General features: G+C 42.6%; 50 protein-coding genes and 3 tRNA genes. All 53 read left to right on the top strand.

Translation table 11 applies throughout. From position 1 onward, the window contains the following. Position 1: 1 nt before the first annotated feature. A tRNA-Phe gene (locus SST111_RS10145) sits at positions 2-66 on the top strand. 31 nt (positions 67-97) lie between these two features. Then, a tRNA-Ile gene (locus SST111_RS10140) sits at positions 98-171 on the top strand. A 12-nt stretch (positions 172-183) separates the two neighbouring features. Next, positions 184-271: transfer RNA gene (locus SST111_RS10135), tRNA-Ser, on the top strand. 59 nt (positions 272-330) lie between these two features. Continuing rightward, positions 331-1,167, top strand: a complete 837-nt coding sequence (gene mreC, locus SST111_RS10130; RefSeq protein ID WP_099811148.1) for a rod shape-determining protein MreC — start codon at positions 331-333, stop codon at positions 1,165-1,167. Beyond that, entirely contained in the window at positions 1,157-1,672 is a 516-nt protein-coding gene (gene mreD, locus SST111_RS10125) for a rod shape-determining protein MreD (protein WP_099811146.1), read from the top strand. The genes mreC and mreD overlap by 11 nt, the downstream gene beginning before the upstream one ends. 84 nt (positions 1,673-1,756) lie before the next feature. Beyond that, entirely contained in the window at positions 1,757-2,998 is a 1,242-nt protein-coding gene (gene pcsB / locus SST111_RS10120; protein WP_099811144.1) for a peptidoglycan hydrolase PcsB, read from the top strand. 102 nt (positions 2,999-3,100) lie between these two features. After that, positions 3,101-4,069: a ribose-phosphate diphosphokinase gene (locus SST111_RS10115; RefSeq protein WP_024419579.1), complete on the top strand. Its 969-nt coding sequence runs from the start codon at positions 3,101-3,103 to the stop codon at positions 4,067-4,069. Positions 4,070-4,155: 86 nt separating this feature from the next. Continuing rightward, a complete protein-coding gene (locus SST111_RS10110; RefSeq protein ID WP_099811142.1) occupies positions 4,156-5,334 on the top strand; it encodes a pyridoxal phosphate-dependent aminotransferase in 1,179 nt (392 codons plus the stop codon). Continuing rightward, positions 5,321-6,103 (top strand): DNA repair protein RecO, encoded by a 783-nt coding sequence (recO, locus tag SST111_RS10105; protein WP_099811140.1) that lies wholly within the window; start codon positions 5,321-5,323, stop codon positions 6,101-6,103. Before SST111_RS10110 ends, recO begins: the two co-directional genes overlap by 14 nt. After that, a complete protein-coding gene (gene plsX, locus SST111_RS10100) occupies positions 6,100-7,107 on the top strand; it encodes a phosphate acyltransferase PlsX (protein WP_099811138.1) in 1,008 nt (335 codons plus the stop codon). Before recO ends, plsX begins: the two co-directional genes overlap by 4 nt. Beyond that, positions 7,100-7,348, top strand: coding sequence for a phosphopantetheine-binding protein (locus SST111_RS10095; RefSeq protein ID WP_044687935.1), 249 nt, complete (start codon positions 7,100-7,102; stop codon positions 7,346-7,348). Before plsX ends, SST111_RS10095 begins: the two co-directional genes overlap by 8 nt. Positions 7,349-7,465: 117 nt before the next feature. Next, a complete protein-coding gene (gene purC, locus SST111_RS10090) occupies positions 7,466-8,173 on the top strand; it encodes a phosphoribosylaminoimidazolesuccinocarboxamide synthase (protein WP_099811136.1) in 708 nt (235 codons plus the stop codon). A 12-nt stretch (positions 8,174-8,185) separates the two neighbouring features. Continuing rightward, complete coding sequence (locus SST111_RS10085) at positions 8,186-11,905, top strand: phosphoribosylformylglycinamidine synthase (RefSeq protein WP_099811134.1); 3,720 nt, start codon at positions 8,186-8,188, stop codon at positions 11,903-11,905. A gap of 2 nt (positions 11,906-11,907) precedes the next feature. Next, positions 11,908-13,362, top strand: a complete 1,455-nt coding sequence (purF, locus tag SST111_RS10080) for an amidophosphoribosyltransferase (protein WP_099811132.1) — start codon at positions 11,908-11,910, stop codon at positions 13,360-13,362. A 55-nt stretch (positions 13,363-13,417) separates the two neighbouring features. Then, positions 13,418-14,440 (top strand): phosphoribosylformylglycinamidine cyclo-ligase, encoded by a 1,023-nt coding sequence (purM, locus tag SST111_RS10075; protein ID WP_099811130.1) that lies wholly within the window; start codon positions 13,418-13,420, stop codon positions 14,438-14,440. Next, a complete protein-coding gene (purN, locus tag SST111_RS10070) occupies positions 14,437-14,994 on the top strand; it encodes a phosphoribosylglycinamide formyltransferase (RefSeq protein WP_099811128.1) in 558 nt (185 codons plus the stop codon). Before purM ends, purN begins: the two co-directional genes overlap by 4 nt. Beyond that, entirely contained in the window at positions 14,991-15,149 is a 159-nt protein-coding gene (locus SST111_RS12230; RefSeq protein WP_180274059.1) for a hypothetical protein, read from the top strand. The genes purN and SST111_RS12230 overlap by 4 nt, the downstream gene beginning before the upstream one ends. Positions 15,150-15,173: 24 nt before the next feature. Continuing rightward, positions 15,174-16,721 (top strand): bifunctional phosphoribosylaminoimidazolecarboxamide formyltransferase/IMP cyclohydrolase, encoded by a 1,548-nt coding sequence (gene purH / locus SST111_RS10065; protein WP_099811126.1) that lies wholly within the window; start codon positions 15,174-15,176, stop codon positions 16,719-16,721. 121 nt (positions 16,722-16,842) lie between these two features. Beyond that, positions 16,843-17,589, top strand: coding sequence for a hypothetical protein (locus SST111_RS10060; RefSeq protein WP_099811123.1), 747 nt, complete (start codon positions 16,843-16,845; stop codon positions 17,587-17,589). A gap of 114 nt (positions 17,590-17,703) precedes the next feature. Beyond that, complete coding sequence (purD, locus tag SST111_RS10055) at positions 17,704-18,966, top strand: phosphoribosylamine--glycine ligase (protein ID WP_099811121.1); 1,263 nt, start codon at positions 17,704-17,706, stop codon at positions 18,964-18,966. Positions 18,967-18,993: 27 nt separating this feature from the next. After that, positions 18,994-19,482, top strand: a complete 489-nt coding sequence (purE, locus tag SST111_RS10050) for a 5-(carboxyamino)imidazole ribonucleotide mutase (RefSeq protein WP_024378569.1) — start codon at positions 18,994-18,996, stop codon at positions 19,480-19,482. Then, positions 19,469-20,536: a 5-(carboxyamino)imidazole ribonucleotide synthase gene (purK, locus tag SST111_RS10045; protein ID WP_099811119.1), complete on the top strand. Its 1,068-nt coding sequence runs from the start codon at positions 19,469-19,471 to the stop codon at positions 20,534-20,536. The genes purE and purK overlap by 14 nt, the downstream gene beginning before the upstream one ends. A 9-nt stretch (positions 20,537-20,545) precedes the next feature. Beyond that, the gene (locus tag SST111_RS10040; RefSeq protein WP_099811117.1) at positions 20,546-21,283 is read left to right on the top strand and encodes a hypothetical protein; all 738 of its coding nucleotides are present in this window, start codon (positions 20,546-20,548) and stop codon (positions 21,281-21,283) included. Positions 21,284-21,309: 26 nt separating this feature from the next. Next, a complete protein-coding gene (gene purB / locus SST111_RS10035) occupies positions 21,310-22,602 on the top strand; it encodes an adenylosuccinate lyase (protein WP_099811115.1) in 1,293 nt (430 codons plus the stop codon). A 1,381-nt stretch (positions 22,603-23,983) separates the two neighbouring features. Next, positions 23,984-24,712, top strand: coding sequence for an amino acid transporter (locus tag SST111_RS10030; RefSeq protein WP_099811113.1), 729 nt, complete (start codon positions 23,984-23,986; stop codon positions 24,710-24,712). A 9-nt stretch (positions 24,713-24,721) separates the two neighbouring features. Next, the gene (locus tag SST111_RS10025; RefSeq protein ID WP_099811111.1) at positions 24,722-25,300 is read left to right on the top strand and encodes a CPBP family intramembrane glutamic endopeptidase; all 579 of its coding nucleotides are present in this window, start codon (positions 24,722-24,724) and stop codon (positions 25,298-25,300) included. A gap of 14 nt (positions 25,301-25,314) precedes the next feature. Next, positions 25,315-25,743, top strand: a complete 429-nt coding sequence (locus SST111_RS10020) for an Msa family membrane protein (protein WP_180274058.1) — start codon at positions 25,315-25,317, stop codon at positions 25,741-25,743. Further along, positions 25,736-26,608 (top strand): ABC transporter ATP-binding protein, encoded by an 873-nt coding sequence (locus tag SST111_RS10015; RefSeq protein WP_029177681.1) that lies wholly within the window; start codon positions 25,736-25,738, stop codon positions 26,606-26,608. The genes SST111_RS10020 and SST111_RS10015 overlap by 8 nt, the downstream gene beginning before the upstream one ends. 5 nt (positions 26,609-26,613) lie before the next feature. Next, on the top strand, positions 26,614-27,387 hold the full coding sequence (locus tag SST111_RS10010; RefSeq protein ID WP_024377049.1) for a membrane protein: 774 nt from the start codon (positions 26,614-26,616) through the stop codon (positions 27,385-27,387). 2 nt (positions 27,388-27,389) lie between these two features. After that, positions 27,390-29,102, top strand: a complete 1,713-nt coding sequence (locus SST111_RS10005; protein WP_099811106.1) for an ABC transporter ATP-binding protein — start codon at positions 27,390-27,392, stop codon at positions 29,100-29,102. Between the two features lie 94 nt (positions 29,103-29,196). Continuing rightward, a complete protein-coding gene (locus SST111_RS10000) occupies positions 29,197-29,403 on the top strand; it encodes a hypothetical protein (protein ID WP_257211887.1) in 207 nt (68 codons plus the stop codon). 30 nt (positions 29,404-29,433) lie between these two features. Then, on the top strand, positions 29,434-29,607 hold the full coding sequence (locus tag SST111_RS12225) for a hypothetical protein (RefSeq protein WP_180274057.1): 174 nt from the start codon (positions 29,434-29,436) through the stop codon (positions 29,605-29,607). 124 nt (positions 29,608-29,731) lie between these two features. Then, positions 29,732-31,000, top strand: coding sequence for a MerR family transcriptional regulator (locus tag SST111_RS09990; protein WP_099811102.1), 1,269 nt, complete (start codon positions 29,732-29,734; stop codon positions 30,998-31,000). A 192-nt stretch (positions 31,001-31,192) separates the two neighbouring features. Next, on the top strand, positions 31,193-32,194 hold the full coding sequence (gene ruvB / locus SST111_RS09985; RefSeq protein WP_024389674.1) for a Holliday junction branch migration DNA helicase RuvB: 1,002 nt from the start codon (positions 31,193-31,195) through the stop codon (positions 32,192-32,194). Beyond that, a complete protein-coding gene (locus tag SST111_RS09980) occupies positions 32,194-32,940 on the top strand; it encodes a GNAT family N-acetyltransferase (protein ID WP_099811099.1) in 747 nt (248 codons plus the stop codon). Before ruvB ends, SST111_RS09980 begins: the two co-directional genes overlap by 1 nt. A gap of 1 nt (position 32,941) precedes the next feature. Continuing rightward, on the top strand, positions 32,942-33,565 hold the full coding sequence (locus SST111_RS09975; RefSeq protein WP_099811097.1) for an HAD-IA family hydrolase: 624 nt from the start codon (positions 32,942-32,944) through the stop codon (positions 33,563-33,565). A 70-nt stretch (positions 33,566-33,635) separates the two neighbouring features. After that, on the top strand, positions 33,636-34,535 hold the full coding sequence (locus SST111_RS09970; protein WP_099811095.1) for a helix-turn-helix domain-containing protein: 900 nt from the start codon (positions 33,636-33,638) through the stop codon (positions 34,533-34,535). A 216-nt stretch (positions 34,536-34,751) separates the two neighbouring features. Continuing rightward, positions 34,752-35,972 carry a bifunctional folylpolyglutamate synthase/dihydrofolate synthase gene (locus SST111_RS09965; RefSeq protein ID WP_099811093.1) on the top strand — a complete coding sequence of 407 codons (1,221 nt, stop codon included), beginning with the start codon at positions 34,752-34,754 and terminating at the stop codon, positions 35,970-35,972. Between the two features lie 189 nt (positions 35,973-36,161). Further along, a complete protein-coding gene (locus SST111_RS09955) occupies positions 36,162-37,685 on the top strand; it encodes a quinol oxidase (protein ID WP_099811091.1) in 1,524 nt (507 codons plus the stop codon). Between the two features lie 117 nt (positions 37,686-37,802). Continuing rightward, positions 37,803-39,740 (top strand): DNA mismatch repair endonuclease MutL, encoded by a 1,938-nt coding sequence (gene mutL / locus SST111_RS09950; RefSeq protein ID WP_099811089.1) that lies wholly within the window; start codon positions 37,803-37,805, stop codon positions 39,738-39,740. Positions 39,741-39,813: 73 nt separating this feature from the next. Beyond that, a complete protein-coding gene (locus SST111_RS09945; RefSeq protein WP_099811087.1) occupies positions 39,814-40,179 on the top strand; it encodes a helix-turn-helix domain-containing protein in 366 nt (121 codons plus the stop codon). Between the two features lie 14 nt (positions 40,180-40,193). Further along, positions 40,194-40,841: a CPBP family intramembrane glutamic endopeptidase gene (locus SST111_RS09940; RefSeq protein WP_099811085.1), complete on the top strand. Its 648-nt coding sequence runs from the start codon at positions 40,194-40,196 to the stop codon at positions 40,839-40,841. 74 nt (positions 40,842-40,915) lie between these two features. Further along, a complete protein-coding gene (gene ruvA / locus SST111_RS09935; protein WP_099811083.1) occupies positions 40,916-41,506 on the top strand; it encodes a Holliday junction branch migration protein RuvA in 591 nt (196 codons plus the stop codon). An 8-nt stretch (positions 41,507-41,514) separates the two neighbouring features. Continuing rightward, positions 41,515-42,156: a hypothetical protein gene (locus tag SST111_RS09930; protein WP_099811081.1), complete on the top strand. Its 642-nt coding sequence runs from the start codon at positions 41,515-41,517 to the stop codon at positions 42,154-42,156. A 17-nt stretch (positions 42,157-42,173) separates the two neighbouring features. Then, complete coding sequence (locus tag SST111_RS09925) at positions 42,174-42,743, top strand: DNA-3-methyladenine glycosylase I (protein ID WP_099811078.1); 570 nt, start codon at positions 42,174-42,176, stop codon at positions 42,741-42,743. A gap of 36 nt (positions 42,744-42,779) precedes the next feature. Then, complete coding sequence (locus SST111_RS09920; protein ID WP_099811076.1) at positions 42,780-43,961, top strand: competence/damage-inducible protein A; 1,182 nt, start codon at positions 42,780-42,782, stop codon at positions 43,959-43,961. 51 nt (positions 43,962-44,012) lie between these two features. Further along, a complete protein-coding gene (gene recA, locus SST111_RS09915) occupies positions 44,013-45,164 on the top strand; it encodes a recombinase RecA (protein WP_099811074.1) in 1,152 nt (383 codons plus the stop codon). Positions 45,165-45,323: 159 nt separating this feature from the next. Continuing rightward, complete coding sequence (spx, locus tag SST111_RS09910; RefSeq protein ID WP_004195475.1) at positions 45,324-45,722, top strand: transcriptional regulator Spx; 399 nt, start codon at positions 45,324-45,326, stop codon at positions 45,720-45,722. Positions 45,723-45,828: 106 nt separating this feature from the next. Continuing rightward, positions 45,829-46,095: an IreB family regulatory phosphoprotein gene (locus SST111_RS09905; protein WP_004195477.1), complete on the top strand. Its 267-nt coding sequence runs from the start codon at positions 45,829-45,831 to the stop codon at positions 46,093-46,095. Continuing rightward, positions 46,095-46,514: a Holliday junction resolvase RuvX gene (gene ruvX, locus SST111_RS09900; RefSeq protein WP_002939356.1), complete on the top strand. Its 420-nt coding sequence runs from the start codon at positions 46,095-46,097 to the stop codon at positions 46,512-46,514. The genes SST111_RS09905 and ruvX overlap by 1 nt, the downstream gene beginning before the upstream one ends. An 11-nt stretch (positions 46,515-46,525) precedes the next feature. Further along, positions 46,526-46,843 (top strand): DUF1292 domain-containing protein, encoded by a 318-nt coding sequence (locus tag SST111_RS09895; protein WP_004195480.1) that lies wholly within the window; start codon positions 46,526-46,528, stop codon positions 46,841-46,843. 408 nt (positions 46,844-47,251) lie between these two features. Beyond that, positions 47,252-47,830, top strand: coding sequence for a nucleotidyltransferase family protein (locus tag SST111_RS09890; RefSeq protein ID WP_257211881.1), 579 nt, complete (start codon positions 47,252-47,254; stop codon positions 47,828-47,830). A gap of 100 nt (positions 47,831-47,930) precedes the next feature. Then, positions 47,931-48,401 (top strand): sigma-70 family RNA polymerase sigma factor, encoded by a 471-nt coding sequence (locus tag SST111_RS09885; RefSeq protein WP_099811071.1) that lies wholly within the window; start codon positions 47,931-47,933, stop codon positions 48,399-48,401. Positions 48,402-48,504: the final 103 nt, after the last annotated feature.

Raw genomic sequence — 48,504 nt, 5'->3', positions numbered from 1 at the left:
TAGCTCAGTTGGTAGAGCAATGGATTGAAGCTCCATGTGTCGGCGGTTCGATTCCGTCTCGCGCCATTAATTTAACTTTGTCCAAGTTTATTATCTTGGGCGCGTAGCTCAGATGGTTAGAGCGCACGCCTGATAAGCGTGAGGTCGGTGGTTCGATTCCACTCGTGCCCATATTATATTGATGGAGAATTACTCAAGAGGCTGAAGAGGACGGTTTGCTAAATCGTTAGGTCGGGTAACTGGCGCAAGGGTTCGAATCCCTTATTCTCCGTAGTGAACGAGATTATCGCTTGATATTCTCGTTTTATTGTATCTTGGTGAGGGTCTATTATGAATAAATTTTCAAAATTAGTAGTAGTTGTTTCTATCTTTTTATTACTGTCATTTTCTCTTTTGTTTGTAACTTTCTCTAAGGGGTTACAGGTACCTTATTTAAATAATATCGTTAGGGTTGTTGTAACGCCAATTCAATCGGTTATTTCAGTACCTACTAGATTTTTTTCTGAGCAGAAAGATGTCTTGACAGATTTGATGAACGCTTACGAGGAAAATAAACAATTAAAGGTAGCTATTATGAGCCTTGAAGGGATGGCTGCTGAAAATACTAGCTTGAAAGAAGAGAATGCATCACTTCGTAGCAGTTTAGGTGTGGTATCTGATTTTCCTGAAAAACAGCTTATTTCGGGATCAGTTTTGGTGAGGACTCCTTCATCGTGGTCGGAGCATATTTCAATTAATATTGGTGAGACTAGTGGTGTGACATCTAATGCACTTGTGGTTGCTAATGGTGGATTAGTTGGCATCGTGAGTTCATTGAGTTCAGATTCGGCGGTTGTTACCTTATTTACGAATTCGGATGAATTCACGAAGTTGCCTGTGAAAATTTCTGTTGATTCTAAAGAAATTTATGGTATTTTATCGGGCTATGATGCAGATACAAATAGTTTTATCATTAATCAGTTGAACTCAGCTGATGAAATTGCAGTGGGTAGCAATGTTGTAACGAGTGATTTGGCTGGTGCGACTCCGGCAAATGTCCAAATTGGTAAAGTTTTATCGGTTAAATCAAATAGTAACAGTTTAAATAGAGAAGTATATGTTGAGCCGACAGCTAGTTTTTCAAATATTTATTCGGTTTTAGTGGTAGGTCAAACAAATGCGCAATAAAATGATAGAAATATTCATGTTTCCCATCTTGTTCTTTATTTTATTACTTGATGGACAGATTTCAACGTTGGTAACAAATTGGTCGGTCGGATTATTTACTATTTCAAGTCATTTGGTATTTATGTTAGCTATTTTTTATGCTAACTATGTATCTCTTGGTTTTTCATTATTCATATTTACTTTGCTAGGTTTGGTATATGATATTAGTTATCTTAATTTGATTGGTATTGCTACTACAACTCTTCCTTTAGTTTTGTATTGCATCTATTTCTTCTTTCAAGGTGCTGTCAGCAAGCGAGGAATTAATATTTTGATTTTACTAGTAGCTATTTTTCAATTTGAATTTATTAGTTACTCATTTGCTCGCATTTTTCATATAACAAACTTGTCTGTGTTTATCTTTGTTTTTAATAAATTACTTCCAAGTCTACTATTCAATTTGGCCTTATTTTTCGTACTACAACCGTTATTTGAGCGTTTATTTGGAATAACAAACAAGACATAGAAATGTAATAATTGCGTAATATACTTACGCAATTTTTTTGATAAAATGAGAGAGTCAGAAAGTATAGAGGAGTTATGTTCGGATATGAAGAAAAAAATCTTGGCTACAATTATGTTAAGTACAGTCGTTCTATCTAATGCTAATTATGTAGCTGTGGTTAGTGCGAATGATGTAGATAGTCAGATTGCAGCAAAAAATCAACAGATTAATGAGTTGACAGCACAACAAGCTGAAGCTCAACAACAAGTTGATGCTATTCAAGGACAAGTTGATGCAATTGTTAGTGAACAGGCGAAATTAACAGAAGAAAATACTCGTTTGGAAGCAGAATCGCAGACATTGGCGGCAGATATTGAGCGTTTGTCAGCTGATATTGTGTCACGTGATGGTGCTTTAAAGGAGCAGGCGCGTAGTGCTCAAGTTGATGGCTCTGCTTCAAGTTATATTAATACAATTTTAGATTCAAAATCAATCGTTGATGCTGTTTCTCGTGTTAATGCAATGCGTGAGATTGTTTCAGCTAATAACCGTATGTTGGAACAACAAAAAGCTGATAAGGAAGCAATTGTTGAAAAACAAAAGGCAAACCAAGAGGCAATCACTACTTTGGCAGCTAATCGCCAAAAATTGGAAGATGACGCCCAAGTATTGCAAGTGCGTCAGGCTGAATTGGAAGCTGCTAAGTTAAATTTGGCTGTGCAGAAAGCTACTGCTGAAGATGAGAAAAATTCATTGTTGGCGCAAAAGGCAGCTGCAGAAGAAGCAGCTCGTCAAGCGGCAGCTCGTCAAGCGGAGTATCAAGCACAACAGGCAGCTCTAGCACAGCAACAAGTAGCCTCAGTATCAGCACCAGTCGTGTCAACGCCAGTAGAAACTACAGTGACTGAAACGGTTGCGACAGTATCACAATCTACACCAACGGTAAGCACACCTACAACGTCTATATCATCAGGTTCAGGTAGTTCAGCGGCAGCAAATAATGCGCGTTATGACGCTTCATCTTACCCAATTGGTGAGTGTACTTGGGGAGTTAAATCTCAACTTTCATGGGTTGGTCCTTACTGGGGAGATGCTAAACAGTGGTTAGCATCAGCACGTGCTGAAGGTTTTAGTACAGGTTCTACTCCACAAGTAGGTGCGATTGCTGTTTGGACAGGTGGTTATTATGGGCACGTAGCGGTTGTTACGGCTGTTCAATCTTCAACAAGTATCCAAGTTGTTGAATCAAACTACATGGGTCGTCGTTATATTGGTAACCACCGTGGTTGGTTTAATCCTACAACTACATCTGAAGGTGCAGTTTACTACATTTACCCTCCATATTAAGAAATTTTCAAATAGAGCGTGTGGATTTGCGCTCTATTTTTGTTTGAAAAATGAAGGAAAAAGGGTTAAAATAGTAAAGGTAGAAATATATAGGAGGCTGTCATGGCGTTTACTGACTTAAAATTGTTCGCTCTTTCGTCAAATCAGAAGTTAGCTGAACAGGTGTCGAAAAAAATAGGAATTCCTCTAGGAAAATCAAGTGTTCGTCAATTTTCAGATGGTGAGATTCAGGTAAATATTGAGGAATCCATTCGTGGAACTCACGTGTATATTCTTCAATCCACTAGCTCACCAGTTAATGATAATTTAATGGAGATTTTGATTATGGTCGATGCTCTTAAACGTGCATCCGCTGAATCAGTAAACGTTGTAATGCCTTACTATGGCTATGCACGTCAGGATCGTAAAGCTCGTGCTCGTGAGCCAATCACTTCAAAATTGGTGGCTAATATGTTGCAGATAGCGGGGGTCAATCGTTTGTTGACAATTGATTTGCATGCTGCGCAGATTCAGGGATTCTTCGATATTCCTGTTGATCATTTGATGGGTGCTCCATTGATTGCGGATTATTTTGAGCGTCGTGGTATGGTAGGTGATGGCTATGTTGTTGTATCACCTGACCATGGTGGTGTGACACGTGCCCGTAAGTTAGCACAGTTCTTGAAGACACCGATTGCTATTATTGATAAACGCCGTAGTGTTGATAAGATGAATACATCAGAAGTGATGAACATTATTGGCGATATTAAGGATAAAACTTGTATATTGATTGATGATATGATTGATACTGCGGGTACCATCTGTCATGCAGCGGATGCTTTGGCAGATGCAGGGGCAACAGCTGTTTATGCTTCATGTACGCACCCAGTATTGTCAGGGCCTGCTATGGATAACATTAGTAAGTCAGCAATTAAGAAATTGGTTGTTCTTGATACAATTGAAATTGCAGAAGATCGCTTAATCGATAAAATCGAACATATTTCAACGGCAGAATTATTAGCGGAAGCGATTATTCGTATTCATGAAAAACGTCCTTTGTCACCTTTGTTTGAGGCAAGTCGTGTTAAATAGGTATGAGAAGAGTCAAATGACTCTTCTTTTTTACATTTATTTTCAAAATGTATTATAATAGTTTTATATGTTTTTGAGGTGGCAGAATGGATTTATTAAATCGTTTTAATAAGAATTTGAATCGGATTGAGGTTTCGATGATTCGACAGTTTGATCAGTCTATTTCGGATGTTCCAGGGATTTTGAAACTGACCTTGGGAGAGCCTGATTTTACAACGCCTGATCATGTTAAAGAAGCGGCCAAGGCTGCTATCGATGCTAACCAGAGTTATTATACTGGTATGGCTGGTCTTTTGGAGTTGCGCCAAGCGGCAGCTGAGTTTGTGGCTGAAAAATATAATTTACACTACAATCCAGAAAATGAAATCCTCTCTACAATCGGTGCTACAGAGGCTTTGTCAGCCAGTTTGGTTGCTATTTTGGAAGCTGGTGACACGGTTCTTCTGCCTGCCCCTGCCTATCCTGGTTATGAACCGATTGTCAATATGGTGGGAGCAGACATTGTTGAAATCGATACGACGGCAAATGATTTTGTTTTGACACCTGAGATGTTGGAAGAGGCGATTATTGAGCAGGGGGATAAGCTAAAAGCTGTCATTCTCAACTATCCTGCCAATCCAACAGGTGTGACTTACTCTCGAGAACAAATTGAGGCTTTTGCGGATGTCTTGCGTAAGTATCCTGTCTTTGTCCTGTCGGATGAGGTCTATGCAGAGCTGACTTATACTGGTCAGCCTCATACTTCGATAGCAGAGTTTTTGCCAGAACAGACTATTTTGATTCAGGGATTGTCCAAGTCCCATGCCATGACAGGTTGGCGGATTGGCTTGATTATGAGTCAGGCTCCGATTATCGCTCAAATTATCAAGAGCCATCAGTATCTTGTGACAGCGGCGTCAACGGCTATGCAGTATGGTGCAGTTGAGGCCCTGAAAAATGGTAAGGATGATGCTCTTCCGATGCGAGCGGAGTATGTCAAGCGTAGGGATTACATCATCGAGAAGATGACGGACTTAGGCTTTAAGATTATCAAACCTGATGGTGCGTTTTACATCTTTGCAAAAATCCCTGCGGGTTACAATCAAGATTCTTTTAGCTTCTTGCAAGACTTTGCGAGAAAGAAAGCAGTGGCCTTTATTCCTGGTGCAGCCTTCGGTCAATATGGAGAGGGCTATGTGCGGATTTCCTATGCAGCAAGTATGGAGAAAATTCAAACAGCCATGGCTCGTTTGAAGGAATATCTGGAAGAAAATGGAACGAATTGAAACCAGGGGATTAGTCCTATATAATCGGAATTTTCGAGAAGATGATAAGCTGGTCAAGATTTTTACAGAGAAGGCTGGCAAGCGAATGTTTTTCGTGAAACATGCCTCTAAGTTCAGGCTGGTAGCTTCTATCCAGCCTTTGACCTATGCGGATTTTATCGTCAAAATCAATGATGATGGGCTGTCTTATATTGAGGATTTTCATCAAGTCCAGCCTTTTAAGGCGATCAATGCTGATATTTTCAAACTCAGCTATGCGACCTATATCTTGGCCTTGGCAGATGCGGCCTTGCAGGATAAGGTTTATGATCCAGCTCTCTTTGCTTTTTTGGTCAAGACCTTGGACTTGATGGAGTCAGGTTTGGACTACGAAGTTCTGACCAATATCTTTGAAATTCAGCTCTTGGGTCGATTTGGGATCAGTCTGAATTTTCACGAGTGTGCTTTTTGTCATCGGGTTGGTCTGCCTTTTGATTATTCTTACAAGTATAGCGGTGTCTTGTGTCCGCAACACTATCAACAAGATGAGCGACGGGCTTATCTGGATCCCAATGTTCCCTATCTACTTGATCAATTTCAAGCTATTTCCTTTGATGAGCTGGAAACTATTTCCATCAAGCCTGAGATGAAGCGAAAATTACGGTTTTTTATTGACCAGCTGTACGAGGAATATGTGGGGATTCACTTGAAATCCAAGAAATTTATAGATGATTTGTCTTCTTGGGGGCAGATTATGAAACCAAGAACAGAAAATGAGGAAACAGAATGAAACGTATTGCAGTAGATGCTATGGGTGGGGACCACGCCCCTCAGGCAGTGGTAGAAGGGGTTAATCAGGCCTTGGCTGCCTTTCCAGATATTGACATTCAACTTTATGGTGATGAGGCTAAAATCAAGCAGTATTTGACAGCGACAGAGCGTGTCAGCATCGTCCATACGACTGAGAAAATCAATTCAGATGATGAGCCTGTCAAGGCCATTCGTCGTAAGAAAGAATCATCTATGGTTCTAGCGACCAAGGCTGTTAAGGATGGTCAGGCAGATGCGGTCTTGTCAGCTGGAAATACAGGTGCTCTTTTGGCGGCAGGCGTCTTTGTCGTCGGTCGCATCAAGAACATCGACCGTCCTGGTCTTATGTCCACTCTTCCTACTATGGACGGCAAGGGATTTGACATGATGGACTTGGGAGCAAACGCTGAAAATACAGCTCATCACCTCTATCAGTATGGTATTCTTGGCTCATTTTACGCGGAGCACGTGCGTGGTGTCAAACAACCTCGTGTGGGACTTTTGAACAACGGTACGGAAGATACCAAGGGCACGCCAGTTCACCAAGAAGCCTATAAACTCTTGGCGGAAGACAAGTCCATCAACTTCATCGGTAATGTGGAGGCGCGTGAGTTGCTTAACAGCGTGGCAGATGTGGTCGTGACGGATGGTTTCACGGGAAACGCTGTGCTGAAAACAGTTGAAGGAACTGCAAAATCCATCGTTGGTCAGTTGACGGGCTCAATCAAGAATGGCGGTCTGCGTGCTAAATTGGGTGGTCTTTTGGTCAAACCGACTCTTAAAAAAGCCTTGGGGGCTATGGATTATAAAACAGCAGGTGGTGCTGTCTTGCTTGGTCTGAAGGCACCTGTTATCAAGGCTCACGGTTCCAGCGATGCCCAGTCGATTTTCTATACTATTAAGCAGACGCGTTCTATCTTGGAGGCTGGTATTGTCGAAAAATCGGTTGCCAAATTTTCAGTAGTGGAGGAAAGTTATGACTAGAGAGCAGATTTATCAGCGGGTTGTTGAATTGATTCAGGATGAAAAGGGAGAAGATTTTCAGGTTCAACCTGAATCTACTTTGGCAGATAATATCGCAGCGGATTCGGTGGAAATTATGGAATTCGTTTTGACTTTGGAAGATGAGTTTGGTGTCGATATTTCTGATGCGGCCATTGAGCGCTTTGAAACCCTGTCTGATATTGTGGATTTTATTTATGAAGAATTACAGAAACGTTCGTAGTTTACGGGCGTTTTTCTTTATTTTTTTACAAAATACCGTTAAATACTTTTTTACACGAATGTTATGTGATAGAATAAACGAAAAGACTAGAATATTTTATGAAAGGCGAACATTTTAATGAAAACAGACCTTCTCTATTCAGGAAAAGCCAAAGACATCTACGCTACGGCTGACAGCGACCAGATTGTTGCAGTTTACAAGGACCAGGCAACGGCTTTTAATGGTGGCAAGAAAGAACAGATTACTGGCAAGGGGCGACTTAATAATCTGATTTCTTCGCTTATTTTTGAAAAATTAAATGAAGCTGGAGTCAAGACGCATTTTATCAAGCGTTTGTCGGATACGGAGCAGTTGAATAAGAAGGTGGAAATTATTCCGCTGGAGGTTGTCTTGCGAAATGTGACCGCTGGTTCTTTCTCAAAACGCTTTGGTGTGGAAGAAGGGATTGCCTTATCTACTCCAATCGTGGAATTTTACTATAAAAAAGATGAGTTGGACGATCCTTTTATCAACGATGAACATATTGCCTTTCTAGAACTGGCTAGTCAGGACCAAATCGCCTATATCAAGGAAGAAACACGTCGTATCAATGGGTTCTTGAGGGACTTGTTTGCTCAGATTGGGCTGACTTTGGTGGATTTCAAGCTAGAATTTGGGGTTGATTCGTCTGGTCAGATTTTATTGGCGGATGAGTTTTCTCCTGATAATTGTCGTTTGTGGGATGCGGATGGCAACCATCTCGACAAGGATGTTTTCCGTCGGGGTCTCGGGGAGTTGACCGAGGTTTACGAGGTCGTATTGGCAAAGTTACAAGAAGTGAAATAAGGATTGGAAAAAATGGCGAAGCGGATTTTTGTTGAGAAGAAGGCGGATTTTCAGATTAAGGCGGAGGCTCTTCGTAAGGAGTTGACTCATAATTTACAGTTGACAAGTTTGACGAGTGTACGTCTGGTGCAGGTTTATGATGTCTTCCATCTGGAGGATGACTTGCTGGAGCAAGCTATTAAGCATATCTTTACCGAGCAGGTGACGGACAAGGTCTTGTCGGAAGCTGAGATTGATTTGGAGGAGGCTGTTTATTTTGCGATTGAGGCTCTTCCTGGGCAGTTTGACCAGCGGGCTGCAAGTAGTCAGGAGGCTCTTCTCTTATTGGGCAGCCGTCAGGAGGTGCGTGTCAATACAGGTCAGCTCTATATTTTGAACGGTGATGTGCAGGAAGAAGAATTAGCTGCCATCAAGAATTATTTGCTGAATCCTGTGGATTCGCGATTTAAGGATATGGATGCTCCTTTGGTGGCTCAGGAGTTTTCAGTTTCGGATACTACTATTCCAAGCTTGGACTTTTTTGATAACTTTGGGGCAGAGGAATTTGCGGCTTACAAGCGTGAGGCTGGCTTGGCTATGGAAGTGGAAGACCTACTCTTCATTCAGGATTATTTCAAGTCAATCGGTCGAGTGCCAACCGAAACAGAGCTCAAGGTCTTGGATACTTATTGGAGTGACCACTGCCGTCATACGACATTTGAAACGGAACTCAAGTCTATTGACTTTTCAGCCTCAAAATTCCACAAGCAATTGCAGGCGACTTATGACAAGTACCTGGCGATGCGGACAGAATTAGGTCGGACAGATAAGCCGCAGACGCTCATGGATATGGCGACGATTTTTGGTCGTTATGAGCGGGCAAATGGTCGTCTGGATGACATGGAAGTGTCAGATGAAATCAATGCCTGCTCGGTGGAGATTGAAGTGGATGTGGACGGCGTGAAAGAGCCGTGGCTCCTCATGTTCAAGAATGAAACCCATAATCACCCAACAGAAATCGAGCCTTTTGGTGGTGCCGCAACCTGTATCGGTGGAGCCATTCGTGATCCTTTGTCAGGTCGTTCCTATGTTTATCAGGCCATGCGAATTTCAGGTGCGGGCGATATCACCCAACCTCTGACAGCTACTCGCTCAGGGAAATTGCCGCAGCAAATCATTTCCAAAACAGCGGCACATGGTTATTCTTCATACGGAAACCAAATCGGTCTTGCGACGACTTATGTACGGGAGTACTTCCACCCAGGTTTTGTCGCAAAACGCATGGAACTAGGTGCCGTTGTTGGTGCTGCTCCAAAGGAAAATGTGGTCCGTGAAAAACCAGTCGCAGGCGATGTGGTCATCTTGTTGGGTGGCAAAACAGGCCGTGACGGTATCGGTGGAGCAACAGGCTCATCCAAGGTGCAGACAGTCGAGTCTGTGGAAACAGCTGGTGCAGAAGTCCAAAAAGGAAATGCTATTGAGGAACGTAAAATTCAGCGTTTGTTCCGAAATGGTAACGTTACACGCCTGATCAAAAAATCCAACGACTTCGGTGCAGGCGGTGTCTGCGTAGCTATTGGTGAGCTGGCAGACGGTCTTGAAATCGACTTGGACAAGGTCCCGCTCAAGTACGCAGGCTTGAACGGAACGGAAATTGCTATTTCTGAATCACAGGAGCGGATGAGTGTAGTTGTCCGTCCAGAAGACGTAGATGCTTTCATCGCAGCCTGTCGTCAGGAAAATATCCATGCGGTTGTTGTAGCCAAAGTGACTGAAAAACCAAATCTAGTCATGACTTGGAATGGCCAAACGATTGTTGATTTGAAACGTTCTTTCCTTGACACCAACGGTGTGCGTGTGGTGGTGGATGCTAAGGTGGTTGACAGTGCTGTCAACTTGCCAGAAACACGTACAACATCTGCTGAAACGCTACAAGAGGACTTGAAAAATCTTCTTTCAGATCTCAACCATGCCAGTCAAAAAGGTTTGCAGACGATTTTCGACTCATCTGTTGGTCGTTCAACCGTTAATCACCCTCTGGGGGGTCGTCACCAATTGACACCGACAGAAAGTTCGGTGCAGAAACTACCTGTCCAACAGGGTGTGACGACCACGGCTTCTGTCATGGCTCAGGGCTACCATCCTTATTTGGCAGACTGGTCTCCTTATCACGGAGCGGCTTATGCAGTCATCGAAGCGACGGCTCGCTTGGTGGCAACAGGTGCTAACTGGTCCAAGGCTCGCTTCTCTTATCAGGAGTATTTCCAGCGGATGGACAAGCAGGCAGAGCGTTTTGGTCAGCCAGTTGCCGCTCTACTCGGTTCTATTGAGGCTCAGATTCAGCTTGGCCTGCCGTCTATCGGTGGCAAGGATTCCATGTCTGGTACCTTTGAGGACTTGACTGTACCGCCTACCTTGGTGGCCTTTGGTGTGACAATAGCAGACAGCCGCAAGGTTCTCTCACCTGAGTTCAAGGCGACTGGCGAGAACATTTATTACTTACCAGGTCAGATTTTGTCAGAAGACATTGATTTTGCCTTGATCAAGTCTAATTTTGAGACTTTTGAAAAATGGCAGAGCGATTATGCGATTACGGCTGCTAGCGCAGTCAAGTATGGTGGTGTATTAGAAAGTCTAGCCCTTATGTCCTTTGGTAACCAAGTCGGAGCAAGAGTTGAGCTTGCAGACCTTGAAACTAGCCTGACAGGCCAGCTCGGAGGATTTGTCTTCACATCCAAAGAAGACATTCCAGATGCTGTGAAAATCGGTCAAACCACCGCTGACTTTACACTCCTTGTCAACGGTGTCAACCTTGCTGGACAGGACTTGCAAGTAGCTTTTGAGGGCAAACTAGAAGAAGTTTACCCAACAGAGTTTGAACAGGCTACAGACTTACAGGATGTTCCTGTAATTACCAGTTCAGCAGTTATACAAGCCAAGGAAAGAGTTGATGTTCCTCTTGTTTACATCCCAGTCTTCCCAGGAACCAACTCAGAATATGACTCAGCCAAAGCCTTTGAACAGGCTGGTGCAAAAGTCAATCTTGTCCCATTTGTGACCTTGGATGCGGAAAGTATTGAACAGTCTGTTGACACCATGGTTGACAATATTGACAAGGCACATATTCTTTTCTTTGCAGGGGGATTCTCGGCTGCGGATGAGCCAGATGGGTCTGCCAAGTTTATCGTGACTATCTTACGAAACGCCAAGGTCCGCTCTGCTATTGACCGTTTCATCGAAAAAGGTGGCCTCATCATCGGTATATGCAATGGTTTCCAGGCCCTTGTCAAATCGGGCTTGTTGCCGTATGGAAACTTTGAGGAGGCGGGTGAAAGCAGTCCGACCCTCTTCTACAACGATGCCAATCAGCACGTTGCCAAAATGGTGGAAACGCGGATTGCCAATGTCAACTCACCGTGGTTAGCAGGTGTCCAAGTCGGTGACATTCACGCTATCCCAGTTTCACACGGGGAAGGAAAATTTGTCGTGACGGATGAAGAATTCGCTGTCTTGCGGGACAATGGGCAGATTTTCAGCCAATACGTTGACTTTACTGGTCAGCCAAGTATGGACTCTAAGTACAATCCAAACGGTTCTAGCCATGCCATTGAAGGTATTACCAGCCGCAATGGTCAGATTATCGGGAAAATGGGACACTCAGAACGTTATGAGGACGGTCTTTTCCAGAATATTCCAGGTAAGAAAGACCAAGGGCTCTTTGTTTCAGCAGTTCGCTATTTTACAGGAAAATAACTATGACATACGAAGTTAAATCACTAAACGAAGAATGCGGTGTTTTCGGTATTTGGGGACATCCGCAGGCTGCTCAGGTGACCTATTTTGGGCTGCATAGCTTGCAGCACCGTGGGCAAGAAGGGGCGGGGATTTTGGCCAATGATGGTGGGTATTTACGTCGCCATCGTGGAACAGGCCTGATTGCAGAAGTTTTTAAAAATCCAGCAGATTTAGAAGCCTTGACAGGAACAGCTGCCATTGGTCATGTCCGCTATGCAACTTCTGGCTCTGCTTCTATCAATAATATCCAGCCCTTCCTCTTTGACTTTGCAGATATGCAGGTGGGTTTGGCACATAATGGAAATTTGACCAATGCAGTCAGTTTGAAGGCTGAGTTGGAAAAGAACGGTTCAATCTTTTCTAGTTCCTCAGACACAGAGATTTTGATGCACTTGATTCGCCGCAGTCACAATCCAGACTTTATGGGAAAAATTAAGGAAGCTCTCAATACTGTTAAAGGTGGCTTTGCTTACCTGATTATGTTGGAAGACAAATTGGTTGCTGCCTTGGACCCTAACGGTTTCCGTCCACTTTCAATTGGAAAGATGAAAAATGGTGCCTGGGTTGTTGCTAGTGAAACCTGTGCCTTTGAAGTAGTAGGTGCTGAGTGGGTTCGCGATGTGGAGCCTGGTGAGATTCTTATCATCGATGATAGTGGCGTTCACTATGACCGTTATACGACCGACACTCAGCTAGCAGTTTGTTCTATGGAGTATGTTTACTTTGCTCGCCCAGATTCGGTAATTCACGGGGTCAATGTCCATACGGCCAGAAAAAACATGGGTCGTCGTTTGGCCCAGGAATTTCAACATGAAGCGGATATCGTGGTTGGTGTGCCAAACTCCTCCCTATCTGCGGCTATGGGATTTGCAGAGGAATCTGGTTTGCCAAATGAAATGGGGCTGATTAAAAACCAATATACCCAGCGAACCTTTATTCAACCGACCCAGGAATTGCGGGAGCAGGGTGTGCGCATGAAGTTGTCAGCCGTTTCAAGTGTTGTCAAAGGCAAGCGCGTGGTCATGATTGACGACTCTATTGTTCGCGGTACAACTAGCCGCCGCATTGTCCAGCTTCTTCGTGATGCGGGGGCAAAAGAAGTCCATGTGGCTATTGGTAGCCCAGAACTCAAGTATCCATGTTTTTACGGGATTGACATTCAGACTCGTCGGGAATTGATTTCAGCCAATCATACGGTTGAGGAAGTCTGTGAGATTATCGGGGCAGACAGTCTGACCTACCTTTCTCTTGAAGGTATGATTGAGGCCATTGGTATCGACACCGATGCTCCCAAAGGTGGGCTTTGTGTGGCTTACTTTGACGGCGAATTTCCAACGCCTCTCTATGACTATGAGGAAGAATATCTTCGTAGCCTAGAAGAGAAAACGAGTTTTTATATAGAAAATGTCAAGTAAAGATAGAGGTATCAACGTTACTTGACAGACCTGTAAACTGTTGAAAGGAATCAAAATGACAAATAAAAATGCTTATGCCCAATCAGGCGTTGACGTCGAAGCGGGATATGAAGTTGTCGAACGTATCAAGAAGCATGTAGCTCGGACAGAACGCTTGGGTGTGATGGGAGCCCTCGGTGGTTTTGGCGGGATGTTTGATCTAACCAAACTGGATGTCAAAGAGCCAGTCTTGGTATCAGGAACAGACGGCGTCGGCACCAAGCTCATGCTGGCAATCCAGTATGACAAGCATGATACGATTGGTCAGGACTGCGTGGCTATGTGTGTCAACGACATTATCGCAGCAGGTGCAGAGCCGCTTTACTTCCTTGACTACATTGCGACTGGAAAAAATGAGCCAGCCAAGCTAGAGCAGGTAGTAGCAGGTGTGGCTGAAGGCTGTGTCCAAGCTGGTTGCGGCTTGATTGGGGGTGAAACAGCTGAAATGCCTGGTATGTACGGTGAGGACGACTACGATCTAGCTGGCTTTGCCGTCGGCATTGCGGAGAAGTCTCAGATTATTGACGGCAGTAAGGTACAGGAGGGCGACATTCTCCTTGGCCTAGCTTCCAGCGGCATCCACTCCAACGGTTATTCCCTAGTCCGTCGTGTTTTTGCGGATGTTTCTGGCGACGCTCTGTTGCCAGAGCTCAATGGCAGAGCTCTTAAGGAAGTCCTCCTAGAGCCTACCCGTATCTATGTCCAGCAGGTGTTGCCTCTGGTAAAAGCAGGGCTGGTCAACGGCATTGCCCATATCACAGGCGGTGGTTTCATTGAAAATGTGCCTCGTATGTTTGCGGACAACCTTGCAGCTGAGATTGAGGAAGATAAGATTCCAATCCTTCCAATCTTTACTGCCCTTGAAAAATACGGCCAAATCAAGCACGAAGAAATGTTTGAAATCTTCAATATGGGTATCGGTCTGGTACTGGCTGTCAGTCCAGATAAGGTTGACAGTGTCTGTCAACTAGTTGACGAGGAAGTTTACACCATTGGTCGCATCATCGCCAAGGAAGATAAGAGTGTGGTCATCAAATGAAACGAATAGCAGTGTTTGCATCAGGCAACGGCTCCAATTTCCAAGTCATCGCAGAACAGTTTGAAGTAGCTTTTGTCTTTTCAGACCGCAGAAATGCCTATGTCTTGGAACGAGCTGAAAAACTAGGTGTACCAACCTTTGCTTTTGAACTAAAAGAGTTTGCGGATAAGCAGGCCTACGAAGAAGCCATTATCCAACTCTTAGCCCAGCACCAGATTGACTTGGTGGTTTTGGCAGGTTATATGAAGATTGTGGGACTAACCCTGCTGGCTCAGTATGAAGGTCGGATCATCAATATCCACCCCGCCTACTTGCCAGAATTTCCAGGAGCCCATGGAATTGAAGACGCTTGGAATGCAGGTGTGGCAGAAAGTGGCGTGACAGTCCACTGGGTTGACAGCGGTATTGACACAGGACAAATCATCAAACAAGTCCGAGTGCCAAGATTGGCAGATGACACCCTGGAAACCTTTGAAGCCAGAATACATGAAGCGGAGTACCAACTCTATCCAGCAGTTTTGGAGGAGTTGAGGGCGAAAAGAAGAGTGTTATGATAAAGAAAGTCATCTCATTTATTTTGGTATTTGTTTTGACAGCTCTGCTGTTTAATAGCCTTATTTTTGTAAAATTAGAAAATCCTGCACGTTTGATTCTGGCTTATGGTCTATCCTTGATTTTATCAGGATTCCTCATGACCCAAATCAAGTAGTTCTGGTAAGGAAAAGGAGAAAACATGACAAAACGCGCACTGATTAGCGTATCAGATAAGAATGGCATCGTAGAACTTGCCCAAGAATTGACCAAGTTTGGTTGGGAGATTATCTCAACTGGCGGTACCAAGGTAGCCTTGGATCAGGCTGGTGTATCTACTATTGCCATTGATGATGTGACCGGTTTTCCTGAAATGATGGACGGCCGTGTCAAGACCCTGCACCCCAAAATCCACGGGGGCTTGTTGGCTCGTCGGGATTTGGACAGTCACCTGCAAGCAGCTAACGACCATGAAATTGGCTTGATTGACTTGGTGGTGGTCAACCTTTATCCCTTCAAAGAGACCATTTTGCGTCCAGATGTGACCTATGACTTGGCGGTGGAGAACATTGATATCGGCGGTCCGTCCATGTTGCGCTCTGCTGCTAAAAACCACGCTAGCGTAACCGTTGTGGTGGATCCAGCGGATTATCCGACGGTTTTAGGGGAGATAGCAGAGCAGGGTCAGACGACCTACCAAACGCGTCAGCAATTGGCTGCCAAGGTCTTCCGTCACATCGCAGCCTACGACGCCATTATTGCAGACTACTTTACCAAGCAAGTCGGCGAAGATAAGCCTGAAAAATTAACGATTACTTATGATCTTAATCAGCCTATGCGTTACGGTGAAAATCCCCAGCAAAATGCGGATTTCTACCAAAATGCCCTACCGACAGCTTACTCGATTGCAGCTGCTAAACAGCTAAACGGTAAGGAGTTGTCCTTTAACAACATTCGTGATGCGGATGCGGCTATTCGGATTATCCGTGATTTCAAGGACCGTCCGACTGTTGTGGCCCTCAAACACATGAACCCTTGTGGTATCGGACAGGCAGAAACGATTGAACAGGCTTGGGATTACGCTTATGAGGCTGATCCAGTATCGATTTTCGGAGGCATCGTCGTACTGAACAGAGAAGTAGATGCTGCGACGGCTGAAAAGATGCACCCGATTTTCTTAGAAATCATCATTGCACCGAGCTACTCGGCAGAAGCGCTAGCTATTTTGACCAACAAAAAGAAAAATCTTCGGATTTTGGAGTTGGTTTTTGATGCACAAGATGCGAGCGAAGTTGAAAAAGAGTTCACAGGCGTTGTCGGTGGGCTCTTGGTGCAGGATCAGGACGTGGTGGTAGAAAGCCCAGCAGACTGGCAGGTGGTGACCGAGCGTCAACCGTCCGAGCAGGAGTGGGCGGCCATGGAATTTGCCTGGAAGTCCTCCAAGTATGTCAAGTCCAACGGCATCATCATCACCAATGACAAGATGACCTTGGGCGTGGGACCAGGGCAAACCAACCGTGTGGCTTCCGTCCGTATCGCTATCGAGCAAGCCAAGGACCGTTTGGAAGGAGCCGTTTTAGCGTCGGATGCCTTCTTCCCATTCGCTGATAACGTGGAAGAAATCGCTGCGGCAGGCATCAAGGCTATCATCCAGCCGGGTGGCTCTGTCCGCGATCAAGACTCCATTGACATGGCCAATAAGTACGGCTTGACCATGGTCTTTACAGGAGTAAGACATTTTAGACATTGAGAATTTGAATAAGAGGAACATCTAATAATTGTTAGGTGTTTTTCTGTTTTAATGGTCTTGGAATTTTTAGGATAATTTAGTATACTACTATCGAAATTATATTCATGGAGTGGATTGCAGTATGTTTGGATATTTTAAGAAAAATTGGTATGTTATCTTGTTGATGGTTGGTCTTATTTTTATATCGGGTCCAATATTCTCTCTTTTTTTAACTTATATTCAACAAGCTCTAAATAGTAGCTTGGGCGACTGGCTTAGTTTTTATGGTGCAATCATTGGTATTGGTATTTCATTTTTTGTCTTCCATTTTCAATTATTTATTGATCAAGAGAAATTTAAGATCAGTCAGAGACCAGAGATGTTTTTAGATTATAGCTATCAAGTTGTGAAAGCTTCTAGCTATGTTTATTATCATGATAAATATTGGTATGGTTTGATTCAAAGTAATAAGAATACCAAAAAATTAGCAGTAAATTCATTTCAAAATTCGTATGGTGTGGATAATAAACGAGATAAGGCGCTTTCTGTTGAGATTGTAAATAATCAACCTTTGTTTAATCTTCAAATTCAGTTTGGGGAACCTTCCGATTACGCTATCATTCCCAAATTGTCAGAAGGGCAAAAAATTTATATTGTTTCAAAAAAGCATCAAGAGGCAATTTTTAATTATCTATTATTCAATATTCCTGATTTCGACCATATTCCTTCAGAATTAACAATTTATTATACAACTCTTTCAGGGGAGAAAATCAAGAGAATGTATCGTATAGACGAGAAGGGGCAGGTGAGTATGGTAAAAGAACAATCTATTGCTAGTTATTCTCCTCCCTCTAACTTGAATTATGTGTGTGATTATTTTATCAAGTAGTAGCTCACCTCGTGTGAGCTTTTTCCATTCCCGAACATTACCCGGCTTTTTCTATTAAAATCCGTCTGTTTTTGCTATACTGTTTATATAAAATCCGTTTTTGAGGTGTGAAAAATGAAACTTTTGGTTGTCGGGTCTGGTGGTCGTGAACACGCTATCGCAAAGAAATTGTTAGAATCTAAACAGGTAGAAAGGGTCTTTGTTGCTCCTGGAAATGACGGAATGACCTTGGACGGTATCGAGTTGGTCAACATCGGAATTTCCGAACATTCCGTTCTCATCAACTTTGCCAAGGAAAATGATATTGCTTGGACTTTTGTTGGTCCAGACGATGCTCTGGCAGCAGGTATCGTTGATGATTTTGAACAGGCGGGACTTAAGGTTTTTGGCCCGAGTCGTCTAGCCGCGGAGCTGGAGTGGTCAAAAGACTTTGCCAAACAAATCATGGTCAAATACGGCATTCCAACAGCAGCCTTTGGCACATTTTCCAACTTCGAAGAAGCCAAAGCCTACATCGAAGAGCAGGGTGCACCAATCGTGGTCAAGGCGGACGGCTTGGCACTGGGCAAGGGCGTAGTCGTGGCAGAAACCGTCGAGCAGGCAGTCGAAGCGGCACGGGAGATGCTCTTGGACAACAAGTTCGGCGACTCGGGTGCCCGCGTGGTTATCGAGGAGTTCCTGGCGGGTGAGGAGTTCTCGCTCTTTGTCTTGGTCAACGGCGACCAGTTCTATATTCTGCCGACAGCCCAGGACCACAAGCGTGCCTTTGACGGCGACCAAGGTCCCAACACAGGTGGCATGGGGGCTTACGCTCCTGTTCCCCACCTGCCTCAAAGCGTGGTGGACACAGCGGTTGACACCGTTGTCAAGCCCATTCTGGACGGCATGATTGCGGAAGGGCGGTCTTATCTGGGCGTGCTCTATGCTGGCTTGATTCTGACCGACCAAGGTCCTAAAGTCATTGAGTTCAACGCTCGATTTGGCGACCCAGAAACTCAGATTATCCTACCTCGCTTGACCTCTGACTTTGCTCAGAACATTGACGACATCCTCCACAAACGCACGACACAGCTGACTTGGCTAGATAGTGGCGTGACGCTTGGGGTAGTGGTGGCTTCAAACGGTTATCCTCTGGACTACGAAAAAGGCGTGACCTTGCCAGAAAAGACAAAGGGAGACATCACGACTTACTATGCAGGGGCTCGTTTTGCGGAAAATAGCAGAGCACTGCTATCAAACGGCGGTCGGGTCTATATGTTAGTCACCACAGCAGACACCGTACAAGAAGCCCAGGAAAAAATTTACGCGGAGCTGAAAAATCAAGATACGACAGGCCTCTTTTATCGGACAGATATTGGAAGTAAAGCTGTTAAATAATTTGGCATAAGAAAAGGAAGTGCAAATATGAACATTCCAATTTCCATCATTATGGGTTCTAGTTCTGACTGGAAAACCATGAAAAAAGCAGCCGAAGTGCTGGACAAATTTGGCGTAGCATACGAAAAGAAAGTAGTCTCTGCCCACCGCACGCCAGACCTCATGTTCCGTCATGCCGAGGAAGCGCGTGGCCGTGGCATCAAGGTCATCATCGCAGGAGCGGGCGGTGCAGCTCATTTGCCAGGTATGGTAGCAGCTAAGACAACCCTGCCTGTCATTGGCGTCCCTGTCCAATCCCGTGCCCTTAGCGGTGTGGATTCGCTCTATTCTATCGTGCAGATGCCGGGCGGCGTGCCTGTTGCGACTATGGCAATCGGCGAAGCGGGTGCCACCAATGCAGCCTTGACCGCTCTTCGTATTCTCTCTATTAAAGACCAAACCATTGCAGCTCAGCTGGCAGACTTTGCCAAGGAACAGGAAAAAATTGCGGAGGCGATGACAGATGACCTCATCTAAAACAATCGGAATTATCGGAGGCGGTCAGCTGGGTCAGATGATGGCTATTTCCGCTATTTACATGGGGCACAAGGTGATCACGCTGGATCCTGCGGCGGACTGCCCAGCCTCCAAGGTTAGCGAGGTCATCGTCGCTCCCTATCACGATGTGGCGGCCCTCAAACAGTTGGCGGAGCGGTGCCATGTCCTGACCTACGAGTTTGAAAATGTCGATGCCGACGGACTGGACGCGGTCATCAAGGACGGTCAGCTCCCTCAAGGGACAGACCTCCTCCGCATTTCTCAGAACCGCATTTTTGAGAAGGATTTTTTGGCAAAAAAAGCTGGCGTGCAAGTCGCCCCCTACAAAGTCGTCACCTCTAGCCTAGACCTAGAAGGATTAGACCTCAGCAAAAACTACGTTTTGAAGACAGCCACTGGGGGCTATGATGGACATGGCCAGAAGGTTATTCGAGAAGAAGCGGACTTGGTAGAGGCTAGTCAGTTAGCTAACTCTGCCGAGTGTGTTTTGGAAGAGTTTGTGAATTTCGACCTGGAAATCTCCGTCCTTGTGTCTGGCAATGGCTCCGACTACACCGTCTTTCCTGTACAGGAAAATATCCACCGCAATAATATTCTTTACAAAACCATCGTGCCTGCCCGTATTTCAGACGAACTAGCTGAAAAAGCCAAAACCATGGCCCTGCAAATCGCAGACAAGCTCCATTTGGCAGGCACCCTCTGCGTTGAAATGTTTGTGGCAGGGCAAGAAATTCTTGTGAATGAAATTGCTCCTCGCCCACATAATTCGGGGCATTATTCCATTGAAGCCTGTGATTTTTCACAGTTTGACACCCATATTCGAGGCATTCTCGGACAGCCTCTGCCCCCTATCCGCCTGCTTTCACCAGCAGTTATGATTAACATTTTGGGACAAGACATGGAAGCAGTCCAAACCTTTCTTCAAGAAAACCCTACCGCCCATCCCCACTTTTATGGTAAACTAGAAGCGAAGCACAATCGCAAAATGGGACATGTGACGGTGTTGGGGGAAAATGCTGGATTGGTCTTGTAGGAGGAGTATATGCGTGAAATGATAGAAAATATTGCAACTGGCATGATATTAATAGGGTTCGTTGCTATGTGGTGGACATGGAAAAAACAACCAAATAAGAAAAAATTATTAGCTTCTATTCTGTTCACTATTTGTAGTTTTATATTATTTGGTATTTTTTCTGACGGTAACAACCAGGGATATGGTGTGACTAGTGAGGTTGGAACAACTACAACAACCATTGCAAGTGAAATAGCTTCATTAAAATCTAAGGAATCGGAGTATACAACTGAAACAAGTACTTCAACAACCACTGAGACAACAGAGAATATAACCACTGAAAGTAAAATAAATAAGCAAGAGATTGAAAAAATAGTCGATGATAAAGTAGTTAATAATTTTATTATCTCCTTTAATGCAATTTCTGACAGCGACCTAATTGAAATTGAGAGAGGACATATTCGCACGAAATTTACTGCCCGTAGTTTTGATTATTTTATTGAATTATGGAATTCTAACGATACAGACAAAATTTCAATTCAAATCAATAGTGATGATAATAAGGGTATTGACGGAATGCGACAATTGTTTAGAGATTCAGTCAAAGCAATTGATAAAGATTTAGGCGACGATGTCATTTATAACTTCTTTGATACTGCTTTAGCAAATGATAATTATATTGTTGAAAAACTAGGTGACAGGATTGAGGTTAGATTTGGACCAGACACAATGACATATAGAGAATTCATAGATATTTCAGAAAAGTAATATATTTGGAGAGGCAAGGAAAAATCATGATCAATCGTTATTCCCGCCCGGAGATGGCGGCTATTTGGAGTGAAGAGAACAAGTACAAGGCTTGGTTGGAGGTGGAAATCCTCGCTGATGAGGCCTGGGCTGAGTTGGGTGAGATTCCCAAGGAAGATGTGGCCTTGATTCGTGAGAAGGCGACTTTTGACATCGACCGCATTTTAGAGATTGAAGAGGAGACCCGTCACGATGTGGTGGCCTTCACGCGTGCGGTTTCGGAAAGTCTTGGTGAGGAACGCAAGTGGGTCCACTATGGTCTAACTTCGACCGACGTGGTGGACACGGCTTATGGCTACCTCTACAAGCAGGCCAATGATATCATCCGTCGTGACCTTGAAAACTTTACTAATATCATCGCCGACAAGGCTCGTGAGCACAAGTACACCATTATGATGGGGCGGACCCACGGTGTCCATGCGGAGCCAACGACCTTCGGTCTAAAACTCGCAACTTGGTACAGTGAAATGAAACGCAACATGGAGCGTTTTGATGTGGCGGCTAGGGGCGTTGAGGCTGGTAAAATTTCAGGTGCGGTTGGAAACTTCGCCAACATTCCTCCATTTGTGGAAGAGTATGTTTGTGGCAAATTGGGCATTCGTCCGCAGGAAATTTCTACCCAGGTCCTTCCTCGTGACCTTCACGCAGAGTATTTCTCAACCCTAGCCTTGATTGCAACGTCTATCGAGCGTATGGCGACAGAAATCCGTGGGCTACAAAAATCTGAACAACGTGAAGTCGAAGAGTATTTCGCCAAAGGCCAAAAGGGTAGCTCTGCTATGCCTCATAAACGCAACCCGATCGGCTCTGAAAATATGACCGGTCTGGCTCGTGTGGTGCGTGGTCACTTGGTGACGGCTTTTGAGAATGTAGCCCTCTGGCACGAACGCGACATTTCCCACTCGTCAGCGGAGCGGATTATCACGCCGGATACGACCATTCTCATCAACTATATGCTCAATCGTTTTGGCAATATCGTCAAGAACTTGACGGTCTTCCCTGAAAATATGAAACGCAATATGGAGTCAACTTTTGGTTTGATTTATAGCCAGCGTGTCATGCTCAGCTTGATTGAAAAAGGTATGACCCGTGAGGAAGCCTACGACTTGGTGCAACCCAAAACGGCGCAGTCATGGGACAATCAAGTGGACTTCAAGCCCCTTCTCGAAGCGGATGAGCGCGTGACAGCTAAACTTAGCCAGGACGAAATCGATGAGCTCTTCAACCCAGACTACTATGCTAAGCGGGTAGATGACATCTTTGAACGACTTGGGTTATAAAAAAATCAAAATTCTTTGGATTTTCCAGAGAATTTTTTTGTTTACTTGCGAATAAATAGGTGAAGGGGAAAACAAGTTCCCTCCGCTAGACAATCATTCGTAAGAGGATGAGCAGAAAGTCCAGCCTAGCTTCTCAGTGTTCGTATCAACATTTCAGTGCAGTGGTTGATTGGCAGATTCGTTCGCGTTTCACGCTCCAAATCTGACCTCTACGACTGATGCGAACAAAGTTCGCTTCATCTCCAACCTCAACCTGTCTCCCAGACAGTTTGAGCTGTGCGGGGGTGGGAGTGAAACAGTCTGGGATAGACTGTTTCAGCTCAACAACTAGAAATAAAGACTTGTTGACGAACTCTTTAGATTGGTCGAGTTCTGTCCCACTCCCAAAATTTTACGAATAGATAAGTGTGGGGGAAGCAAGCTCACAACTTATTCAAAAAAAGTATCGTCATTTAGTTTTTCTTTTATTACTTCGTTAACTCGCCTTGCCTAACTCTAGTTATGCCTGCGGCTCGTTGCCTAGTACTAAAAGTAAACTAAAAGACTATAAAAAATTTTTTCAAAAAATGCAAACGATTTGCGAATAAGTAAGTGAGAGGGAAAACTCCCCTCAAGGAGATACACACTTGAAAAAAATAAATCATTTTCAAAATGATTTACGAATAAACAAGTGTAGGAAAAATGAAAGGAGAAGAAAGATGAAAAAGAAGTTCAAGATTGTAAACAAACGTACAACGATTGACCTCGGGATTATTAAGTATAGCTACCGTCGTGGTCGCCATACTTTGTAAACAGGGTAATAAATTATATTTTTTGTAAATTTTTAAAGTAAAGGGAGTAGAAAATGAAAAAAACATTCAAAAAATCAAGCAAACGTGCAACAATTCGTCTAGGACACATTACTATCAGCTACCGTTTCCCGCGATATACTTTGTAAGAGGAGGAAATAAAAATGGGAAAATTCTTTAAGAAAAATAAACGTATCACTATTGATCTAGGTATTATCAAATATACTTATCGTCGTGGTCGTCATACTTTGTAAACAGAGTAATAAATTATATTTTTGTAAATTTTTAAAGTAAAAGGAGTAAAAAATGAAAAAAACATTCAAAAAATCAAGTAAACGTGCAACAATTCGTCTAGGAAACCTTACTATCAGCTACCGTTACCCACGCTTTACTTTGTAAGAGGAGGAGATAAAAATGGGAAAATTCTTTAAGAAAAATCAGCGCATCACTATTGATCTAGGTATTATTAAATATACTTATCGTCGCGGTCGTCACACTTTGTAAAGAAACTTATTGATAGCTAATATTGTTTAGCTATCAATAAGATGGGTATTATGGGTTAATGCCTATCTTATTGATAAAAAGGAGATAAAATGAATATGTTTCGGTCAATTTTTAAGTCGGTGATACATCGAAGGGATGTTGCTTTGTTCTATGCCTTCACTGCTTTACCAATCTTAGTTCCGATACTGTCCAAATTTTTGGTAGGCGTAAAGGCTGAATACAGGGATAATTTTTTAGATTTTCTAGGAGCAGCATTGTCAACACAGGGTGGGATAGTGTTACCAACATTACTGTTGTCCTTGATTATTTCAGCAGTTTTTAGGGATGAGATTGATAGTGGCATTCTATTTTTATACAAAGATTTGAATAGAACCCGACTTTTTAATGCAAAAATCATTAGTTTAGTGGTGATGTATGTCTCTTATGTACTTCTAACAGTGCTGACAAGTGCGATTGCTTATTTTGGCTTTTTGAATACTTTTGGAAAAGTAGTATCGGATGATTGGAGTAGTGTGCAGTCCACTTTGCTATCTATTTTTGCAACAATTTCCGTCAATATTATCGGTATTCTATTGGTTGCCATGGTTTCTATTAAAGCCAAATCATTACAGGCAGTTCTAGCAGGAGTTTTTTGGTCGTTATTTACAACAACTGCACCATTTTTGATTGGAGTTCGTTATGTCGTACCGAATGGCTATGCTCAGATGAGCCTTAATCAGCCACTGCTTGCATGGTCCTTGGTAGTAGCTATAACCACATTTTATATTGTTGCTACCTATCTTAAAGGTTGTTCGAACTTTGAAAAACTGGAGTTTTAGAGGTATTTTATGGTAATTCGCTATATTAGACCGGTTGCCTTATCCATTGCTTTGATTATTTTAGCATCAATTTCTTATCTTCTGGCAACATCTTTGGTTTTATTTAGCTCCAGTCAATTTTTACAGCTAGCCTATCTATTTTCTATTATGGTTGGAATGCCAGTAGGGTTTATTCTACTTCCATCCTGGCTTACAAAACGCTATCAGTTCTATAAAGAAACGGCGGATATAAAGTTTAGTTGGAAAGAATTTCTTCTTGTTGCCATTGCTATCTTTTTCATCAATTCTTTGTTTATTCAAAGTGAAGAATATGTGAATCAATTTATTATTGCGACTTGTGAAGAATTCTTGTTCCGTTATCTTATCTATCGTATTCTAAAAAGTGAATATCCTACTTGGCTAGCTATGTTGGTCACTTCTCTCTTGTTTGGAGTTTTGTTGCATATGAATTATCCCTTGCTGGATAATCTAATCATCCGAACTCCACTAGGTTTATTGTTTTCTCTGTTAGCTACTCGTTTTGGTTTGCAGTATGCTATCGGAGGACATTGGTTATACAATCTGTTGGTTTCGAGATTTCCATTTTAATTGTGAGGGTCATGATGATATTTATTCTATTATTGAGTCTATTTTATATTTGTTTGACAGTTGCTAGTTCGCAACTATTGCTAAGTCTCTCTGTTCCTGTTTTATTGTTGTTGACTTATTTGCTACCGCCCATCGTCAATTCAATCTGTATGGGATTACAAAAGACTGAGTCTTGGAAAGCATGGTCAGCGGGCATTTTTCCAACAATGTCAATGATATTTTATGCTGCTTTTGCCTACATTACGAGTAGCAATGGTCAGTGGGAGCAGTTTGCTCAACTGCATACAGTTTCAGATGATGTCATGAGTGTTGAACTGGCCGGCGAATTACTGGTTCCATCACAAATGTTATTCATTGCTGTAGTGTATTATGGTGTAGCTATTGCTACATACTTTATCCAACAAGCAAGTCGTCAGAAAGAAAAAGGAGTTACTTATGCTTAAAATCAATCATTTATCAAAACAGTTTGCAGGAAACGAATTTTACTCACTAAAAGATGTGAGTTTGGAGATCAATAAGGGCGAGATAGTTGGTCTGATTGGGAAAAACGGAGCTGGAAAATCCACACTCATGAAACTAATGGCTAAGTCCCTAAAACCAAGTTCGGGAACCATTACATATAAGGGTACGGATATTTTTAGTCAGGATAATTTGTTAGCAGACTTTGGAATTATGATCGATCCAGTCTTCTATCCAGAAATGACTGTTATGGACAACCTCAAGTTTTATTTGGACCTGCATGGGAAAAAAGACCTCTATCCAAATATTGAGAAGACTTTGAAATTGGTAGAATTATGGGAAGCTCGCAATCGGAAACCCAAGGGATTCTCGTTTGGTATGAAACAACGGACTGCTTTGGCGATTGCCTTGGTTGCGGAGCCCGATTTCCTGATCTTAGATGAGCCTTTTGTGGGCTTGGACCCGATTGGTGTTCAGAAATTGATTGATATCTTGAAGCAGTGGTCTAGTGAGAGACAAATTTCTATGTTGATTTCGAGTCACCAACTAGGTGAGTTGGAGGCCTTGTGCAGCCGCTATGTCTATATCGAATCGGGAGAATTGGCAGAGGCTTTTGAAGGCAAATCTCATCCAAGTGTGCTCGTGCAGTTGGACACGACTAAAAACTTAGATTCTGTGAAGGACTTGCTCAATGACCATGTGGTGCTAGAGGGGGAAGTGCTAGAGATTTCCACTGCTACACCTACAAGTGAGCTCAATCAGATTTTTGGTGTGCTGGCTCGTCAAGAATTGATTGTGAAATTAGAAGTGAAAGAGAATCACTTGAAAGAAATCTTTACGAAAGGGTAGTGAGTATGAAACAGATTTTTCCAGCTGTCTTTAGAACGATTTGGAAGCGAAAGGAGACGCAGATTTATCTCCTGTTCACTTTGTTTCCTTTTATCTATCTAGTCACTTCATTTATTGAAGGGTCGAATTTTATGCAGATTCATGCTGGTGAGGGCTATAAAGTCAGCCTTGTTGCCTTTACGAATATGATGGTGAGCTCAGCAGATAGTTTCATTCTTCCTAGTTTGACCCTGTATTTCTTGGCTATATCTGTCTTTAGGAAAGAAGTAGATGAACATACCATGTTTTTGTATCGGGATCTTGGGCGGAAGCAGATTTTCTGGTCTAAATATCTTGGTCTACTAGCAACAATCGTCATTTTCTATGGTTTCTTCTTTGTAACCTCTGCATTTGTACATTATGTTCGGGTAATCCATCTGCCTTTTGGTAGTCCAGCTGTTTTTGATGTTAGCTTAGCAGAGAGCCTGGGTAATGTATTTGGTATTGTTGCCTATCTATTGAAAGATATTCTCTCAGTTAGTTTGGCAACTGCTCTTTGCCTATATTTGAAAAACATTACCACAATGATTATAGGATTTTTGGTAACGATTACGATGATGATTTTAGCAGTTATTGGCGGTCCAATCGCTATGCTTTTTCCAACTAGTTATGTAGCTTTGGCCAACGAAGGTCTTACAGGAGCGGGGCTGGCTTACTTGGGCGCTATTGGTGTAACGCTTGTTTACGTACTCGTATTTACTAAAATTGCTGCGAAAAAATTCAAGAATTTGGAGTTCTAGTTATGAATAAAAGACTCGTCGGAGTGTTGTTGAAGTCGCTCAATAAAACGATGTTCTTGTTTGGGATAGTTCTGAGTGCACTTGGGGTTGGAATGGGTTTGTTCCTGCCCCAGTTTATTGGTAGGTTGCTAGATCAAACCTATTTGAGCAATCTATTAACACGGCCAGAATTGCTGGCAGGTTTCATCCTTTTCTTTGTATCGGTCTATGCAGTACAGGCTCTATCTAATTATTTCATAGGGCGTAGTGGTAGTAATGCACTCAAACGGTTGCAACAATATATTTATGAATCCTTGTTGACTACATCTGTAAAGGACTTGGATCAGTACCAATCAGGCGATCTTGCTAGTCGTTTGACCAATGATATGTCGGTTGTTCTGAACTTCATCACCGTTATTCTTCCAAATTTCTTGATGAATGGTTTGATGGTTATGGGGTCAATTTATTTTCTGTGGACCATCAGTCCGTGGCTCACGGGTCTTAGTCTCTTCTTGCTTCCTATGTTGTCAATGGTTATGATTCCAATGAATCAGCGGTTGGAGGGTTACTACTCTGCTTATCAAGAGGGATTAGGGCAGGTTTCTAGTAGAATTAGTCATAAATTTACAACGATTCGTTTGATGAAGGCATTTCAGGGAGAAAAGCATGAACAGCGAGAGATGGGCAAGTCTTTTCAGTATCTGTCACAAACCTTTGAGAAAATGATTAGACTGTCAGCGGTCCAACATACCTTGGTTAGTAGCTTGATGACGGGATTTATTATCCTGATGTTGCTTATAGCGGGGATAGAAGTAACCAAGGGAGTAATGACCATGGCTACCTTGACCACCTTTGTATTGTACATGATGCAATTGATTGATCCAGTAACAGATATTGCTGCTTCCCTAAATGAACTGACGGAGTTTCATGCAGTGTCTAAACGTTTGGTAGAATTGCTGGAACTGAATAAGGAAGAACAGGAAGATACAGAGTTGGTTGATGCTGCTAGTATCCAATTGGAAAATGTTCGGTTCTCCTATCATACAGATCCGGTTTTGAATGGAGTATCGGTTAGAATTCCTGAAGGAGCTCACGTGGCGATTGTTGGGCCAAGCGGAGCCGGAAAGTCAACGATTTTTTCTTTGCTGATGAAATACTATCAAGACTATCAAGGAGAGATTCGGATTGGTCAACAATGCTTAAGTGATATTTCAACCAAGGAGATGAGAAGGTTGATTTCCTTTATACCACAAGACAATACGCTCTTCCATGGAACGATTAGAGAAAATCTATTGTATGGAAAGAACGAGTCTGTGTCAGAAGAGCGTATTGCTTATATTCTCAAGGAGTTGGGATTGTCTCCTTTAGTAGCTGAGTTGGAAGATGGTTTAGATACTCGGATTTCAGAAAATGGGACAGGTTTGTCGGAAGGCCAAAAACAACGGTTCAGCATTGCGAGAGCCTTGCTGCTAGAACATCCGATTTATTTGTTAGATGAGGCGACAGCAAGTTTAGATACTGTCACAGAACGCGTCATTAGTAAAGCGATTGACCGATTAACAGCTGGCAAAACAAGGCTAACCATTGCTCACCGTTTGCATACGGTGCGTGAAGCAGATGCTATTCTGGTCTTAGATAAAAACGGACAAGTGGCTGACTACGGTCATCACCAGCAGTTAGTGGAGAGAAATCATCTGTATCAAGATTTCTTAAGAGGCTTACCGCAAGCCAGTTAGTAAATGGGGGTCGATGGACTTCCATTTTTTTGAACTATTTTACGAACTAATCGGGGCAACTTCCCAATCTCAATCCAAGTCACAGGTTACCTCTATGCTTATCACAATGGCAGTATCTATGGGACCTAGCCTGTCTTTAAGGAATGAGACAGTGGGGCAGATTTTGAAATATAGTTTTCTAGGAGCTTATATTGAATTTTTCAAAAATCCCCATGTTGAAATTTGGAATCAGGAATTCTATTACCTCTTGGGGTGGATTGTCCTGATTAGTTTGGCCTTGATTCTCTACTTGGGAAATTGACAGAAATACTTTGAAAATAGATTGTTAGGGTTGAAACAAAAAACTTACACATTATCTTTGGGAGGAAATGATAGAGGGGACTCGAAAGTTTCGAAGCTGGAAGAAAGGTTTGAAAAATATATGGAGGGAATTGCAGAGCGGTTGCAGAAATCTGGGAAGAAGAGTATTGATAAATGGTTTATCCGTGTGCGGATTGAGGAGTAAAAAGGCTATGTTTTTTGACAACCAGCAAATGTTGGTTGTTTTTGTATAAAAAATCAAAAAATCCTTGACTCATCCCTAGGGGAATAGTGTATGCTAGGACTATCAAAACAGATGGAGGTTGCTTATGCAGGTCAAAGATGTGGAGAAGTTGACAGGCTTGTCAACTAAGGCGATACGGCTGTATGAAGAAAAGGGCTTGATTGAAGTGGCGAGAAATCCGCTCAACGATTACCGTGATTATTCAGAGGAAAATGTGCGACAGCTTCGCTTGATTAAGTTGCTCCGCTATCTTGAGTTTTCCCTAGCAGAGATTACGGCCCTCCTAGCCTTGCCAGAGGAGGACTTGCAGTCAGCCTTGCGTGAGAAAAAGCGGGGAATCGACCAGCAAGCAGAAGAGTTGACAGACAAGGTTGATTTGCTGGACCAGGTGGTCAAGGAAATGGGCAAGAAAGAGGATTGGTTGGAAGAAGCACAGGACTCCATTGCCTTTGTGGAAAGTGGTGAATTTCAAGACTTCAAACAAGATTTAGAAGATGCCTTGTTGCCAAGTATTTGGATGACTCTTTTGCAGACTTTGATGTTATCAGGTCCCATCCTCTGGCTATTTACCCGAATCCAACAAGGTTGGCAGGAAAATCTATTCTTATTAACTGTGTTCTCGCTCCTGGCCACCATTTGGATCACGCTTATCTGGCGAGACTACCTCGTGACTTGGTGGAAACATCGGGACAAGGTCCGCCAGAAGAACCGTAGTCAAGCTTGGTGGATTCCGATTAGTCTCATCTCCCTTGTAGGTGGGCTTGCCTACTTTGTCCTTGTCGGCTGGTTGACCGAAAGATTTTTCCTACCAAGCGATTGGCTCTTCTATGAGTATTCGACTGGTCTGGGTAAGGTTGCTATATTTTTTATCATGGCTTTTCTCATTTTTCTTTTGGGAAAACTGGCGAGGCTGGTGAAGTTATCTTGGAAATACGGCTTGGGTCTGGCAGGCGGTTGTATCCTATTGACCGCTCTGCTGATTTCTACCACAGCAGCGGTGACCAAAGACCAGATTATCGACATCAATCTGCTGGCTCCGTCCAAGGAATATCTTTACAGCGATGTCAAGTCTGTCTGGACAGGCTTTGGGACCAAGCTAGTGACAGTGAACAGGTCTGAAAGGCAAGGGGAATTTAGCTATCGAATTCAACTGGATGGGAAAAAGATTGTGTTTATGCAACCAGCTGTTAATCAGAACTTGATCCCTGACGATACCTATATCGAGTTAGAGGAGTTTGATCGGCAGTTGATGAGCCTGGAAATTCCCAAAGAAAGTTCAACAGAAGGCAGTCAGTACAATGAGTTAGATTCGCACTATCTAAAACGATTTTTGCGAATAGTGGAAAATCAATAAAATGAATTCTGTTTTAGTTTCCCTTAAGCTTGGCGAGTTATACTATATCCAAGCTAGAAATAGCCCATCACTTTCAGTATCGTCATCCGTAAGAGCTAAAGCTCAAACGGCTGGCATATCTTTTTCATATAATCTCCTGGAAATACTAGACTCATTGAGTCTGGTATTTTCATTTTGTGCTATAATGGTTTCATGACAAATCGAATTTTAGATATGGAACAAATGCAGGACGAGGAGTATGTTGAGCGTACCCTGCGTCCGCAGAAATTAAATGAATACATCGGTCAGGACAAGGTTAAGGACCAGCTGAAAATCTTTATCGAGGCAGCCAAGCTCCGTGATGAAGCCTTGGACCATACCCTTCTGTTTGGACCTCCAGGTTTGGGGAAGACCACCATGGCCTTTGTCATCGCCAACGAATTGGGCGTTAATATCAAGCAGACCAGTGGTCCTGTTATTGAAAAAGCAGGTGACTTGGTGGCCCTTCTCAACGACTTGGAGCCTGGCGATGTCCTCTTTATCGATGAAATCCACCGTATGCCCATGGCGGTCGAGGAGATTCTTTACTCAGCCATGGAAGACTTCTACATCGACATCATGATTGGGGCTGGGGAGGCCAGTCGCTCCGTGCATTTGGAGTTGCCGCCTTTTACCCTGATTGGAGCGACCACTCGTGCGGGTATGCTGTCCAATCCTCTGCGGGCCCGTTTTGGGATCACCGGTCACATGGAGTATTATGAATTGGCTGATTTGACTGAGATTGTCGAGCGGACGGCCGATATCTTTGAGATGGAGATTACTCATGAAGCTGCTATTGAGCTGGCTCGTCGGTCTCGTGGAACTCCCCGTATCGCCAACCGTCTGCTCAAGCGGGTGCGGGATTTCGCACAGATTATGGGGGACGGACTGATTGACGATACCATTACAGACAAGGCCCTAACCATGCTGGATGTGGACCGCGAGGGGCTGGACTACGTGGACCAGAAGATTCTCCGTACCATGATTGAGATGTATGGCGGTGGTCCTGTCGGCCTCAACACTCTGTCGGTCAATATTGCCGAGGAGCGTGAGACGGTGGAGGACATGTACGAGCCTTACCTGATTCAGCAGGGCTTCCTCATGCGGACACGGACGGGGCGGGTTGCTACAGCCAAGGCTTACGAACACCTGGGCTATCCCTATACGGAAAAATAATGGCAGAGCAGATGAGACAAGTAGCTCGTTTATTTGGAGACTGGCCTGAGACGATTATCTGGACCTGTTTAGAACGTGCCATGGGAGACATTTATGTTGATGACAGCCAGTCGCCCCAGTCAGTTCTAGCTCTCTATGGACGGCAGAGCTTCTTTGGTTTTTTAGCTGGCCAGCCACATCGAGACTTGCTAAAAATCTGCGAGGAAAAAGATGTGATTATGGTTCCACAAACTCAGGCTTGGTCTGATTTAATAGAAGAAACTTACCCAGATGGTGTTTATTCATTTACTCGTTATGCAACAAAGAAAAATACGGTATTTGACCGGGGCGCTTTACAGGAAATGGTTGATGACTTGCCTGAAAGCTTTGATGTGAAACTGATTGACCGTAATCTGTACGAGGCTTGTCTGGTAGAGGAATGGTCACGGGATTTGGTGGGAAATTATATAGATGTGGAACAATTTTTGGACTTGGATCTGGGCTATGTCATCTTGCATAAGGGACAGGTGGTCTCAGGGGCTTCATCCTATGCCAGCTATTCAGCTGGGATTGAGATAGAAGTGGATACTAAGGAAGACTATCGAGGTCTGGGTTTGGCAAAAGCCTGTGCGGCTCAGTTAATTTTAGCTTGTTTAGATCGCGGACTCTATCCAAGCTGGGATGCCCACACCTTGACATCCTTGAAACTGGCTGAAAAGCTGGGCTACCAACTGGACAGACCCTATCAGGCTTACGAATGGAGATAAGATGACACCGACATTTATTTGGGATTTGGATGGAACGCTCTTGGATTCCTATGAAGCGATTTTGGCTGGTATACAGGAAACCTATGAGCAGTTTGGCCTTCCTTTTGACCGTGAAGAAGTAAGGAATTTCATTCTTCGCTATTCTGTCAAGGATTTACTGGTGCGTGATGCGGACAAGTACGGTCTAGATAGCGATGAACTTAATCGTGTGCGTGCGACTTCCTTGAAGGAGAAGAATACGCAGATTCCCTTGATGACAGGTGCAGTGGAAATCTTAAACTGGACTGCGGAACAAGGTATTCAAAATTTTGTCTATACCCACAAGAGTGACAATGCTTTTCAGGTTTTGGAAGATTTGGGTGTCCGTCACCATTTCACAGAAATCTTGACCAGCGATTCAGGTTTTGCCCGCAAACCAAGTCCAGAAGCTCTGCTATTTCTCATTGAAAAATATGGACTAAACAAAGAAAATATCTACTATATCGGTGACCGTCTACTGGATGTCGAAACGGCTATCAACGCAGGGCTTCATAGCATCAACCTGCAAATTGATGGTGTGGAGAAGAATTGGAAGATTGTTTCTTTATTGGACATAAAACAAATGTTAACTGATGAATACAAATAAAAACAGAAAAAGTATGGAAATTGAGTGGTAATTTTGCTATAATATACAAAAGAATATTTGGAGGTATTTTATGAACGATAAGGAATTTGGACAACGTGTACGTCAACTTCGAGAAAACGCTAGTCTGACACGTGAACAGTTTTGCGATGACGAACTTGAGCTCTCCGTCCGCCAACTAACCCGTATCGAAGCAGGTACTTCTAAGCCGACTTTTTCAAAAATCCAGTATATCGCAACCCGCTTAGGCATGGGGCTCTATGAGCTTATGCCTGATTATGTGTCGCTACCTGAACGATATTCCAAACTGAAGTTTGATGTACTTCGTACACCGACTTATGAAAATGAGGAATTGATGGGAAAACGGGCAGATATGATGACGGAAATCTATGATGATTATTACGACGACTTGCCTGAGGAGGATAAAATAGCGATTGATGCCATTCAATCCATTATTGATGTATTTGAAACGAAGACAGCAGAATTTGGTCAAGATATTCTAGAAGATTATTTTGAACAAATCCAAAGAAAACCCCAATTTTCAGCCAACGATTTGTTGATAATTCGACTCTATTTAATCAATTTGAGAATGGAAATTAAACAGAGCAGTGATTTTCAGCACTTTTTAGAGTTGGTGGAAAAGTTACCAAGCCAAGTAGAATTGATTGAATCTGGAGAATTATTTATTTTAAGAGATGTGATGCTGACGTCGATAGGGATTCTTGGCGAACATGAAGAATATGGCAAGATACCTCCACTTTTTGATGCTCTAGATAGAATCATGGTTTCAACTCAAGATTTTCAAAAGAAACCCATTCTCAATCTGCTTAAGTGGAAATATGAGTTGTATGTGAACAATGATAGCGAGGAGGCTAGACGGTTTTATGAAGAAGCAGTTATGTTCGCAAAATTAATTGGAGACTCCCATTTAGTAGAAAAATTAGAATCATCATGGAGAGAAGAGGAAAAGTGACATTTTTGTCCTGTTGAAGAATTGCAAAAAGCATTATACTAAACTCATAAAGATTAAAGGAGATTAGTAATATGTTTAACTTTTTGAATTTTTTTGGTCGTCTTGGTGGTAACTGGGGGAAATGGACTGATGGATAATAGAGTTCCTCAATATATTATCAAAAGCCAACATCTGTTCGGCTTTTTTGCTATACTAGACAATATATAGGAGGTGGCTATGTTAGAAAATTGGTTAAATGCCAAACAAGGTCAGGTGTTTCATTATAAGATGGAAAAGATTGAGTATGCCTTAGAACTGCTAGGAAATCCCCAGTTTGCAGTTCCGGTCATTCATGTTGCTGGAACCAACGGCAAGGGATCGACCATTGCCTTTATGCGCCAGCTCTTTCAGGTACATGGCTTGCGTGTCGGTAGTTTTGTATCTCCCCATATGGTGAGTGTACACGACAGGATTTGTATCAACAGCCAGCCCATTTCAGACTATGATTTTCAGCACTATTTACAGAAAGTCTACGACTTGGAGCAGGAAGTCGCTACACGCTATGAGCCCTTCCGTTATTTTGAGGTCATGGTGCTCATTATGTTCCTCTATTTCAAGGACCAACAGCCTGATTTGGCGTTAGTAGAGGTGGGGATTGGCGGACTTTTGGATACGACCAATGTCGTGGCACCAGCCCTCAGCGTCATCACCTCCATCGGCATGGACCATCAGGATTTACTAGGATCGACTTTAAGGGAAATAGCAGAGCAGAAAGCAGGGATTATCAAGGAAAACGTGCCTGTCGTCTTAGGACCACTTTCTCCAGAAACCACAGTTATCTGTCGCCAAATTGCCCAAGACAAACAAGCCTCTGTCCACCAATTTGGTCAGGAATTCACCTACAAAGCAGGACAGTTCAGCAATACGGACATCGACCTGTCAGAATTAGTTCTGGGCCTGGCAGGCCATCATCAAGAAGAGAATGCGGCCGTAGCCCTACAAACTTTTCTACTCTATATGACCAATATCCAAAAAGACATTCAACCTCAGTTGATTAAACAAGCCCTTGCCCAAACTAGCTGGCCAGGTCGTTTGGAATTGGTTGCTCAAGAGCCAACAATCTATTTGGATGGAGCCCATAATGTTCCTGCTATTGAACGCTTGATTGAATTTATTCAAGAACAAGAAGAGCTTGTTACTATCCTCTTTTCTGCCCTTCGGCGCAAGGATTTTCAGGAAATGCTAGAATTATTGGAAGAAAAGTTACCACATACTCCTCTTGTATTGACCAGCTTTACTTATGATGGTGCCTTATCCGAGGAAAACCGTCAAGGACGAGATTATGTTGAGAACTACCAGCAGTTTGTAGAAGACTGGCAGTCTGATGGTCAAGGCATTTTGATTATCACAGGCTCCCTCTACTTTATCTCAGAGGTTCGTCAGCTATTTAAAAAATAAGTAACTTTTGCGAATAAATAGGTATGACACATGCAGAAACAGTAGCTTTTTTAAAGGAATTTGAAAAAACCAAACGCCATACCTTCCGCCAACTAGAGCAGTTTGCAAAAATTTCCAGAACTCCCGATAGGAAATGACATCGGGAGTGCTTTTTGATATAATAAGGAAAGCAAATCCAAGGAGAAGAAAATGACAGAATTAGATGTAGTTTCGGACGTAGTTACTCATCCTGAGGAAACTTATCGGCGTAGTCGTAGAGCATCACGCAGACAGCAAGTGCAACTGAATGGTGAATTTCATGAAAGAGTATTAAAGACAAAGTATTGGCCAGCTCTTGTTTGGAGCTTAGTTTTAAGTATTTTTAGCGTAGCCAATCCACTGCTAATGCCATTTGCAACCAATATACAAACTCAAAATTTATATGCAGGGATGGCAATGGCAAATGGACAAATCCCTTATGGTGATTTCTTTGGTACAAGCGGGTTATTATTCTACTTACTTGCTTTCTTAGGTCATCTGGGAGGGAATTTCATTATCTTTGGAATCCTCCAGTTTATAGCATTACTGATAGCGGGAGTCTATTTCTATAAGATTGTAGCTTATTTTAGTCAGTCAGAACACCTAGCGACAAGTTCTAGTCATTGGTTCTATGTATTTATTTTTGCACTTGGTTTTGGAGGGATGTATGCAGAAATGTTTGCTCTTCCATTTCTTTTGACTAGTGTGTGGTTTCTGGTCCGCTATTTTGAAAATGCAGTGCGTGATGAGGCATTTATCCTCTACGGAATCGATGCGGCATTGGTATTTTTAATTTACCCAAAAAGTCTGATTCTTTGGTTAGTTGCGGGTCTAGTTTTATTTATTTTTAATATCCAACACCGCCAAGTTACTCGAGGAATCTATCAATTATTAGCGACCATTTTTGGTTTTCTTCTGATTCTATATGCGGTAGGTTATTATGCTTTTGAGGCGCAGATTCTGGGGACAGCTATTCAACAAACTTTCCTTTATAACTTACAGTTAGACTTTCACCATTCCTATCTATATTTAGACTTGGCGATTGTGTCTGTATTTTTACTCTTATCTGGATTCTTTAAAAGTTTCATCCAAATGCTGTTTTCTTTCAAACAAGGAAGACATACCTATATCAAAGTTCTCCTATTATTGACTTTCTTAGTTCAATGTGTCTTTATTATTGGGAATGCTAATTTTCAATGGAGCCAACTCATTCTTCTTTTACCGTATGGTTTTGCGATGTCAGTCGTTTACCTGCGTGATGAGGATGTAGAAGATTATCGTGGGTATTTGCGTCGTCAATTCTTTCTTCCGTTAGCTATTTGCTTGGGTATTATCGCTCAACCTGCTTATCTTTATTTGGTACAGGGAGATTTGAGAACTGACCGTGAACAAGTTGCCAATTACATTGGTGAACAAACGAAAGATTCGGATAAGATTTATGTTTGGGATAATAGCGCAAGCATCTATCTTTCAAGTCAACGTTTATCTGCCGCAACGATTACTACAGCAGAACCCTATCTGAATACTGACGACAATAAAAATAGCTTGATGTATGACATCAATAAAAATGAGGCAAAATTTGTAGTCGTCAATAAGACTTTACCAATTCTAGATGAAATCAAGACAAATTTAGAATCACAATACCAGTCTGTTCAGACAACGGATTACTTTACGATTTATCAAAAGAATGAATGATTGCTCAGGCAGTCATTTTTTCTTTAGCCTATCTGGGAAAAGGAGGGAAAGTGGATATGTGGTATAATGGAAAAATAAGCATTCGGGAAAAATTATTAAAGAAATGTAGGAGAAATGATGTCACATATTATTGAACTACCAGAAATACTAGCCAACCAGATTGCGGCTGGTGAGGTCATTGAGCGACCAGCCAGTGTGGTTAAGGAGTTGGTGGAAAATTCCATTGACGCAGGGGCTAGTCAGATTGAAATTAGTGTTGAAGAGGCTGGCCTTAAAATGATTCAAATCACGGATAACGGTGAGGGGATTGCCCCTGATGAAGTAGCGCTTGCCCTCCGCCGTCACGCTACTAGTAAGATAAAAAATCAATCGGATTTGTTTCGTATTCGCACCCTCGGTTTTCGTGGTGAAGCTCTGCCTTCCATTGCTTCTGTCAGTCATATGATCATTGAGACAGCTACGGCAGACTCTGCACACGGACTTCATTTGGAGGCCAAAGGTGGTGTCATCGAGAAAGAGGAGCCAGTTAGTCGTCCAGTTGGTACGCAGATTACTGTTTCGGATTTATTTTACAATACCCCTGCTCGTCTCAAATACGTTCGCAGTCAACAGGCTGAATTATCACATATTGTTGATGTTGTAAATCGATTGAGTCTAGCTCATCCGGAAATAGCCTTTGCCTTAGTAAACGAAGGACGAGAATTAATTAGAACTGCAGGGACAGGGAAACTTCGTCAGGCAATTTCAGGGATTTATGGGATTACTTCTGCCAAAAAAATGGTTGAAATTGAGGCAGAAGATCTGGATTTTCAGATTTCAGGTTATGTTTCCTTGCCAGAGTTGACTCGTGCCAACCGCAACTACATTTCCATTTTCATCAACGGTCGCTATATCAAGAATTTTTTGCTGAATCGAGCGATTTTGGAAGGTTATGGCAGTAAGTTGATGGTAGGACGTTTTCCATTGGCAGTGATTTCTATAGAAATTGACCCCTATCTTGCTGATGTCAATGTGCATCCGACCAAGCAGGAAGTTCGCATCTCCAAGGAAAAAGAACTCATGACCTTGATTCGAGAGGCGATTAGTCAAGCGCTTAAAGAGCAGGACTTGATACCAGATGCTCTTGAGAATTTAGCTCAGTCAAGTACTCGACCAAAAGTAAAAGCAGAGCAAGGCACCTTACCACTCAGAGAGCCAAAAATCTATTATGATACGATTAAGCAAGACTTCTTCTTAAAACCAGATGTTGTCGCTGAGGATGTCAAACCTCTCGAAGAGGATAGGCAAGAGATTGTTGAGTCGCCTGTCGAAAATAAACCTACATCTGTTCAATTTGCAGAACGTCAGTCGGTGGAATCAGAAGATCAGGAGCATCCTAATCTAAGCGCAAAAGAATTGGCAAAACTGGCAGATAAATTAGACCGGGAGGAAACATCGACATTTCCAGAGTTAGAATATTTTGGTCAGATGCACGGGACGTATTTATTTGCACAAGGCAAGACAGGACTTTATATCATTGACCAACACGCCGCACAGGAGCGGGTCAAATACGAATACTATCGTGAGAAAATTGGTCAGGTTGACAATTCAGCCCAGCAACTCTTGGTACCCTATATCTTTGAATTTCCTCAAAATGATGCCATGAATCTGACTCACAAAATGGACGCTCTCCGTCAAGTTGGTGTCAACTTGGAAGAATATGGAGCTAATCAATTTATTCTGCGTGAACATCCTATTTGGATGAAGGAAGAGGAGATTGAGTCAGGTATCTATGAGATGTGCGATATGCTACTCTTGACGGATCAGGTGTCTATCAAACAGTATCGGGCAGAGTTGGCTATTATGATGTCATGTAAACGGTCGATCAAGGCCAACCATGCTTTGGATGATTATTCGGCGCGTGATTTATTGCGGCAATTATCGCATTGTCAAAATCCTTATAACTGCCCGCACGGCCGCCCAGTCTTAGTGCATTTTAGCAAATCGGATATGGAAAAAATGTTCCGTCGCATTCAAGAAAATCATACGAGTTTGCGTGAATTGGGGAAGTATTAAGGAATTTAACACTCATGTAAAAGCATTTGGACTAGCTATTTTTACCGCCAACTTGTAAAGTAAAGGAGGAAACATGACTCATCTTGGACAGCTTATTCACATGGAGCGAACGAAACGACAGGAATCTCAAGAAACCTTGGCAAAAGCAATCGGAGTGTCACGGCAAACAGTCTTAAACTGGGAAAAAGGTCGCACCTTACCTGATAGTGCCAGTCTAGTTAGCATTGCCCAACGTTATCACCTATCTTTTGACCAGCTGATTGGATTACAAGTCAAGGCTAAGAAAAGGCGGGTCTGGATAAATTACCTGATTCTCCTAATCCTATTCAGTCTTGGTATATTTGTCGGTGGTAATGCCATGCTCTTGTTCCCCTTCCTCATCGTTTTTCTCCTCATCGGTTTCCTTATCCAAGAATTCATGTTGACCAAATCTTTATAAAGCGAGGTCATTGTATGGTCCGAAAGGATAGACTGTTTATTGTATTTATTGTTCTTGGCGTACTCAATCTGCTGGTCAAGCTTCACCGTTATTTAGGATTTAGTCCGACTTATAGTCTTTACTACCAGCTTGCTAGTTTTATCTTGCTATTTGCACTTGGCATATATTACTATAAAGAGCTTCTTTGGACTGATTTGGGAAAAATGCGGAGCTGGAAACTGCTTTATCAATTCCCTTTGTTTTATCTTGCAGACTTTTTGGTCATGTATGGAGGAAGTTTTCTCCAATACCTGCTAATGAAATCGCTTCATATCTCAGAAGGTGTAGGTAATGTTACAGCAGTTGATAAGATAAACCAAATTGTCCCACTTCCAATCTTTTTATTGATAGTGGGAATCATCGGTCCGATTGTTGAAGAACTTTTTTATCGAAAAGTTTTACAGGATTTTCTGAAAAATGTTGTGAGCCCATGGCTGGCTATTGTCTTGCAAGGTCTCATTTTTGGATTAGGACATGCTAGATCTCTGGACAGTTCAGAAATTATCAGTACGATTCCTCAGATTTGTTCAGGTATTTACTTGGGCTATCTCTATCATAGAACAGATAATCTTTTCTACCCAATGTTCGTTCATTGCTTAGGTAACCTATCCATAGGATATTGAGACTCAGCTTCGCTATCAATGGCGAGGCTTTTTATGGTACAATAAAGGAAATTAATGGATAGATAGAGGAAAATATGTACGATTATATCAAAGGAATGTTAACGAAAATCACTGCAAAGTATATTGTAGTAGAAACGCATGGAGTTGGTTATCTTTTACAGGTAGCTAATCCCTACGCTTACTCTGGGAAGGTCCAACAAGAAGTGACGGTCTATACCCATCAGGTAATCCGAGAAGATGCCTATTTGCTCTACGGATTTATGACAGAAGCTGAAAAATCTGTTTTTCTCAGCCTGATTTCAGTATCAGGTATTGGTCCGACAACTGCACTGGCTATTATTGCCGTTGATGATAATGACGGTCTGGTGCACGCTATTGAGCAGAAGAATATTACCTATCTGACCAAGTTTCCAAAGATTGGCAAGAAAACAGCCCAGCAGATGATTTTGGACTTGGAAGGCAAGTTTGTCATGAGCGAAGAAGCGGGTCCTGTGCAGCCAGTTGCCCCAACTAGTGAAAATACTGCTCTTGATGAAGCCATGGAAGCTATGGAAGCCCTTGGCTACCGACCAGCTGAACTCAAGAAAATCAAGAAATTCTTCGAAGGCACGACCGATACCGCTGAGAATTACATCAAGTCCGCCCTCAAGATGTTGATGAAGTGAGGATAGTGATGAGATTAAATTTGATACATGCAGGGACTAGCCATAGACCAAATTATCCTTTGTCAGGGAAAGAATTTTCTATTGATTATCACTATATGCCTCATGAAGAGGTTGTCGTCATAGGACGCATAGACCCCAATTACCACTTTTTTGAAGCTCGAGCATCTTTGAAAGACACGGAAAAAATATCGTCCATCTATAAGGCCTTGATGGCGGATCAACAGGACTATGTTCGCCTTGGGACACTCCATCATCTCGGCTATACCTATTCTGGTCGTCTGACTGCTTCTCTAAGACCGAATTATGTCGGTTATTGGGATACATACACGGGTCTGCAAATTAAACAGAAAGATGAACATTCTGGCGGACATTTTGCTTATTTTTTACAAAGACACTATCGTGAACAAGTGAGAAAGGCGGAGCTACGCGATAGGAGTGGTTCATATGTATCAATCCTGGAAAATTATCAAGCCTATCTAAAAACAGTTGATTATATGGCCTATGAGGGTAAGGTAGAACCTCTGAGGCAGATATTGGAGCAAGAGGCTTATGTACTTCTGTCTCAAAATGAAGAGCTCGTTCAAGCTTATAAAGCTTGTCTAGATTTGATAGGATTGCTCTATAATGCTTATCAGACTGCCATTCGTTAATGCTAGAAAGGGAAAATATGAACCGCTGTTCTTGGGTTAATCTTAATAACCATCTTTATATAGCTTATCATGATGAAGAATGGGGCAAGCCACTTCACGATGAGCAGGCTCTGTTTGAGTTGCTCTGCTTGGAGTCCTACCAAGCTGGACTTTCCTGGGAAATTGTTCTCAATAAACGCCAGGCTTTTCGCTCTGCTTTTTTCGATTACGACATTAAAAAGGTTGCGGCCATGACCGATAGCGAGTTAGACGGTCTTCTTGCCAATCCCGACATCATTCGCCACAAGGCAAAGCTGTACGCTACCCGTGCCAATGCCCAGGCTTTTCTTCGAGTACAGGAGGAATTTGGTACGTTTGATCAGTATCTTTGGGAATGGGTCAACTTTACGACTATTGATAACCCTGTCAAGTCCTTCCGAGAATTGCCGACCAAGAACGACTTGTCTGAGCGGATTTCAAAAGATTTGAAGAAACGAGGTTTCAAATTTGTAGGGCCTGTCTGTATTTACTCCTATTTGCAGGCAGCAGGTCTGTTGAATGAACATGAAGAAACTTGCGAGATTGGAAAGAAATTGCGAACTAATTAGATGAGCGAGCAATCGCACCCTAGACAGAGGAGGAATATGAAAGCAGAACTAATCGCCGTTGGGACGGAGATTTTGACAGGTCAAATCATTAATACCAATGCTCAGTTCCTTTCGGAGAAATGTGCAGAGCTGGGAATTGATGTTTATTTCCACACAGCTGTTGGAGATAATGAAAACAGGCTTCTGTCTGTACTGGAAGTAGCCAGTCAGCGGAGCGACTTGGTCATTCTCTGTGGAGGACTTGGTCCAACAGAAGATGACTTGACCAAGCAGACCTTGGCAATCTTTTTAGGTAGAAATCTTGTGTTTGATGAGTTGGCTATGGCAAAATTAGACCGTTTCTTTGCCAGTCGCCCAGGTCGTGTCCGTACACCAAATAATGAACGTCAGGCACAGATTGTGGAGGGAAGTCAGGCGCTACAGAATCCAGCTGGTTTAGCAGTAGGAGGCGTGATTGAGCAAGATGGTGTAACTTATATTGTTTTGCCTGGCCCACCAAGTGAGCTCAAGGCCATGTTTTCTGAGAGTCTCTTACCTTTACTGTCCCAATCTCAGCAGCAACTTTATTCGCGTGTCCTACGCTTTTTTGGAATTGGCGAAAGCCAGTTGGTGACTGTTTTGGCGGACTTGATTGACAAGCAGACAGACCCAACTCTTGCTCCTTATGCAAAAGTTGGAGAGGTGACTTTACGCTTGTCCACCAAAGCGACCAGCCAAGAAGAAGCAAATCTACGTTTAAATCAGTTGGAAGAAGAAATCTTACAACATGACAAACTGGCAGACTATCTCTATGCCTACGGAGAGGAAAATAGTTTGGTCAAAACGGTAGCGACTCGTTTGGCGGAGAAAAGACAAACCATCGCTATCGTCGAACAGGGAACAGGTGGTCTCTTGCAAGCTGAATTGAGCCTGGCTTTGGCTGATCAGCCGTATTTTAGCGGAGGAAAAGTCATCGGTCAGCTAGGGACAGAATCGGGCATGCTACCAGAGGAGGCTGACTGCATTCGGCAGGAGCTGCAAGCTGATTTAGGTTTGGCTGTGTCTGTGCTTATCAAACCGGAATCAACAGAAGACAACGTACTTGCAAAAGTATACCTCACTTTGGCTACGACCTCGGGTATTTCCCAAAAAGAGATAGATTTAGGTGGTTATTCGTGGCAATACCTTCGCCAGCTTGCTTGTCTGCAGGCCTGGGATTTTGTACGAAACACTTTGTGAAATAGCAGATATTTGCTATAATAGTTTGACTAAGAAAAGAGGAGAAAATCATTGGCTAAGAAACCAGGAAAAAAATTAGAAGATATTACAAAGAAATTTGGCGATGAGCGTAAAAAAGCGTTGGATGATGCCCTAAAATCAATTGAAAAAGATTTTGGTAAGGGTGCTGTCATGCGTCTTGGTGAGCGTGCTGAGCAAAAAGTTCAAGTCATGAGTTCAGGTAGTTTGTCAATCGACATTGCGCTTGGAGCGGGTGGCTATCCGAAAGGTCGTATCATTGAGATTTACGGTCCAGAGAGCTCAGGTAAGACAACTGTTGCTCTACACGCAGTAGCTCAAGCCCAGAAAGATGGCGGTATTGCTGCCTTTATCGATGCGGAACACGCCTTGGATCCAGCTTATGCAGCAGCGCTTGGTGTTAATATTGACGAGTTACTCTTGTCACAGCCAGACTCAGGGGAGCAAGGTCTGGAAATTGCTGGTAAGTTGATTGACTCAGGTGCGGTTGACTTGGTTGTTGTGGACTCAGTTGCTGCTCTTGTACCTCGTGCAGAAATCGACGGGGATATCGGTGATAGCCATGTTGGTTTGCAGGCTCGTATGATGAGTCAGGCCATGCGCAAACTCGGAGCATCCATCAACAAAACTAAGACAGTAGCTATTTTCATCAACCAATTACGTGAAAAAGTCGGTGTCATGTTTGGTAACCCCGAAACAACACCTGGCGGTCGTGCGCTTAAATTCTATGCCTCTGTCCGTATGGATGTTCGTGGTAATACACAAATCAAAGGAACGGGTGATAAGAAAGATCAAAACGTTGGTAAAGAAACCAAGGTGAAGATTGTGAAGAACAAGGTGGCTCCTCCGTTTAAAGAGGTTGTTGTTGAAATCATGTACGGTGAAGGAATTTCTCGCACAGGTGAATTGATTGAGATTGGTAGCAACCTCGGCATCATCCAAAAAGCAGGTGCTTGGTATTCATATAATGGAGAAAAAATTGGCCAAGGTTCTGAAAATGCTAAGAAATTCTTAGCAGATAATCCAGCAATCTTTGATGAAATTGACCGCAAGATACGTGTTCATTATGGCTTGATTGAAGGTGAGGAAGCACCAGAAGTCGTGACAGAGGAAATCCCTGTTGCAACTGAAGAAGTCCAAGATGTTATTTTAGACTTGGATGGCGGCATTGAATTAGAAGAATAAAAGCGAAAAAGTTTGGGGAGACCAAACTTTTTTCTTACCAAAACCCGAATTTTCCCCCAAAAATTTAAAGTTTTTTTAAAAATAGGTCTACAGACGGATGGAATATGTGGTATAATAGACTATAATGTGCTTACTAAGATGTAGCAAAGGAGTGACTACATGATTAAAATTTATACAGTATCTAGTTGTACTTCTTGTAAGAAAGCAAAGAACTGGCTGAATGCCCATCAATTGTCCTATAACGAACATAATCTGGCTAAAGAGGCAATCACCAAGGAAGAAATTTTAAATATTTTAACCAAGACGGAAAATGGCATTGCAAGTATTGTATCGTCAAAAAATCGCTATGCTAAGAGTTTGGATTTTGATATAGAAGATTTAAGTGTCAATGAAGTGATCGACTTGATTGCTTCTAATCCACGTATTTTGAAAAGTCCAATTCTGATTGACGAGAAACGATTGCAGGTTGGATACAAGGAAGATGATATTCGCGCCTTCTTACCTCGAGCGGTTCGAAATGTTGAAAATGCCCAAGCTCGTATGCGAGCAGCCCTATAAAGAGTAGGAAGAACTCTATTTATGGAGTTCTTTTTGCACTTTCTTTGTGCTTGTTCTAGAAATATGATATAATGAAAATGAATAAAAATTGAAAGAAGGTGTAAGTATGGGATTCACGGAAGAAACAGTTCGTTTTCGTCTGGATGACACAGATAAACAAGAAATCAGCAAGACATTGACTGGTGTTTATCGTTCGCTAGAGGAAAAGGGCTATAATCCGATTAACCAAATCATTGGCTATGTATTAAGTGGGGACCCTGCTTATATTCCTCGCTATAATGATGCCCGCAATCAGATTCGTAAGCATGAACGAGATGAAATCATTGAAGAATTGGTGCGCTACTATTTGAAAGGAAATGGGATTGACCTCTAATGAGAATAATGGGATTAGACGTCGGTTCTAAGACAGTTGGTGTAGCTATTTCAGACCCCTTAGGATTCACAGCTCAAGGTTTGGAAATCATCCCAATCGATGAAGAAAAGGGCGAATTCGGTCTGGAGCGTTTGACCGAACTTGTAGAACAGTATAAGGTTGATAAATTTGTTGTAGGTTTGCCGAAGAATATGAATAATACTAGTGGTCCACGTGTGGAAGCTAGTCAAGCTTACGGTGACTTATTGACTGAGCGTTATAAACTACCGGTTGATTACCAGGATGAACGTTTGACGACCGTTGCGGCAGAACGCATGTTGATTGAGCAAGCGGATATCAGCCGAGGAAAACGCAAGAAAGTTATCGATAAATTAGCAGCTCAGCTGATTTTACAAAATTATTTAGATAGAACATTTTAAAGGAGATACGAATGGCACATCATCATGACCATGAACACGACCACAATCACGACGAGCGTGAATTGATTACTTTGGTAGACGACCAAGGTAACGAAACACTTTTTGAAATCTTATTGACGATTGACGGTCAAGAAGAGTTTGGTAAGAACTATGTTCTCTTGATTCCTGCAAGTGCAGAAGAAGATGAGAACGGAGAAGTTGAAATCCAAGCCTACTCATACATTGAGAATGAGAATGGCACAGAAGGCGATTTGCAACCTATCCCAGAAGACGCAACAGCAGAATGGGATATGATTGAAGAAGTCTTCAACAGCTTTATGGAGGAATAAAAAGGTCCGGTGGACCTTTTTATCTTTTGCTTGAAAACAGGAGAGCAAAACTAGGTCCACTGGACCTTTTTATCATGAGCCTGAAAATAAGAAAGCGAATTGAGGTCCAGTGGACCTTTTTATCATGAGCCTGAAAACAAGAAAGCGAATTAAGGTCCAGTGGACCTTTTTATCATGAGTTTGAAAACCAAAGAACGAATTAAGGTCTGGTGGACCTTTTTATCATGAGCCTGAAAACAGGAGAGCAAAACTAGGTCCGTGTGGACCTTTTTATTATGAGTTTGAAAACCAAGGAGCGAATTGAGGTCCGGTGGAGTGAAGCAGTCTGGGGGAGACTGTTTCAGCCCGAGTTAAGAAACAGCAAGGCGAGGAATGAATCATGAGCCAGAAAATAAAAAGGGAGGCCAGATGAAAGATAGTTTTACAGAAAGAAGTAAGAAGCTGAGTGAGGAATTAGAGAGGTGTCTACTGGCTGATAAAAATATTTTGGTCATATTAGACATAATGGATAGACTAAATTTATCAGATTGCTGGCTCTGTGCGGGAACAATTCGTAATTTTACCTGGAATCACTATCGTTTTGATAAAAATACGGATGTTGATTTTATCTTTTACGATGAAAAAATATCGCATCAAGACACGAAAGAAATAGAAGCAAATTTGCATCAAAGATATTCGGACTATCAGTGGGAAGTTAAGAATCAAGTATTTATGCACATCCATAGCCCTGACACACCTCCATATCAATCGTCAAAAGATGCAATAGAAAAATTTCCCGAAAGGTGTACCGCAATTGGTGTTCGTCAGACAGAGAAAGGGGATATAGAACTATTTGCGCCTTATGGATTGACTGATATTTATAATTATTTGGTACGACCAACTCCTCATTTTCTCGTCAATTCTAAACGTATGGATTTATATGAGAAAAGAATAAAAAAGAAAAACTGGAAAGAACAATGGCCTATAATAACTATAAAATACGAATGATAAACCATATTTACTAATTAGTAGACAAAAATGTCCTGTTGGAAATCGTGCCTTTTCGATAAACTAAAACCATCAACCGACAACCAAAGGAGATGGCGAGATGAAATTTGAAAAGGTCTATGATAGCGTAAAAGGGATTGTCAACAAGGCTCGAAAAGAGTTTTATATTAAGCTCTGGGACAGGGAAGATTGGGATCAAGAGGGCATGATGACCTTATTTGAATTGTTGGAAGATCAACCGTGGTTAGCTGATGAGCAAGAACAGTTGTATTGCTATTTTAAAGTGAAATTTAGAAATCGGGTCAAAGACCGCGTACGCAGACAAGAAAGTCAGAAGCGTAAGTTTGATCGTATGCCGCATGAAGATATTCATGATTTATCTCACGTTATACAATCGCCAGGTTTAGTCAATGATGAGCTGTTAATGTTGAGAAGTGCCTTAAGAGATTATCGTAAGAATCTCAGCGATGACCAGCTTGCAAATTATGAAAAACTAATTAGTGGTCAGAGTTTCAATGGTCGTAAGAATATGCTTAGGGATTTACAAGAACATTTGAAGGACTTTCGCTGATAATTTGCTAAATAAAAATAAGTAAGCAAGGGAACTCCCTATAAGTATGAGCCACTCTTTGTCAATTGACTGAGACATTAAAAACTATAACAGATAAGCAGGT

The organism is Streptococcus suis YS161 (assembly GCF_002760245.1).
GTDB classification, from domain to species: Bacteria; Bacillota; Bacilli; order Lactobacillales; family Streptococcaceae; genus Streptococcus; species Streptococcus suis_I.
Note: the sequence above shows the minus strand (reverse complement) of the source record. Positions and strands in the feature narration are given on the sequence as shown.

Coding starts and splice junctions, on each gene's coding strand:
- purH (WP_099811126.1), top strand. CDS start 15,174: ATGACAAAACGCGCACTGATTAGCGTATCAGATAAGAATGGCATCGTA.
- SST111_RS09980 (WP_099811099.1), top strand. CDS start 32,194: ATGGCAGAGCAGATGAGACAAGTAGCTCGTTTATTTGGAGACTGGCCT.
- SST111_RS09945 (WP_099811087.1), top strand. CDS start 39,814: ATGACTCATCTTGGACAGCTTATTCACATGGAGCGAACGAAACGACAG.
- SST111_RS12230 (WP_180274059.1), top strand. CDS start 14,991: ATGATAAAGAAAGTCATCTCATTTATTTTGGTATTTGTTTTGACAGCT.
- purF (WP_099811132.1), top strand. CDS start 11,908: ATGACATACGAAGTTAAATCACTAAACGAAGAATGCGGTGTTTTCGGT.
- SST111_RS09925 (WP_099811078.1), top strand. CDS start 42,174: ATGAACCGCTGTTCTTGGGTTAATCTTAATAACCATCTTTATATAGCT.
- SST111_RS09955 (WP_099811091.1), top strand. CDS start 36,162: ATGACAGAATTAGATGTAGTTTCGGACGTAGTTACTCATCCTGAGGAA.
- SST111_RS10030 (WP_099811113.1), top strand. CDS start 23,984: ATGAATATGTTTCGGTCAATTTTTAAGTCGGTGATACATCGAAGGGAT.
- SST111_RS10110 (WP_099811142.1), top strand. CDS start 4,156: ATGGATTTATTAAATCGTTTTAATAAGAATTTGAATCGGATTGAGGTT.
- purK (WP_099811119.1), top strand. CDS start 19,469: ATGACCTCATCTAAAACAATCGGAATTATCGGAGGCGGTCAGCTGGGT.
- SST111_RS09895 (WP_004195480.1), top strand. CDS start 46,526: ATGGCACATCATCATGACCATGAACACGACCACAATCACGACGAGCGT.
- ruvB (WP_024389674.1), top strand. CDS start 31,193: ATGACAAATCGAATTTTAGATATGGAACAAATGCAGGACGAGGAGTAT.
- SST111_RS09940 (WP_099811085.1), top strand. CDS start 40,194: ATGGTCCGAAAGGATAGACTGTTTATTGTATTTATTGTTCTTGGCGTA.
- pcsB (WP_099811144.1), top strand. CDS start 1,757: ATGAAGAAAAAAATCTTGGCTACAATTATGTTAAGTACAGTCGTTCTA.
- SST111_RS10085 (WP_099811134.1), top strand. CDS start 8,186: ATGGCGAAGCGGATTTTTGTTGAGAAGAAGGCGGATTTTCAGATTAAG.
- SST111_RS10040 (WP_099811117.1), top strand. CDS start 20,546: ATGCGTGAAATGATAGAAAATATTGCAACTGGCATGATATTAATAGGG.
- mreC (WP_099811148.1), top strand. CDS start 331: ATGAATAAATTTTCAAAATTAGTAGTAGTTGTTTCTATCTTTTTATTA.
- SST111_RS09970 (WP_099811095.1), top strand. CDS start 33,636: ATGAACGATAAGGAATTTGGACAACGTGTACGTCAACTTCGAGAAAAC.
- purE (WP_024378569.1), top strand. CDS start 18,994: ATGAACATTCCAATTTCCATCATTATGGGTTCTAGTTCTGACTGGAAA.
- SST111_RS09975 (WP_099811097.1), top strand. CDS start 32,942: ATGACACCGACATTTATTTGGGATTTGGATGGAACGCTCTTGGATTCC.
- SST111_RS10005 (WP_099811106.1), top strand. CDS start 27,390: ATGAATAAAAGACTCGTCGGAGTGTTGTTGAAGTCGCTCAATAAAACG.
- SST111_RS10010 (WP_024377049.1), top strand. CDS start 26,614: ATGAAACAGATTTTTCCAGCTGTCTTTAGAACGATTTGGAAGCGAAAG.
- SST111_RS09930 (WP_099811081.1), top strand. CDS start 41,515: ATGAGATTAAATTTGATACATGCAGGGACTAGCCATAGACCAAATTAT.
- SST111_RS10000 (WP_257211887.1), top strand. CDS start 29,197: ATGCTTATCACAATGGCAGTATCTATGGGACCTAGCCTGTCTTTAAGG.
- SST111_RS10095 (WP_044687935.1), top strand. CDS start 7,100: ATGACTAGAGAGCAGATTTATCAGCGGGTTGTTGAATTGATTCAGGAT.
- spx (WP_004195475.1), top strand. CDS start 45,324: ATGATTAAAATTTATACAGTATCTAGTTGTACTTCTTGTAAGAAAGCA.
- SST111_RS10020 (WP_180274058.1), top strand. CDS start 25,315: ATGATATTTATTCTATTATTGAGTCTATTTTATATTTGTTTGACAGTT.
- plsX (WP_099811138.1), top strand. CDS start 6,100: ATGAAACGTATTGCAGTAGATGCTATGGGTGGGGACCACGCCCCTCAG.
- SST111_RS09965 (WP_099811093.1), top strand. CDS start 34,752: ATGTTAGAAAATTGGTTAAATGCCAAACAAGGTCAGGTGTTTCATTAT.
- mutL (WP_099811089.1), top strand. CDS start 37,803: ATGTCACATATTATTGAACTACCAGAAATACTAGCCAACCAGATTGCG.
- purC (WP_099811136.1), top strand. CDS start 7,466: ATGAAAACAGACCTTCTCTATTCAGGAAAAGCCAAAGACATCTACGCT.
- purN (WP_099811128.1), top strand. CDS start 14,437: ATGAAACGAATAGCAGTGTTTGCATCAGGCAACGGCTCCAATTTCCAA.
- mreD (WP_099811146.1), top strand. CDS start 1,157: ATGCGCAATAAAATGATAGAAATATTCATGTTTCCCATCTTGTTCTTT.
- SST111_RS09885 (WP_099811071.1), top strand. CDS start 47,931: ATGAAATTTGAAAAGGTCTATGATAGCGTAAAAGGGATTGTCAACAAG.
- SST111_RS10015 (WP_029177681.1), top strand. CDS start 25,736: ATGCTTAAAATCAATCATTTATCAAAACAGTTTGCAGGAAACGAATTT.
- SST111_RS10025 (WP_099811111.1), top strand. CDS start 24,722: ATGGTAATTCGCTATATTAGACCGGTTGCCTTATCCATTGCTTTGATT.
- ruvX (WP_002939356.1), top strand. CDS start 46,095: ATGAGAATAATGGGATTAGACGTCGGTTCTAAGACAGTTGGTGTAGCT.
- SST111_RS09890 (WP_257211881.1), top strand. CDS start 47,252: ATGAAAGATAGTTTTACAGAAAGAAGTAAGAAGCTGAGTGAGGAATTA.
- SST111_RS09905 (WP_004195477.1), top strand. CDS start 45,829: ATGGGATTCACGGAAGAAACAGTTCGTTTTCGTCTGGATGACACAGAT.
- purM (WP_099811130.1), top strand. CDS start 13,418: ATGACAAATAAAAATGCTTATGCCCAATCAGGCGTTGACGTCGAAGCG.
- SST111_RS09920 (WP_099811076.1), top strand. CDS start 42,780: ATGAAAGCAGAACTAATCGCCGTTGGGACGGAGATTTTGACAGGTCAA.
- recO (WP_099811140.1), top strand. CDS start 5,321: ATGGAACGAATTGAAACCAGGGGATTAGTCCTATATAATCGGAATTTT.
- ruvA (WP_099811083.1), top strand. CDS start 40,916: ATGTACGATTATATCAAAGGAATGTTAACGAAAATCACTGCAAAGTAT.
- purB (WP_099811115.1), top strand. CDS start 21,310: ATGATCAATCGTTATTCCCGCCCGGAGATGGCGGCTATTTGGAGTGAA.
- SST111_RS09990 (WP_099811102.1), top strand. CDS start 29,732: ATGCAGGTCAAAGATGTGGAGAAGTTGACAGGCTTGTCAACTAAGGCG.
- SST111_RS10060 (WP_099811123.1), top strand. CDS start 16,843: ATGTTTGGATATTTTAAGAAAAATTGGTATGTTATCTTGTTGATGGTT.
- SST111_RS10115 (WP_024419579.1), top strand. CDS start 3,101: ATGGCGTTTACTGACTTAAAATTGTTCGCTCTTTCGTCAAATCAGAAG.
- purD (WP_099811121.1), top strand. CDS start 17,704: ATGAAACTTTTGGTTGTCGGGTCTGGTGGTCGTGAACACGCTATCGCA.